This window comes from Achromobacter sp. JD-1, from assembly GCF_038594925.1.
GTDB lineage: Bacteria > Pseudomonadota > Gammaproteobacteria > Burkholderiales > Burkholderiaceae_B > Achromobacter > Achromobacter spanius_C.
Window position 1 is genome coordinate 262,585 of record NZ_JBCGCS010000001.1, and the last position, 40,828, is coordinate 303,412.

Genomic DNA, 40,828 nt, shown 5'->3' on the forward strand with positions numbered 1-40,828 from the left:
CACGGACGGCGAGATGTTCGATCGCGATGGCACGCCGTGGCCCGAGGCCGACATCACGCTGGTGGATCTCGCGACCTATGCCCGGGAGGGCTACAACGCGCAGCTCTCCATCGCCTACATCAGCCTGATCAGCACGGTGAACAACATCGCCGAGCGCGACCAGTACCTGGGCCGTCCGATCATCAATGTGACCGACGAAGGCCACATCATCACGAAGAACCCGCTGCTCGCGCCCTACGTTGTAAAAATTACAAAAATGTGGCGCAAGCTAGGGGCCTGGTTCTGGCTGGCTACACAAAATATCGACGATCTGCCGCGTGCCGCGGAGCCCATGCTCAACATGATTGAGTGGTGGATCTGCCTGTCGATGCCGCCCGATGAGGTCGAGAAGATTGCACGCTTCCGCGAACTCTCGCCCGCGCAGAAAGCGCTGATGCTCTCGGCGCGCAAAGAAGCGGGCAAGTTCACCGAGGGCGTCATCCTTTCCAAGAGCATGGAAGTGCTGTTCCGTGCCGTGCCGCCCAGCCTGTACTTGGCGTTGGCGCAGACCGAACCCGAAGAGAAGGCCGAGCGCTACCAGCTCATGCAGCACTACGGCTGCACCGAACTGGAAGCGGCCTTCAAGGTGGCCGAGAAGATCGACCAGGCGCGCGGCATCGAGTCGCCGGCCTTGGAACTGTCGTAAGACGGAGAACGCCATGGAACAGAAACGTCCTTCCATTCCGATGCAGGTCCAGGCGTTCCGCCGCCGCAACGGGCGGCCCCGCTGGCCCTGGGCATTGGTTGCTGTGCTGGTCGCGCTGCTGCTGATCTGGCTTGTGCCGAGGTCGCCCGGCGAATCCCCGCCGCAGCCGCCCACGCCGGTCAGCATGGCACCGGTGGCCGGGCCGCCCTGGCTAATGGGCAACCCCAAAGGCCGTTTCACGCTGACGCTCTATGCCGACCTGGAGTGCCCGTTCTGCCGGGAATATTTTCCGCAGCTCAAACGGTGGGTGGGCACCAACGCCGACGTGGCGCTGCAATGGCACCACCAGCCGCTAGCCGCGCACGAGCCGGCCGCGTCGGCCGAGGCACGTCTGGCCGAATGCGCAGCCGAAGCTGGCGGGCATGCCGCGTTCTGGCAGGCGGTCGAATGGGTCTATGCCCACACGCGCAGCGACGGCCTGGGCTTGCCGGATGGCTTGCGCTACCCCGAATCGACGCCAGCCATCGAGCAGTGCATGTCAAGCGAAAGGTCCAGTGCCGCTATCCGCGCCCAGGCCGCGGAAGCCACCAAGAGCGGCGTTACCGCCACACCGTCACTGCGTCTGCTTGATCGCGAGACGGGCCAGGCCATCCTGCTGCAGGGACCAATCGAGGGCGACGCCTTGTTGTCTGCCATGGACATGCTGACGGCTGACGGTCCGACCGGCACACCCACATCCGAAATGCCTGCCGACGTCGTCGGCGACATGCCCAGGTAGCCCCGGTCTTCAAGGCTACGGCGCAGTCCGCTGCGCTGACCGCAACCCGTTCGCCTCGCATCCTGGTCGCGAACGATCGCCGCTGCCGCGGTGATGGATGCACCTTGTTCGTTCCCTAGGAGGGCTGGCCCTCCTAGGGCGCGCGCCCTCCGATCTCACCGTCTGGAGGTTCGCCATGTCTTTTGTCGTCAACGACTCCTGCCCGGAGTCGCTTTCCGTCACCGCTGCCCAACACGAGGACTGGATCATCCAGCAAGCCATCGTGCTGCTGGAGAGGCGGGTTTTCAAAGCTGGACCGTGCCTCAGCCGACCGGCCGCTGTGCGGGACTATCTGCGCGTGAAACTGGTCGCTGAACCCAACGAGATATTCGCCGCTGTGTTCCTGGACAGCATGCACCAGGTGCTGGCCTACGAGCCATTGTTCAGGGGCACGATCAACTCGACTTCTGTTTATCCACGTGTCGTCGTACAGCGTGTGCTGGAGTTGAACGCCGCCGCGGTGGTCTTCGCGCACCAGCACCCCTCGGGCATCTCCGAGCCGTCGAGCGCGGATCGTGTGCTGACCCAGCAACTGCAGGCCGCGCTGGCGCTCATCGATGTACGGGTACTGGATCACATCATCGTAGGCCAAGGTTCCCCGTTCTCCTTTGCGGAGTCAGGCCTGCTGTAACGGTCGCATTGCTTCATTGATCCCCGCGGAGGCTTCGGCCTCCGTTTTTTTATGGCGCGGGACAAGCAGGTATGCGGGCAGCCCGCGATGCGCATTGTTTGTTGGGGTGGCATCGGGTTCGCGTTTGACTATGGCCCTGATCAACTTTCGGGGCACGCGACATGCCGGCATCCTTTTCCACGTTCGCGTCGGGCTGGCGAACCCTTGGTCTCGTCGTGGCGCTGCCGGCGTCCCTGGCCGTGTTCAGCCCCGTCGCCTTCGCAGCCGACGTACTGGTCGTCACCGACAGCCACCACCCGGTCAAGACCATGGGCGGCGAGCGGCTGATCGAGCTGGACGAAGCCCGCCGGATTGAAGCGGAGCTTTCTGCGGAACTGCCCGCCGCCCCCGAACAGGCGGCGGCCACCGTCAAGCGTCGGCTGAGCCAAGGCGGCGCCGACCTACAGCGCCGCATCGCTTCCGCATACCAGGGCGTCACCGACGCATGGAGCCTGGGCATCACCAGCATCCCGGCTGTCGTGGTGGATCAGCGCTACGTGGTCTATGGCGAGCCGGATGTGGCCCGCGCTGTCGCGCGCATCGAGCAGCGTCGGAGGACCCAGCCATGACGCGACCATTCGACCTGATGCGCCGCATGCGGGCCGGCGTGGCTTCCTTGCTGCTGCTCAGCGCCACGGGTAGCTACGCCTTGAACACCACCGCCATCGTTGCCTCGGTGGCCTCGCCCGATTGCTTGGAGTACCGGGTGGTAGGTATCTGCTACTGGCTCTACTGCACCTGGGGAGGATGCACGGTGCGCACCTCTGTCAAGGTGCGCCACTACATCCCCGATGCGGTCGTCTCCAGCTACAGCAACACGGGCGAGAACCCGTGGGTCGAAGTCCGGGCGATGAGTACGGCCAATCCGTCCGCCCAAGCGGGGGGCGATGGAACGACGAACGAGGATCACGAAAACAATCTTGCGAAATTCAAGAACGCCGACGTGATCGGCCATCCCGGCGTCGAGGTGTTCAACCAGTTTGTTTCGTCCTCGGGCTACTTCTGCGAGGGCGCAGGAACGGCATTCATGCCGTATCTGCTCAGCACCTTGGACACGCTTGCCTGGCGCTACAACGTGCCCGAGATGGCCTACCCGGAGGCATTGATTCCCGGCATGCGCGAGGTCGGCGCACGCACCACGATGAACCTTTGGGGCAACGTGTATCCCCGCGGCGGCTTCCTGCACCAGACCGACGACCACAAATCGGGGGCCGTGGTGGCCCAGCGTGCGGGAGATATCGTCACTCGCCGGGGGCAGTTGCACGTGTACCAGCCGCTGCTTGCCAACGCCCGCGATGGCTACTGGCCCGCCGGCGCGCTGATGGAGGGTGATGCCTCGACTGGCAAGTGGCAGGAACTCACGCCCGTCCTGTCCTCGTCTTGCACGGTTTTCCCACGCACCGGCTTCCTGACCCAGGCCCAGCAAGGCGACTACGCCTGGGCACTGTGGCGGCCGTATGCCTGCTGCGAACGCCGTGGACAGGTGTTCCTTGGAAGCGTTGATTTCCTTTGAGGTGCCGCGATGAAGCGTTTCGACTCTATGCAGTTCTCCCCTCCGGCTCGTGGCAAGAGGATCTGTTTGGCGCTCACCGGCGCGTTGGTTCTGGCAAGCGGCGTGGCCTGGGGCCAACTGGGCTACCAGACCAGCGGCAACGTCATCGGCGATGACGTCATGTACTCCATCGGCGGCGGCAGCGCCGTTTCGATGGGTCGCGCAGCCGGCATGCGCTCGCTCGGCGTGGGTGTCGGCTGGAACAGCAATCTGATCTGCGGTGACATGAGCATCCAGACCACGTTGAAAAATCAGCTCAACGGCGTGACCAATGGCTTTCAGCAGATCATGTCCTCGGTGATCCAGAGTGCTACGAGTGCTGTGGCCTCCCTGCCGGCGTTGATCATCCAACGGGCTGATCCGGGCCTCTACAACCTGCTCACCAACGGCGTTCTGCAAGCGCGGCTGGATTTCGACCGCTCGAAGCTGACGTGCCGCGCCATGGCCGAAAAGATGGCCGAAACGGCCGGCGGCCAGCTCGGCTGGAGCCAGATGGCAGAGGGGTTGGCACTGCGCGATGCTGTTTCGAGCACGGATGCCGTCTCGGCCGTCGAGCAAGCCGAGACGCGCCGTGGCAACGACGGCGTGCCTTGGGTCGGGGGAAGCAATGCCGGCGGCTCCGGTCAGCCCGCGATCAAGGTGGTCGGCGACGTCACCCGCGCGGGCTACAACCTGGTCAATGGCCGCGGTGTGACCGACACATCGGCAATCGCACCGGCAAGTTGCGCGAGCCTGTCGTGCCAGACCTGGACCACGCCGCAAGCGGCCGTCGAGTGGGCGACGCGGGTGCTCGGCGAGAAGGAGCAGCGCACCTGCGACGCCTGCACCAAGACGGAGACGGTGCCCGGCGTCGGGCTGACGCCGCTGATCCAGGATGAGTACGATGCCAAGCTGCAGGCGCTCCAGGACCTGGTCTCCAAGGCGAAGAACACGACGCCCGAAAACCTGCGCGAGGCCGGCAGCGCGTCGCTGCCCATCACACGCGGAGTGATCGAGGCACTGCGCGACGAGCCGGACCAGCACCTGCTGTCGCAGCGCCTGGCGTCCGAGGTTGCGCTGGCGTCGGTGCTGGAGAAAGCGCTACTGCTGCAACGCACGCTGCTGACCGGCAAGAAAGAGCCCAACGTGGCGGCCAACCAGCTCGCCGTGGAAGCTGTGAACCACGAGAGCGACACGCTCGATCGCGAGATCCGCAACCTCAAGACCGAGCTGGAGCTGCGCCGGGAGCTGGCAAACAATTCGCCCATGGCGATCATCCAGCGCCACGGCACGCGCGCGGCGGGCTCGCGTGGGATCTACGAAGGCGATCCGGTGCCTGACCGCCTCGATCAGTTGCAGAAGGGCAATCCGGGAGGCCGGCCATGAGCCCGATGCGTGCGGCCTGGCTGCGCCCGCGCTGGCTGTTCAGCCGGCGCGCAGCAAAGGCGCTGCTGTGGACGGTGGTACTCGCGGCCGTCGCCGTGTGCGCCAACATCGTTGGCATCTACCTCGTCGGAAGCGTCGCAGGCTGGGAGCGTTGGCTGGCGGCAGCAGCGGGCTACTTCCTGGTCTGGCGGCTGTGCCTGTACGGCGCGACGGCCTACGGCTGGGTCTGGATGCGTCGCCGACTGCTGGCGCGCGAGGACGACGCGCAAGCGCGGCGCCGCCTGGTGCGCAGCGAGATCGCCGGCGTCGTTGCCATCGTGGCGCTTGAAGCCAGCCTGTTGATGCAGGGCTGAGGGGAGATCCGAGCCATGACGCTTTTCGCGACCGACTACCTGGAGTACTACCTGACCCTGGTTTCCTGGATCGTCAACAACGGCATCTGGGCGGTACTGGTATCCAGCGGGGTATTCGCACTGCCCTTCGTGGCGATCATCGTGCAGGAATGGCTCAAGGCCCGTGGGGAGGGTGCAGACGAAGGCAATAAGGGCGTGCTCTCGGCCGCACGCATTGAGAACCGGGTGTTCGTCGCCATCGTGGTCGTGATGTTCGCCGGCATCCCCTTCATCGACGTGGACCTCAACACCATTCAGTACGACAGCTCGCGCTCGGCTCAATGCCAGGTCAGCGTGCCGCAGCCCACGGATACCGGCTGGTCCCAGTCCTTCAGCACCATCAACAACCAGAGTGCCAAGGTGCCGGTCTGGTGGGCATTCATGCACGCGCTCTCGCGCGCCGTCACCAGTGCCTCGGTGGCAGCGATCCCGTGCGGAACAGACCTGCGACAGATGCGCATGGAGATCGACGCTACCCGCATCAACGACCCGGTGCTGGCTCAGGAAGTGGCCGATTTCACACACGACTGCTACGGGCCAGCACGCGCTAAATTGTTCATGGCGCGACCGGAGCTGGACGAAGCTCAAATGAACGACGTGACATGGATCGGTTCGAGGTTTTTCACGGACACCGGCGGCTACTACGACAGCTACCGCTCCAGCACGGCGCGCGAGTCATGGCCCTATGACGACACTCGCGACGCAGGGCTTGCGCAGGTGGCCAGTGGCGGCGGCTACCCGACTTGCAGGCAGTGGTGGGCCGATGGCAGCAACGGCCTGCGAGCACGGCTGCTGAGCCAGGTGGACCCCAGCCTGTTGAATCGCTTGGCGGGCTGGGCCGGGTTCCTCAGCCGTACCGAGGTGGACGATTCGGTGGTCCGTACCATCGCGTCACCGCGACAGCAGAAGCTCAACCAGGGTTCGGTCTATACCGACTACGGCGGCCAGATCGACAAGACCCTGCCGAACATCGTGACGCGGGCCACGGGGGACGTAGGAATGGCGGTCGGGGCACTTGCCGCATTCCCTGCCATGGACGTGGTGCGCCAGGCGCTGCCCATGGTGCTTGCCTTGCTCAAGATGGCGCTGGTCATCTGCATCCCGCTCGTGCTGGTCGTCGGCACCTATGACCTGAAGACGGTCGTCACCGTCAGCGTCGTGCAGTTCGCGCTGTTCTTCACCGATTTCTGGTTCCAACTCGCTCGCTGGATCGACAGCACCATCCTCGATGCGCTCTATGGGTGGGGCTTCGGCTGGAACCGGCCGCACACTAACTTCGATCCGCTGGTGGGGTTGAACAATGCCTTTGGCGACCTGCTCCTGATGTTCGTCATGGGCACGATGTTCCTGGTCTTGCCGGGTTTTTGGCTTGCGAGCCTTACTTGGGTTGGGATTCGGGCTGGACACGTCATCCAAGGGCTTTCGGATGGCAGCAAGAGTGCCGGCCAAGCAGGCGGTAAGGGCGCTGGGGCCCTTACCGGAGGTAAGCTGAAGTAGCGCGGCGCCGGTCAGTCGTCGGTGTACAACTCGTGCGACGTATCGTTGTACAGGTTGGGATCGTAGCCCGGCGTCTTGCGCAGTTCGGTGAGGTCGGTGAAAGGCCACTCGTCTTCATCCGAGGTATTGGCAGCAGCAGCCCATCCCGCCACCACGACTCCCAACAACACGAGTGCGAACCAGAAGGCGACGTAGAGCAGCGCGCCCAGCACAGCCAGCTTGACCGCCCACAGCAGCACTGTGGCACCAACCGAAGGCACCCCTTTGACCATCAACCAATTCGATACCCGCCGTTCGCCACGCGCATAGGCACGCCATACACGGCCAAATGCGCGGCCGATACGTTCTGCGGTGCTGGTACGAGTTGTGGTGTTCATGGTCGTCTCCTGCTACTGAGGGATGTCTATTCCAGGGTGCTCCACTTCATTCCGTTTCAGGCTTCAATGTGTTTTCTCGCTGCTTCAGGACGCTTCGTCATCCGGTTCCACCGGGCCCGGGTCGGGTTCCACGCCGATGCGGTAGGTGGCAACGAAACGCGGCCAATCCACATGGTCAACCAGATCGATGTCCTCGATGACGCTGACCTTCGCTCCCGCACGCTCGAACAGGGCGATGCTCTTGGCGGGATAGTTGTTGCGCGACGGATAGAGCACTCCGTCGAACAGAGGTTGGCCGTCGTCGCCGACCATCGCATGCACCTGAGCGGACACCTGCTGCGTGTGCGTGTAGTCGCGGCTGGCCAACTGCTCCAGGTTCAGGCCAAAGTAGCCCGCCATGACGCTCGGTGCCGTGAGATCGGCCAGAAGCACGTCGGCCACCACCCCTACAGCGCGCACCATCCTGCCCTGGACTTCTTTCAATGCGATCGAGCGCTTCGCGTCATCAAGCCACTGATGCTTGTGAAACACCGACTCCATCAACGCCGTGGGCAGGTCGCGCCCCAGGTAGAGCACGCCGTAGGCTCGGGCCGGGTCGTCGTAGCGATTGGTGCTGCTGCGACCATAGTACAGCGGGCTGCCCCGATAGACGACGCGGCTCACATGCTGGAGCAGTTCACCGGCATCGATCAGAAAAGAAGGCAGCTCGTGGTTCATGGCAGTCTCGCTTCAATGCACCTGAACGCCCAGCACGTTAAACACGGCCTCGGCCACGGCGTCGATCGTGCCATGCGTCACCGCATCCACCGGCGAGCGACCGCCCAAGCCTTCGAGCGGTTCGGACAGTGCGCGGTAGATCGTCCAGTGATCGATACCCTCGACCTCCTGAAGCACGGTTTGGGTCAACTGCTGCTTTACCGGGTCGAGCTGCCAGTCGGGCAGCTTCTGACCGCGCGGCCCCACGTTCAGCGCCAGCAGCCGACGCGCGAGGATGTCCTTGTAGATCTGCTGGCGCGACTTGTCCGCCAGCTTGGCGAACTCCGCGGGCGGCAGGTTGTGCGGCTGGTTGAAGGTTTCCAGTAGCACCGCACGGCCTCGCTGGACGTCGGTTTCATTCGGTGCCCAGCGCGTGTCGGCGCGCAGCGCGGCCGCCTTGCGTGCAAGGGCCTGCCCAACGGTCTCCCCCTGCAAGTTGGCGGGCAGTGTTACCGCTTCCACGCGCTCGTGGACGAACGCCTGCAACTCGGCCGCGAAAGCCGTGGCATCCCGGATTTCGACGGTATCCGCGAAGCGGCGTACATCTTCCACCGTGACGCGCGGCAGACGGTCGGCAATGAATTCAATGGCAGTGGGCATGGTCATCTCCCAAGTAGGTTTGAGACAGGTTTCACTCTAGTCGCCTTTGTCGCGTTTGTCAACTTTGACGCCTAGAAAGCAACCTACCCGGCGGAAGCAGCGCCTTCGCAGCATAGACCGAGGCCAGCGCCTGGTCGCCGTCCAATGCATTCGAGCGGGTTCCACATTGACGGTGGAGCCGCGATCCAGGCCCCGCTATACCGAAACGGTTAAAGGCCAAAGGGTCGAAATGGCAAGGGAATGGGGTGCAAGGGGAAAGGCCCTACCTCGAAAAGGCCAAAAGGCCTCCCGGTCGGCCCGTCATTAGGACACCTCACATGCTCTCCCTGTTCCAGCGAAAACGGCCCCCGGTCGCTGCCGCACCGACGCCATCACCCGTCACCGACCTCCCGAAAGGGCTGCTGCGTCCTGAGTCGGCCGCATCGCTGCTGGCCACCCCACGCCGGCAGAAGCTGCTGGAGCACATCTGGCAGCGCACGTCGCTCTCACACCGGCAATTCGTCACCCTGTACCGCACGCCCCTGGAACGCTACGCCGAACTGGTCCAAGCCTTTCCGGCCTCCGAAGCGCATCACCATGCCTATCCGGGCGGCATGCTCGACCACGGCCTGGAGATCGTGGCCTACAGCCTGAAACTGCGGCAGTCCCATCTGCTGCCCATCGGTGCCAGTCCCGAAGACCAGGCGGCGCAGTCCGAAGCCTGGACCGCCGCCGTCGCCTATGCTGCGCTGCTCCACGATATTGGCAAGATCGCCGTCGATCTACACGTCGAACTGGCCGACGGCAGTACTTGGCATCCGTGGCATGGCCCGCTGCACCAGGCGTACCGATTTCGCTACCGTGACGACCGCGAATACCGCCTGCACAGCGCCGCAACAGGCTTGCTCTATCGCCAACTGCTCGACCGCCACGTCCTGGACTGGCTCAGCGACTATCCGGCTCTCTGGGCACCGCTGCTCTATGTGCTGGCCGGTCAGTACGAACATGCCGGTGTACTGGGGGAACTCGTCGTGCAAGCAGACCGGGCGTCGGTGGCCCAGGAGCTGGGCGGCGATCCGGCGCGCGCCATGGCCGCGCCTAAGCACGCACTGCAACGCAAGCTGCTGGACGGGTTGCGCTACCTGCTCAAGGAACAGTTGAAGCTGAACCAGCCGGAAGCCTCCGATGGCTGGCTCACCGAGGATGGTTTGTGGCTGGTGAGCAAGACGGTCTCGGACAAACTGCGCGCACACCTCCTGTCTCAGGGGATCGATGGCATTCCTGCGAACAACACCGCCGTGTTCAACGTGCTGCAGGACCACGGCATGCTCCAGCCCACCTCGGACGGCAAAGCGGTCTGGCGCGCGACCGTCACCAGCACGACCGGCTGGTCCCATTCGTTCACCCTGTTGCGTCTCGCTCCCGCGCTGATCTGGGAGTCTGGCGAGCGACCAGCACCTTTCGCAGGCACGGTAGAGATCGACGCGACGCCCGCAGAAAACGACGCCAGCATGTCGGCTCCCGTGCCAACCGTCTCGGTGAACCCAGCGCAGGGAGGTCAAGAGCCTCCAATTTGGGAGGACGACAGCACCACCATCGTTTCACCGCCCGCGGCCCAGCCCGTGCCCGACGTCATGGAGGACTTGCTCGCGATGGTGGGCTTAGGTGAGTCGGCCGGCGTTGGACAGGATGCCGAAGAGTTCCTCCACCCTCCCGCGCCAGCAACAGCCGCGACGTCCATTCCATCACCTGTACCCGCGCCTACGCCTGGGTCATCGGCAACGAAGCCATCCACGGAACAGTTCATGGTTTGGCTGAAGCAGGGAATCACCTCACGACGGCTCATCATCAACGACGCGAAGGCGCTCGTGCATACGGTGAATGACACGGCCTACCTGGTCAGCCCGGGTGTGTTCCAACGCTATGCGCAGGAGCATCCCGAAGTGGCCGCGCTCGCCAAGCAGGAGAATCAACAGGATTGGCAGTGGGTGCAGAAGCGCTTCGAGAAGCTGCAGCTACATCGCAAGCACCCCAATGGCCTGAACATTTGGACCTGTGAAGTCACGGGCCCGAGGAAGTCCCGCCGACTGCATGGCTACCTCCTTGAAGATGGGTCCTTGGCATTCCCCGAAATACCGCCCAACAATCCCTATCTTGCTCTGACTCAGGAAGGATGACGCGATTCGGGCATTGATCGCCACCGTCGTTTGGCGACGATCAATACCCCGCGAAAGCTGGCAACATTTGGCGAACTGAGCTACTCGGCCCGCGCCAACTCCTGCGCAAGGAACGGAGCGGTTCGGCTGCCAGACGTTCGGGCCACCTGCTGAGGGGAGCCCGCCACCACGATGCTGCCGCCGGCAGCGCCTGCACCAGGCCCCACGTCGATCACCCAATCGGCCTGAGCCACCGCGCGCATATCGTGCTCGATCATCACCACGGTGTTGCCGGCATCGACCAGGCGCTGCAACTGCACCAGCAGCCGGTCGGCATCGGACGCATGCAGCCCGGTGGTTGGCTCGTCGAGCACGTACAGGCTTCGGCCGCGCTGGCTGCGCTGAAGCTCGGTCGCCAGCTTGATGCGCTGCGCCTCGCCACCGGAAAGTTCCGTGGCCGGTTGCCCCAGGCGCAGATAGCCCAATCCGATATCGCGCAGCAATTGCAGGGGCCGGGCCACGGCGTCTTCACCCGCAAAGAATTCGCTGGCTTCGTCCACGGTCATCTGCAGCACCTCGGCGATGTTGCGCCCGTTCCATTGCACCTTCAGCGTGGCCTCGTTGTAGCGTGCGCCATGGCACGTCGGACACGGGGCGTACACGCTGGGCATGAACAGCAACTCCACACTGACGAAGCCCTCGCCCTCGCAGGTCTCGCAACGCCCCTTAGCCACGTTGAACGAGAAGCGCCCGGCGTCATAGCGGCGGCGTCGCGCATCGGGCGTGGCGGCGAACAGCTTGCGCACGTGGTCGAACAGGCCGGTGTAGGTGGCCAGGTTGGACCGGGGCGTGCGCCCGATCGGCTTCTGGTCCACCTGCACCAGGCGCTGTATGGCGTCCACGTCGCCCGCCAGATGACCGCCAGTCGCTTCGATCACTGCCGGCCCTTCGCTGGTGGCGCTTTCGGCCGCGTCGTCCTCGGGCTCGTGGCCCAGGTGCAGTAGCACCAGCTCCGGCAGCGCCTGCGCGACGAGGCTGGACTTGCCCGAGCCGGAGATGCCGGTGACGGCCGTCAGCACGCCCAGCGGAATGCGTGCGTCCACGCCATGCAGGTTGTGACGATGGATGCCCTGCAGCTCCAGCCAGCCGGTCGCTTCGCGTGCCCGGCTTCCCGGCGCGGCGATTTCGTCGAACAGATAGCGGGCGGTGCGCGATTCGGCAATCTTGCGCAGGCCGTCCGGCTCGCCGCTGTAGAGCACGCGGCCGCCACGCTCCCCGGCATCCGGCCCCACATCCACCAGCCATTGCGCGCGGCGCATCAGGTCCAGGTCGTGCTCGACCACGAACACCGAGTTGCCCGCGTCACGCAGCCGGTCGAGCGCGTCGTACAGCGCCTGGCTGTCGGAGGGGTGCAACCCCGCCGAGGGCTCGTCGAGCACGTACACAACACCGAACAGCAGGGAACTCAATTGCGTGGCCAGCCGCAGGCGCTGCAACTCGCCGGCCGAAAGCGTCGGCGTGGCCCGGTCCAGCGTCAGGTAACCCAGGCCCAGCCCACGCAGTTGACGCAGGCGCGCCATCACACCGCCGGCCAGGCGCTGCGCGGCGAGGCGCTTTTCTTCCGACAGCGCGGAGGTGCGGCGCACGTCGGGCGATACCGCATGGACGGCACGGCCGGAGGCCGCGCGTTCGGCACGGTCGCGTCGGGTCGCTTCCTTGTCCGTAGCCGCCCCCGCTGCATGGGCGCGGAAATCGCCCTGGGCAATGGGTTCGAGCAAGGCCGCCAACTGGTCCAGCGGCATCTGCATGAACGCGCCGATGTCCACGCCGGCGAAGGTGACCGACAGCGCCTCGGGCTTGAGCCGCTTGCCGTGGCAGGTGGGGCACGGCTTGCCCTCCATGAACCGGGACACGCGCTTTCTCATCAGTGCGCTTTGGGTATTGGCAAAGGTGTGCAGCACATACCGCCGGGCGCCGGTGAAGGTGCCCATGTAGCTCGGCTCCATCTTGCGCTTGAGCGCCGTGCGGGTCTCGGCGGGCGTGAAGCCGGCGTACACCGGCACTGTCGGTGTTTCCTCGGTGAACAGAATCCAGTCGCGGTCCTTCTTCGGCAGGTCCTTCCACGGTCGGTCAACGTCGTAGCCCATGCTGACCAGGATGTCGCGCAGGTTCTGGCCTTGCCAGGCGGGGGGCCAGGAGGCGATCGCCCGCTCGCGGATGCTCAGGGAGGGATCGGGCACCATGATGGCCTCGGTCACCTCGTACACATGGCCCAGGCCGTGGCAGGTCGGGCACGCTCCCTGCGGCGTGTTGGGCGAAAAATCCTCGGCGTACAGCATCGGCTGGTTGGCTGGGTAGGCGCCGGCGCGCGAATACATCATCCGCACCAGGCTGGACAGGGTGGTCACACTGCCCACGGAGGAACGCGCGTTGCTGGAGCCCCGCTGCTGTTGCAACGCCACCGCCGGCGGCAGGCCGTCGATCGCATCGACGTCCGGCACGCCGGCCTGGTCGATCAGGCGCCGCGCATAGGGGGCCACCGACTCGAAGTAGCGCCGCTGCGCCTCGGCGTAGATGGTGCCGAAGGCCAGCGAGGACTTGCCGGAGCCGGAAACGCCGGAGAACACCACCAGCGCGTTACGCGGGATGGAAACGTCCACCTCTTTGAGGTTGTTCTCGCGCGCGCCGCGCACTTCCACCATGCCGCTGGCCGCAGCGGTACAAGAGGATTCACCGAAAGAATTGTTTGGCATGTTCTTATCCTGTAGTTCGTCCCGCTCAGGACGGGACTTCCTGAGTTCGGGGGCCGCGGCGACTGGCTTCGAGCGCCGCGGTGACAGTGCGGGCGTCGTAGCTGCCGCGCAGACGACGACCCTCGACGAAGAACGTCGGCGTGGCGTGCGCACCGCTGGCGACGGCACTGGCGAGGTCGCGCTCGACACGCTCGATCACCGCGGTGCTGTCGAGATCCGCGATGAACCGTTCGACGTCGAGCCCAAGCTCGGCGGCGTAGCCGATCAGATGCTCGCGCTCCAGCGCATGCTGACGGGTGAACACGAAGTCCAGCCACGGCCAGAACATCCCCTGGTTCGCCGCTGCCTCGGACGCCCGCGCGGCAATCGGCCCGTGCGGGTGGTGCGGCAGATGGCGCACCACATACCGCAGGTCGTCCCCGAAGTGGGCGCGCAGATCGTCCCACGAACCGGTGGCGTGCGCACAGTACGCGCACTCGAAGTCCACGTACTCGACGAGTGTGAGCTGGGCGTCCTCCGGCCCGCGGATGTGATCGATCTCCGGATCGACCGGTGGCTCAAGCACCATCGGCAGGTCAGCGGTCTTCTCACCCCACCGCTGGGCGGCGACCTTGAAGATCAGCCACCCGAGCAACGTGGCGAACACCATCGACACGAGCACGCCGACCGTCGCCTGGCGGCCCAAGTCGGAGGTCGTGCCGAACGCGAGCCCGATGATCAGCAGCGACACGGTGAACCCGATCCCGGACAGTGCCGCACCACCGAACACGCTGCCCACCCCGACGCCCTCGGGCAGCCGGCCCAGGCCGAGACGGACGGCGATGAGAGTGATGAGCCCGATGCCCAGGAGCTTGCCGAGCACGAGCCCTGCGATGACGCCCCACGTGACTGGCGAGCCGAAGGCCTCGGCGAGCAGCCCGCCACGCACGTCCACTCCGGCGTTCGCCAAGGCGAACACCGGCACGATCAGCAGCGCCGTCGGCAGCCGCAGGAACTCGTGCAATCGCTCGTTCACCGAGATACCCCGGGACAGCCCGCAGTCCACCGCGCGGGCCGATGCGGCACTCGGAGACTGCCAGAAGTCGCGGAACAGTTGTTTTGCCGCGACGACCTTGTGACGTTGCGTCGCGTAGGCGGGGATCAGCAGCCCCGCGGCCATCCCGGCGAGAGAGGCATGGATGCCGGAGTACACGGTTGCGAGCCACAGCACGATCACGATCAGCACATACGGCATTGCCCGCCACTGGCGGGTGCGCCCTAGCCGCCACAACGCAACGAGACTGGCGAGGGCGATCAACAACGGGACGATCCGAATCTCATCGCTATAGACGATGCCGATGATGGACACGGCGAGGAAGTCATCGACCACGGTCAGGGTGAGCAGGAACACGCGCAACTGACCGGATAGCCGCGGGCCGACGATCGCCAGGGTGCCCAGCATGAATGCCGTATCGGTGCCGACCACCGCCCCCCACCCGTGCAGGCCCTCACTTCCGGCCAGCCCCACGATCAGGACATACACCAGCGCGGGAAGCACGACACCCGCGACCCCCGCGATCAGAGCGAGACGGGCACGGCTGCGATCCCGGAGCGATCCGTGGGCGAACTCCTGACGCACCTCCAGGCCGATCAGGAAGAAGAAGACCACCATCAGGCCGTCGTTGACCCAGTGATGCAGGTCCATGTGCAGGCCCAGCGGCCCGAAGTCAAACCCGACGTCCAGGTGCCACAACTCGAAATAGGCATCGGATAGCGGCGAGTTCGCCCACGCCAGCGCCACGACCGTGACGATCACCAGCAGCACCGCAGCACCAGACTCCGTGCGCAGATAGCGGGCAACGCGTCCCCGGCTGATCTTCGCCGAGGATGCACCGAAAGAAGTGGCTGACATGTTCTTATCCTGTTCCTGTAGTTCGTGAAGTCGCGATGAGCCGGTTTCGGAGACGACCAGTCAGGCGTCCGCCTCTGGCAGCGTCCCATCATCCAGCGAGCGCAGCCAAGTAAGCCTTTCTCCCAGCCTGCGCTCAACACCTCTGTCCGTTGGCTGATACCAGCCCGGCCGCGCCACGCCCTCGGGAAAGTAGCTTTGCCCAGCGGCATAGCCGTTGGGCTCGTCATGGGCGTAGCGGTAGCCTTCGTGATACCCCATCTGCTGCATCAGCTTCGTCGGCGCATTGCGAAGATGGAGAGGCACAGGCAGGGAGCCGTTGTTCTTGACGAAGGCCTTCGCCTTGTTCCAGGCGGCATAGGCAGCGTTCGACTTGGGGGCGGCAGCAAGGTAGGTCGCCGCGTGGGCAATCGGTATTTCGCCTTCGGGGGAACCCAGCCTCTCATAAGCCAGCGCGGCATTGAGCGCCAGTTGCAGCGCCTGCGGGTCGGCATTGCCGATGTCTTCGCTGGCCACCACGATCATGCGGCGCGTCACCTGGCTGACGTCGCCGCTGCCGTCGAGGATGCGGGCCAGCCAGTACAGGGCCGCGTCGGGGTCGGAGCCCCGCAGCGACTTGTGGAAGGCGGAGAGCTGCCAGTAGAACTCGTCGCCGCCCTTGTCGAACCTGCGCAGTGATGGGCTGGTGGACAGTTTGGCAAACTCGCCATCGACCACGGCCTTGCCCGCGCCCGACGCAGCATTCGTCACCTGCTCAAGCAGATTGAGGAAGCGCCTGCCATCGCCATCGGCAAAGCCCTTGAGCAGATCCAGCGCGTCCGCGTCCAACGTGACGCCCTGGAGATGCGGCAGTGCGCGTTCGTAGAGCTGGTTCAGTTCGTCGCCGGACAGCGGTTCGAGGGTATAGACCTGCGCGCGCGAGAGCAGCGCGGAATTGACCGCCAGCCCCGGATGCTCGGTCGTCCCCCCCACCAGGGTCAGGAGCCCCGACTCGACATGGGGCAGTAGGGCATCCTGCTGCGCCTTGTTGAAGCGATGGATCTCATCGACGAAAAGCACCGTCGATCGACCATGGTTGTCCAGTTCTGCCTGGGCCTCGTCGATGGCTTGCCGGATGTCCTTCACCCCGGCAAGCACGGCCGAGATGGCGATGAATCGGCTGTCGGTCGCACTGGCGGCCAGGCGCCCCAGGGTGGTCTTGCCCACGCCTGGCGGCCCCCAGAGGATGAACGAGTGCAACTTGCCCGCCTCGAACGCGAGACGAAGCGGCTTGCCGGGGCCGAGCAAGTGCCGTTGCCCGACGAATTCATCCAGCGTCTTGGGCCGCAGGAGTTCGGCCAAGGGAGGCTTGGGCTTTGTCGTGAATAGATCGGTCAAGTTCCTCTCCCTGGCATTTCTGATAGTTGACGTTCCGATAACGTTGGCACCTCAATCCAGGGAGCCGGATTTGTCCAACGCCGCGGGCTCTTTGTTTGACGATGACTCCAGCCCGGCACTTCGCTGGACTGCGCCCAGGCCCGCTACAGCAGGTTTATCAAGGACTTAGGCGCGTCCATCATATGCCGGTGCTTTCCGAAACTTGACCCGGCTTCCGGTCGCGTGGCTCCCATGTGGCTCTTGGAAACCGAGGTTTCCGAGGAGTCATCATGGCAAGAATCAAACTCACCAAATCCGCTGTCGATGCCGCCAAGCCCCAGGCGCAGGCCATCGAACTGCGGGACACCGTGGTGCCCGGCTTCCTGTGCAAGATCACCCCGGCCGGCCGCAAGGTGTTCATGCTCCAGTACCGGACGAACGCCGGCGAGCGCCGCAAGCCGGCCCTGGGCCAGTACGGCGAACTGACCGTCGAGCAGGCCCGTGTCATGGCGCAGGAGTGGCTGGCCGAGGTGCGCCGGGGCGGCGACCCCAGCGCGGCTAAGGCCGCCGCCCGCAAGGCACAGACCATGAAGGAGTATTGCCACACCTTCATGGAGGACTACTCCAAGCAGCGCAACAAGCCCAGCACGCAGCGCGGCTATCAGGGCGTCATCGACCGCTGCATCATCCCGATCATGGGGCGGATGAAGGTGCAGGACGTGAAGCGCCCGGACGTGGCCGCGCTGATGAAGAAGCTGGCCCACAAGCCGGCCGAGGCCAACCGCACCTTCGGCGTGCTGCGCAAGATGTTCAACCTGGCCGAAGTGTGGGGGCTGCGTCCGGACGGCACAAACCCGTGCCGCCACGTCCCGATGTTTCCGCCCGGCAAGGAAACCCGGCTCATCGTGGACGATGAACTGGTGCGGATCTTCCGTCACCTGGAGCACTTGGAAGCCGAGGGACTGGAGAACTACGTCATCCCGCTGGCGATCCGCCTGCAATTCGAGTTTGCCGCCCGCCGCTCCGAAATCTGCCCGCTCGAATGGGGCTGGGTTGATCTGGAAAAGCGCCGCGTCGTCTGGCCCGACAGCAAGACCGGCGGCATTTCCAAACCCATGAGCGAGGAAGCCTATCGGCTGCTTTCGACGGCGCCGCGCCGGGAGGGCTCCCCCTACGTCCTGCCGTCGCCCAACGACCCGGCCCGGCATCTGACGCATGGCGAACACTATGGCGGCTGGAAGCGCGTGCTCAAGGCCGCCGGCGTGCCGCATGTCGGCACGCACGGCATCCGCCATCGAGCGACGACCGACATTGCCAACTCAGGCGTGCCAACCAAAGTGGGCATGAAGCTCACAGGTCACAAGACCGTTGCGATGTTTATGCACTACGTACATACCGAGGACAAGCCGGTGCGAGATGCCGCCGAGCTGGTGGCGAATCGGCGGCTGGCGATTACCGGGGCGTCCCGTTCTGTGGAGGTGACAGCATGACAAGGAAGACGCCCGCAGCAGTGGGGAATCCGCCGCCTTACCGGGGCTGGATATGCTGGCATCCAGGGCGGCATCGTGGAACTGCTGGATGCCGCGCGCCAAGCAGCGGCGGGCAGTGTCAATGCGCTGATGACGACCAGCTATTGGGAGATTGGCCGCCGGATCGTGGAAGCCGAGCAGAAAGGCAGGCGGCGGGCTGGTTACGGCGAGCAGTTGATGGCGCGGTTGTCCGCCGGTCTGACGGCGCGCTTTGGGCGCGGGTTCAGCCCGGACAACCTGGAAAACATGCGGCGCTTCTTTGCCGCTTACCCCCTTGAGGCAATTTCCGAGACGCTGTCTCGGAAATTTGACCTCTCCGAACTGGCCCTGGTCTTCAGGTTGCTGTGGTCGGCCTATGTCCGGCTGCTGGCGGTCAAGGATGACCATACCCGTCGGTTTTACGAGGCCGAGGCGCCGCGCGGTGCGCCAGCTCGAATGGCAGATCGGCAGCCACTTCTATGAGCGCACCGCCAAAGCCTGACGATGCAATCAAGAGCTCGTATGAGTTGGAGTCACTGAACCGCAAGGACAAATATTCGGAATCTGATATTAAACAGCAGTCGACCAGCGGATGGTGGATTTCTCCCGGAGCTTGGCAAAGGCTGCACCTTTGCCGACGACAGCGTCGATTGCGTATCGGCCGGACATGGTGCCGGGTGGGTCTCTACCGGCACCACTCGATCAAACCCTTCTTTACCCAGAAGTGACAGGAACATGCCCGATGCTGGTGGATGGAGGGCGACATGGTTGGTCGCCCCCAGAAGTCTGTTTCGACAGACCACCGGGGTCGTCGATCCGGGTTAAGGGAAAGTGATATCTGCACGCCACAACCGCCGGGGCAGCTCATGCAAGCCCACTTCTTGACGCCGGTGTCGATGACCAGCCACAGCTCTCCCGGCGGCACGGCATTATTGCCCGGATGCTGCGCGACCGGGTAAACGAGCAGGTTGTACTGCAGCCACCCGAGCCGGCGCAGCGCTCGCGCGATAAGTCGCTTCATGGTCATCCGATCACCCCAAGAAATGGGTTGACATCGCCGCGTCCCCAGCTCGCCTGGCTGGCACAAACCGGGCAAGACGCCAAGGGTCGGCAGGTCATGGTGCGATCCTCTACGCGGTCAAAGCGGCGAATCCTGTTGTGCGACATGCCCGCAGGACCGCGAAAACCGGTCAGTCCCTGAATGAGTTCATCGACGGCCGCGCAGGCGATGGCCGTGGTGAACGTGACCACCGCAGGCGCCGGGTCGCCGCCGCCGTCCACATAGGCTTCCGCCTTACGCCGCTCGAACTCGGCCGGGTCGCTGCGCCGGAGTCCTTCGGCCGCAGCGCGGCGCGGATCGGCTACTCCCAGACACATGAGACAAGGTTTGCCGGGCCCAATCGTCGACACGCGCCCCGTCATGTCGAAGTCCGCGCCGCTGCGTGCCGCGCGCATGCGCAGGCCCACATCGATCAGCGGGATGCCGTAGTAGTGCGCCAGGCGGTTGAGCGTCAGCCGCCCCTGATGGTCGTCGGTACAGCCGAAAAGCACGTCGCAGGAGCGCAGCAGATCGCGCAGATCAGGATGGCCGACCCACTCCTCTTTGGTGACGACCTGGGTGCCGAGACCCGCGGCGCGAATCTCGCGCGCGAGGATGTCCACCTTGGCCAAGCCGGCGTCCACATCTGCGGTGCGCGAGCCATGCACGCGGTTGAGATTGGTGACATCAATGGTGTCTTTGTCCATCAGCCCCAGAAAGCCGACGCCCAGCCGCGCCAATAGCATCGCGACAGCACTGCCCGTGCCGCCGCCCCCTACGACACCCACCCGCAGCCCGCGCACGACTGGATTGAACCCTTGGCCGAAGAGCGCGGCCTGCCGCGCCAGGAATTGATCTTCGTCAGCCGCAGCCACCTTGCGCGCGATCTTGATCTGGCTTCCTACCAGCGAGATCGAGGATGCCATGACCGTCTTGCCGGGGGCAGTCCAGAGCCTGCCCGCGATGGCGTCATCGCGGCCGAACACCATGCTGGCTAGGCCGGAAACGCCCTTGTTGAACGTCGTCCGGGCCAGCTCCGACTCGTTTCGGTCATCCTGGTCGGAGAAGAACGCTGCCGCGTTCGGATGCGTGTGTACCAGGCCCGCAACCAAGCCCCGTTCTTTCGCGATGCCGAGAATGCGCATGAAGCCTCGGGTGGACCATGTGACATGGACAGGCGATGCGGAGACCATTTCATCGGCCGCGACGGGGATGACTTCGTGCGAGATCAATCTGGTGCGAGGCACTCCCGACCAGGGGTCTGCCGAGATGTCAGCCTTGCCGAACAGCACGTAGGCGGACGCCTCCGCACCGTTTTCCCTTTGCAGCAGCAAGCGCAGGGCCGCCTCGTGCGGCTCCAGCAGGACGATGTCCAGAGCGGCCGGCGACATCACTTCGCCTCCGCCAGGGCGTGCTCGATGCGCTTGAGCATAGTGTGCAGGCCGTCGATGCCCGGGCGCCACGCTGTGTTGTGGCGCGACCAGCGCTGCCAGCTGCGGCCCTGGAACGCGTGGGCCTGGTCAGCGCAGGTCGGGTAGCGCCCAACGCTTTGCAGCGTCAGCCACGGGTCGCAATAGAACATGTCCGGCGCAACATCGGGATAGCCCGGCGGCAGGAGAACGAGCACATCGGCCGTGGCGTGGTTGAGCTTTCCGGAGGGCAGCGGCAACTGCTTGAAGATGACGCCCGTGTGCGCACCGTCGCTCACCATCTCGAAAGCCACGCCATGGCTGCTCAGATAGCGCTGGTCCGCTTCGGGCAGCGTGAGCAGCCCCTCAGTGGTGTCACGGATCAGCGTGATGAAGCGCTCGATGCCCGGCTTACCCAGATCGATCAGGTCACCGTCGCGGATCAGAATGTCCTGGCCCCCGCCACGCACTTCGAGATAGACGTCGTAGGTCTCTGGTGGGACACCGGCCAGCGCCTTGAGCACGCGGCCGCTGATGCTGGGCTTGCCCCACTCCAGTTGCCGGTCATCGATCGTGAACTTGAGCGCGCGATCAGTCTGGAAGATGACGAAACGTTCCGCACCGCGGCCGCGCAGATCGTAGGTTTCGTCCAGACGCAGGTCCTCGAACTCGCCAGAGGTCAAAATCGCATAAATGCTGTACTCATCGGCCGGGCGCGATCCGGCGGCCTGAAGGATCTGGCGCCCGGTCGGCACCGGATCGGAGAGATCGACGTGACGTTCGTGGAGCTGGTCGTCCAGGACGACGATCCGGTAGAGCGCCGCTGGCCGCAGGCTGCGGCCTTCGCGGATCGCCGCAGCAACATCTTCGACATCGAAGCGGTCATCACCGCTGGTGGTCTGGGTTTGCATTTGATTGCCTCATAGGGAGAGCCGTCATCTGCGGGATTGCAGGTTTTCTAGCCCCTTACTTGGTCAATCGCAGCCCAGCGGCAGACCGGAAAGGTCGATCAAAGTTTTTCTTGTACCCACCCCCCTCCGGGCAACTCGCCGCAGAGGAAGAAGTGCGGGCAGCGCGGACAGCTACGAGCCTCGGGCTTAGAGGGGAACTGCCCGGCCTGCATTGCCTGAAAGAAGGTCTGCAGCTTCTCGCGCCTGGATTCCAGCTTGCGCGACGTGATTTCCATCGGCTGGATGGTTTCGCTGGTAAGGTAGGTCACCTCGACCTGCGCATGTGGTCCATAAGCCTGGACGGCGGCGAGTTGGAGAATTGTGTACTCAATATCATCGAAGGCGTTCGAGCGCTGCTTGCCCGTCATGACGCGCCGCACCGTGACCCGGCCACCGGCTCCGTGAGCTACACCATCCGGGGTTACGAGGATCTCGCCCTCGGCCCAACCCAGCGAGATCGGTGGCGCCGGCGCGGCCACGTCACGATTCCGGCTCTCGATGAGGAAATCGACGAGCCGCTTGCCGATGCGGCGGTAGTCCTCCGCATATCCATGCTCTGTCGCACCCTTGGAGCACCAGGCCTCCTCGAAGCGTGCAGCCAGCTCGTCGACCGTGGGACTTGTCGTCTCGTGCTCCCGTTTCAACCAATCGAACACGTCGCTCACGACGTTGTGCATCTTCATGAATGCGGTTTCAGTTCGTCGACCTCCAAGCCTCAGCACGTGCGTGTACAAGAAGCGGCGCGGGCACCGCTCGAAGAGGTTGACCTGGATGTCGGTCCATTGGGGACGCCCTTGCCATGTGATGGCGAGCGGGGTGCCCGTCGATGTCGAGCCGGCTTGCAACGGCACCGGTACCGGACGAACAAGGAGTCGGTCGATCGGGGCGATAAACTTGGAGGCGCTACGCGTACGACCATCTGCCTGCCTGCCGTAGGCATACAGCTGCAGCCTATCGCGCGCTCGCGAAAGCGCTACGAAGAACAAGCACTCTTCTTCCTCGTCGTGGCCGGCCTTCACCGCCTCGATGCCGGTCAGTCCCTCCGAACCATGGATCAGACCGTCCGGAGGAAGACAACGCGGCGGCACGTTGTTGCGCGGTAGGCCGGACGTTACCATGCCAGGTAAATGAACGACATCGAACTCCAGCCCCTTGCTTCCGTGGATGGTCATCAAGCGCACTGCTTCGATGTTCTCGGCACTGCGGGGCAACTGGCTCAATCCACGATCCTCAGAGAGCAGAACTAACCGCCTGACGCGATCAAGCAGGCGAACCACTGGCATGCCTTGGCCTCTTGGCTGCCGGCGACAGAAGTTCAAGAACTGCCAGACAGCCAGACTTTGCATGCGACTCTGCGGATCACCAGCCAAATAAAGCGTCTTCGCGAGTCCGAGACCATCGATCGTCCATCCAGCAAGTAAGAGCCAGGGGTCAGTCGATGCGTTCACACCTGCAAAGAGCGCGGACAGGCGAGATAGCGCTTCTCGACTGCCGTCTGTCAGGCCATCCACTCCGGCGTGTATTGCCAACCAATCCAGCGAAGCTGGATTCGTCGTCCGCAGCCGCTCAATGACCCGCATGACATCCTTCAAGGGCATTTGGTGCCGAGCCATGGTTGCCACGCGCACCATCGCGGCCGCCCGCGGGTCGGTCGCCAGCGAGAGCAAGGCCAGCAGATCCTTGATTTCCGGCCTCTCGAACAAGCTGCCCAAGTGCAGCGCGGGAATGCCCCGGGCCTCAAGACCTTCTGCAATGGCGTTCAGGCGCGCATTGGACGCGCACAGCACCGCCTGGCCACCATAGGCAATGCCCTGCTCGTGCAGGGCCGTGATCGACGCGGCAAGCGCGGAGATTTCATCGTCAGCCGACCCGGCAACGCGAAGCTCAACCCGTTCTCCTGTGGAGCCGCGGTCGGCCAGCAGGTTCAGCGGCAACGCACCGGCGGATGCTTGCATGCCGCGCGCGAACTCGGTGAACACATCGACGATCCGTTCGTCGGAGCGATAGTTGACGCCCAGCTGTGCGGCCTGCGCGCCGGGGAAGTCGATCGCAAAGCGCGCGATGTTCGTCGCAGAGGCGCCGCGGAAGCGGTAGATGGATTGGCGTGCATCGCCGACAACCCACAGGTTGCGGCCGTCGCTGACGATGGCCTTCAGGAGCCGGACCGAGGCGCGGTTGACATCTTGGTATTCATCTACCAGTACATGCTCATGGCGAGCACGCAGGGCATCCCTTACCTCGGCGCTGCCCTCGACAAGACGAACCGGCAGCGCGACCAGGTCACCGAAGTCCAGCAGCTGGCGCGCGGTCAGCAGCCGTTCGTACGCCTCGAAGAGCGTGGCGACCTCCAGGCACTTCTGCGCACGAACCTTCGCGTCCTGGTCGGTCCCTGCTCGATCCGCCATCGACTGCGCGAGGGCGCGATAGCCTGCTGCATCGACAACCTCATCCTTGGCGCGCGAGATCGCGCTCAGCATGTCGCTTAAATCCAGGGCCGGGTCCCAGAGGTTGCGATAGTGCTTCAGGTCGAGCCGCGGAAACTCGTCCTCCAGGAGTTCAATGGCCTCCGTCCGGTCGATCAATCGTGGGTCCGGCGGCAGCGCCAGTCGGTCGTGAAAGCGGCGAACGATGTCCAGCCCGAATGCGTGGAATGTGCCGATCCACATCGCCGCCGCCGCGACAGGATTGCTCGCGGCAATCCTCTCGCACAGTTCATTGGCCGCCTTGTTGGAGAAGGTGAGTACCAGGATCGTGGTGGGATCGACGCCGTCCGCAAGCAACCCTTCGATGCGACGAACAAGCGTCCGCGTCTTGCCCGTACCCGGCCCTGCCTGCAGCTGAAACGCCAAGCCACGATGTGCTGCCGCCTGAGCCTGCGTGGGGTCTGGGGTGAGCGGAGCTGCCACGGCGCCGGCGCCTACGGGGTTCGGCTCTTCGGCCGCTGGCAGCAGCAGTGCATCAAGCAACTGTTGCTGCACCACAGCGAGCGGCGCGCCGAAGCGCATCGCGATCGCGTCGGATGTCAGTCCTTCGTTGACATGCAACTCGCGCAACACAGGACGCGGCAGCAGGAACTCGCGCGCGAAGAGGTCCATCTTCACTTCACGTCGCTCACGCGCCCCGTAGTCAAGGACACGATCGACGCCCACCGGTGCGTCTTCCAGCGATCGGTCGGGCTCGACATCCACCGTCACCACATCGAGCGTGCCACCTTCCAGCACGACATGGCCGAGTTCGTGTGCAATCAAAAACGCGCGCTCGAAGTCTGATCCACGATCCTCGTAGAGGATGCCTCCAGCCTGACAGTCGAACGTGGCTTTGCCTCCCTTAAGCTGTGGGTCTCCTTCTCGCAGCGCGTACACATCCAAGCCGCGATTTGAGGCTTCCTGAAGCGCAAACACTAAAGGCCGGGTCGGATCTCCGCCGGCCGCGACGTTCGCACGGTGCAGGCGTTCTGCTTCCAGTCGAGCGGCCTCGGTGGCGTCCATCGTTCAGTCCGACAGTGCCTTTAGCGTCGCCTGCTGCTCCGGCGTGAGTTGTGAAGTCGCGACAGCTTGGTCGAACGTGATCTGCTCGCCCACACTCGGCTTCACATTTGACCGAAAAGCGTGTCCGGAAACCATGCCCGGTGGCCCCTGCAGGTATGCGTTCACAGATTGAACGGTGACACCCAGTTCTGACGCAAGCTTCTCGACGAATCGGGCAGGAATGGTGGCAGTACGAATGGCCCGATCGCGCACCCGCATGAGGAAGAGGTTACTGACGTCCAGGCTGCGTGCGAGCGACTTGAAGCTGCTCGTATTGAGCTTGGTGAACGGATTCGCAACCTCCGCATCGGGCTGCTGGACAGCCCGCTCGAATCGCTGCCAGGCCTTATCAATCGCGCTGTCCGGCACTTCGGTCGCCGGAACATCGCCTTCTGGCGCCTCATAAAGCAGATCGATCGAACAGTCGATCAGCGCGGTCGCATGCTGCGGGTACTCCCTAATGTAGCGTTCAAGCGTTTCCCGGCCATGGTTGGGCTCCATGGAGAACGCCATCAGCACAGATTCCTCGTCTGCAGCGAAAGGCTTTGACGTACTCATGCGTCCTCCTGCAGAACAGACCTGAGGGTCTTGTAGGCACGGTCGCGGCGATTGCGCACGGTTCTCTCATCGCACTGGAGCATCTTCGCGATAGTCATGATGTTCGGGTCCTTCGAGTCGATCTGGAAGCCTTGCCGTAGCAAGCCAACGACCCGCCTCTGATCGTCTGGTAATGCGTCAATCGCAGCGTCCAACTCCAACCGGAAAGCCGGGTCGTCAATTTTTTGAGGGTCGCCTCCGAGGAAGTCGGCCGCTGCTGCCTCGACCTCCGGTGAAATGTCCTGACCCTCATCGTCATCCGTGGACAGCGGCACTGTAAGGACCGAGGCCGGACCAATCTGCCTCAGCACGGTCTTGCGGAACCGGGCGAATGCTAGGTCGAACCGCACTTCAAAGAAATCCAGCATAGCGAAGCGGCCGCTGCAGTCCTTGGCAATTCGCTCAGCGAATCGGCTCATGACCTCTTCTCGGATGTCTTGTGCCCCGGCCATACGAGAGTCCGGGATCGATGCAAACAGAGACTGCCCGACGCGCTTCATGAGCAGTCCGAAAAGCTGCTTGAACTCGTCCTTTGCGCCTGTCGCATGGGCGCGCCGCAGGAAATATGTCAGTGCTTCCGACGGCACATAGCCGTCGCTCTTCCTCGACGCGACGGTGAAGGCCTGCAGGCGTGTCGCGGCATCGATCGACTCCAGCCTCTGCAAACAGGCGTCGATCTCCGGGGGTCGCGCGAACGGCTCCCCGTTTTTATCCTTGCTTCTCAAGGGTTTCGGCATCGATCTTCTCCTTGCCCGTCAGCCCGCTCTATACATGCGTTCTCTTTTCCACCGTCACCGAACACGAATCGGCAAGGACACCTGCGGCTGGATCGGCACGAGGGTTTTGGCATAGGCACGCAAGATGTCGTTGTAGAGATCAGCATGCTTCGGGGCCTCGACCGAGAGGATCAGTGCATAGCGGATCTTCTCGGCACCAGTGGTGGCCCGGCCGCCGCCGTCGCGGGCGTTGTAGTGAATGTCGAAAACGGGGTTCTTGAGGCTGGAGCCGCGGAAGGTCTTGGCTCCGTGCAGCACAGTTTCCCATTTGCCCTGATCCGAACGCCGCTCCTGCTCGGTGGCGAACTTCTTCAAGTCGAAGAAGCCCTTGGTATCCGCGTTGCTCTTGCCATCCTTGATCTTCTCGTCGTTGGGCCGGAAGACGACTTCGAGGCCGGCCTTGGTGTAGGCCGCGGCATCCTGCGGATCGGTGGGTGAGGCATAGCAGAACGTCGCCTTCAGACGCACATTGCCGAGCAGTCCTTCCTTGGGCAGCGGCAGGCTGGCACGCAAGTACTTACTGGGCTTGAGCTCGCCCTGGTAGACCACGCGGGCCACACCATCCGGGCAGGTGATAATGTCAAGGGTGTCCTCAGGAATCTTGCCCCAACCCACTTCGACCGGATCATGCTCGCCAGGATCGGCCGCGTGAACCAGAAGGGCCTTGATGGCGAGTGGCGTCAGATCTCCGCCCAGGATCGCGCGTACGCCGACCGCGCTACGCAGCAGGTACGGAGCCGCGAAGCTGGTACCCAACTGCGGCGTCAGCACCGGCTTCACGTTCGGCGCCAACACATGAAAGTATTTGGCTGCTGGGTTGCCACCGAACGCCATCAGGTCTGGCTTGATAACCCCGGGGCTGCGGCCCGGCCCGATCGCGCTGTAGGGCGCGCGTGCCCAGCCAGCATCGGTGTCGTCGGCCGCGCCGACCGCGAGCGCATTCACGCAATCCGATGGAACCTGCACGCGGTTGTAGCCGAGCTCGCGGTCCCGGTCTCCGTTATTGCCAACGGCCACCGTCATGAGCGTGTCGCCGTCGCTGAGCAACTCGTCGATAACGGACGTCCAAGCGTGAACTTCCCGGTCCTCCACTTCGAGATCTGGGCCCAGGCTCAGGTTGATGAACTCGTAGGACCTCGACAGCAGAACCTGCTCGATGAGACCGAGTGTGCGATACAACTCCAATGGATCTTCGCCGCCCGCCTCCTGGTCCAGCACGCGCAGATGGTCCACCGGGGCGAACGGCCTGCCGGCCGTACCGTTGGGCTGGATCGGACCGAACAGCACGGCCGAGGTCACGCCCAAGCCATGCTCCGGGCCGTCCGGATCATCGTCGGCGTCTTCGTCGAGCTTGCGGTACGAGCGCAGCCAGGGGCCGATCGGATGGTGCTTAGGCAGGCCACCGTCCAGGATGGCGACACGAGGTTCGGATGAAAGGGCCTGTTCGGTGGGGAGGCTGCATCCCACTGAGGGCCCACCACTGCGTTGCAAGGGACGGATACCACGCAGCTTTGGCACGGGACGGATCACCCGCACGAAGGCGAAGCTGGCCAACCGCTCAATGTCGCGCGGCTTGCCCTCGACCGGCACGAACCACAGATTGCCGGCGATGAAATCGACTTCACTGTGGACCTTCACGCCTTCCTGCTGCGCGAACTTCACGAAAGCCTTCTGGATTAGGCCCGGGTCTTCATCCGGTAGCAGATGTAGGCCTACTTCGAAAAAGCGATCCTTCGGGCCGCCGAGGCCCACGATTCGCTCTGCTGGCGCAAAGGCGGCAAACTGTTCGATGTGGGCAAGATCTTCGCCCTCGTCGGATTCCGCCTCAATGGTTTGCGTCCATCGGGAGAGGTTGCGGAAAGCCTGGCGCTTGCCGGCGACAAACAGTTCGGTCGTTGTGGTTTCATGCGGCTGCCCCTTGCGGGTCCAGGCCTGCGGCTTGACCTTGACGGTACGGCTCCCGATGGACTCCAGTCCCGTACTACGCAGCAGTCCTGTCGGAAAATACGAGCGCGCAATGAAGCTGGGATTCATCATCAGCCGGGCTACCGCGAAGTCGCCCGGGCAAGCGTCAGCAGATAGCTCGTCCAGCGCCTTGCTTGCACTGCGGAACTGAGGAACCATTCGCTCCCTCGCCTGCGCGAACGTGTAGACCTCGGCCTTGCCTGGCATGCGCTTCGGACCGACGATGTCATGGGTCAGCAGCTCGCCACGACCGATCAGGAAATTGGTTTGGCTCATGCGTCAGCCTTTCTCCGTTGTGCGGCCTTTCGTACCGCAGACGTCTCATTGGTGTACTTTCGGATCGTGTCCCGGCTCACCCCGGTGATGTCGGAAACAGTGTGCTGGGACAGGCGGGTCTGCTTGGCCAGCATCACTGCCAGATCGATGCGGCCCTGCCTATCGAGCGCCAACGCACGCGCCTTCATGAAGTCTTCGACCAGATCAGCGTCGGTGGTCGTGCCCAGCGCCACGGCACGCCGGAAGCGCTGCACGTCGCGCTCGATGTCGCTGAACGAATGGCCGGCGAATGCAAACACCAGGATGTCGATCCAACGGGCAAAAAGGGCGTAGTCCGGCCCCAGGAATCGCTTGATGGCTTCCTTGACTGCCTGTTCATCGGGCGTCTTGAACTGGACTACCAGGTCGAAGCGTCGCCACAGCGCCGGATCGATCAGTTCCGGGTGGTTGGTGGCCGCCAGCAATACACTGCTGGCAGGCCATTCGTCGACTTCTTGCAGGATCACCGTGACCAGGCGCTTGAGTTCGCCTACGTCGCTGTCATCGCTGCGTCGCTTGGCGATAGCGTCGATTTCGTCCAGCAGCAGCACGCAAGGCTCGCGTTTGGCGAAATCGATGGCCGCCCGCAGGTTGGTGCCGCTCTTGCCTAGCAGGCTGCTCATCACGGCTGTCAGGTCGAGCACGTACAGCGGCACCTTCAATTGCGCGGCCAGCCAGCGGGCCGTGAGTGTCTTGCCGACCCCGGGCGGCCCCACAAAGATGGCCGAGCGGGTCGGCGTCAGCCCCATGGCCTGAAGTCGATCGCTCTGCCGGCGCTCGGCGATGAGTTGCCCCAGTGAATCCTCGACATCGCCGGACAGCAGCGGCGCATCTGTCGTCGGTTCGTCCTTGAACACCTTCAGGAGAGAGAGACGGGATTCGTCGTCAACCGGCAAGGCGTGGGCCGTTGGCGGCTGAGGCGACAGCTTGCGCATGGGAGAGACACTGCGTACTGGCTTCGACTTCAGGAACAGTTCGAGCTGCTCGGCCAAGTCGGGCGCCGTCCCTCGGTACTTGCGGACTAGCCGCGCCGTGAACAGGCGCACATCCTCACTCTGCTCGGCCAAAGCCAGGCGGACCATCTGGGCTAAATCTGACTGCTCTTCTCTCATTTCGCCCGCAACCTCGATAACTGATTGATTTATATTGAAAAATAAAAATTCTTCAATGGACTAAAGTAATTATCTCATAAAGCGAGGTCAAGTGGTAAGAGAGGCTGCGGCAGTGGCGGTCACAGCGCCGTCGTCGACTGGCAGGTTTGCCGTCTAGCGTGATCTGCGATTCCACGCTGAGAAGCGCCTGAGCGCCTATGCGCGCCTGGTCGGGCGGGGTGTCGTATGACCGGCCATCAGGGCTTGAGCAAGTCCGGCGGGCAGTCGGCGAACGCCGGCTGGGCCTTGCCCATCGGAATGGTGATGGCTTCATCGCCGCTGAGGATGGCCATCATCATGACGATCATGGTCCTCAGGCCGTTCGAGTTACGCAGCACCTCCAGGCCAGATGCACGGGGAGCCGTCGAAATCGGCGCCGTCGAGCAGTTCGTTGAACCGTTCGTGCAAGGCCTCCGAGCGCTGGAACATGTGTTCCAGGGGATTGTTGGAATCGGCGTGTTCTGTCTCGGGCATAGCGTCATCGTAAAGGCCACTTTGCGTTCGGGCGTCCCCGGCCATCTGAGCAATGGCCGGTCGCGCTGTCGTGCGCGTAGCGCATCGAGCCTCGCTGCGCGAGTCTCGCCCCTATCTGGCTTCCATCGTTCCCTCGCTCCGCTCGGCTGACGCCTTCGGCCCGGCTTCCAGCTTCGGGCCTGCGCGCTTCGCTTGCATGCGGTCGGCATACAGGGATGGCCGTTGCCTTGTCCAGCCGTCTCCCCTGACTTCATCACCTTACCCGCGACCGTAGCCCGCTCCCGTGTGCCGTCAAGGCGCGCAGGGCCGTGTCCTCGGCTGCGCCTGCGGGCCGCACCAACCCTGCGCTCGTTTCCTTGACGGCCCCCGTCCGCGCGCTCCTTTGGCCGCGGGCGATGAACTCAGGAAAGACGGTGGCAACGAGGCCAACCGGGTTCCTCGTGCCGACCGCACCGAACAGCCGAAAGGCTGGGCTCCGAATCTAGGAATCCGGTGTGCGGTTTGAACAGCAAACCTTTTTCGTCAGGAGAAATGCCATGCAACTCGCATCCCGATTCGCTTCCCGCTCCCCGTCGCTGCGCAGCGACTACCCGCTGTCCGATGACCAAATCCGCCGCGTAGCTCCGTCCATCTTCGCGGACGCCCCGCACGAAAGCCGTTCCGAGCGGTACGCCTATATCCCAACCGCCGCCGTACTGGCGGAACTGCGCAAGGAAGGGTTCCAGCCCTTCATGGTGGCGCAGACCCGCGTGCGCAACGAGGACCGCCGCGACTTCACCAAGCACATGCTGCGCCTGCGCCACGCCAGCCAGATCAACGGCGCGGAAGCCAATGAAATCGTGCTGTTGAACTCGCATGACGGCACGAGCAGCTATCAGATGCTGGCCGGAATGTTCCGGTTCGTTTGCAGCAATGGCCTTGTCTGCGGCGACACCGTGGCCGATGTGCGCGTGCCGCACAAAGGCGACGTGGCCGGTTCCGTCATCGAAGGCGCTTACGAAGTCTTGCGCGGCTTCGACCGCGTGCAGGAATCCCGCGATTCCATGCGCGCCATCACCTTGAACGATGGCGAATCCGAAGTGTTCGCCCGTGCCGCGCTGGCCCTCAAGTACGACGACCCCGACAAGCCCGCGCCCATCACGGAATCGCAAATCCTAATGCCGCGCCGCTTTGATGATCGCCGCCCGGACTTGTGGAGCGTGTTCAACCGCACGCAAGAGAACCTGACCCAAGGCGGACTGCGCGGGCGCAGCGCCAACGGACGCCGCCAGCAAACCCGCCCGGTGCAGGGCATCGACCAGAACATCCGCCTCAACCGTGCGCTTTGGCTGCTGGCCGATGGCATGCGCCAGTTGAAAGCCTGAATCCCCACGCGGCAGGGGCAGGCAGCAGCCCTTGCCGCTTCTCTCGCTGCTGCATCCCTAACCGCAAGGAGTTATCACCATGAACGCCGTTACCCAAATCGAAACCCGAGCCATCGAAACCGCCGCGCCGTTGGAAGTGGCCGACCCGACCAAGAACCTGATTTTGGTTCCGCTCTCGCAGTTGCTGCCGCGCCGCTCCAAGCGCAACGCACGCAAGACCCCGCGCCTGTCCATTCCCGAACTGGCCGCGAGCATCGCCCGCATCGGTCTGCTGCAAAACCTCGCCGTCATCCTGTCCGCCGATGGCGAGCAATACGAAGTGGTGGCGGGCGACCGCCGCCTGACCGCGTTGAAGCTGCTGGCGAAGAAGAAGCGCATCGCCGCCGACTTTGAAGTGCCTTGCCTGCTGGTGCCCGACGCTTCGGCCCGTACCGTCAGCCTCGCGGAAAACCTGCTGCGCGAGCAGATGCACCCCGCCGACCAGTTCGAGGCGTTCGCCGCGCTGGTCAAGGAAGGCCGCCCCATCGAAGACATTGCCGCCGACTTCGGCGTGACCCCGCTTGTGGTGCAGCGCCGTCTCAAACTCGCCAACGTCTCGCCGCGCCTGCTGGCCGACTACCGGGGCGGAGCCGTCACGCTGGAACAGTTGATGGCCCTGACCATCACCGACGACCACGCCGCGCAGGAAGCCGCGTTCTACGGTGCGCCCGAATGGCAGCGTGGCGCGTCCGCGTTGCGCGAACGCCTGACCGAGCGCGAAATCGACGCCACGCATCCGCTAGTGCGCTTCGTTGGGCTGGACGCCTACACGGCGGCGGGCGGCGGCATCCGCCGCGACCTGTTCGCGGAAGGCGATGCCGGAACCTACCTGACCGACGCCGCGCTGCTGGAAACGCTGGTGCGCAGCAAGCTGGATGCGCTGGCCGGGAACGTGCGCGCCGAGGGTTGGGCATGGGTGGAAGCCGTGCCGCACATGAGCTACGCCGAGCGGCAGGCGTTCCAGAACGCGCCGCGCCAGCGCCGCGAACCGAGCGCCCGCGAAGCCCGCCGCATCGCATCGCTGCAAACCCGCCTCGACAAGATCGACGCCGAACTGGAAGAAGCCTACGACGCCGAGGACGAGGACAAGACCGAGGCGCTGGAACCGCGCCGCGAACAGGTCGCCGGGGAACTGCAAGCCGTGGAGGAAGCCTTGCGGGGCTACGCCCCGGACGTGCGCGCCGTGGCCGGTGCCATCGTCACCCTCGACCGCGGCGGCGAAGCTGTGATTCATCGCGGGCTGTTGCGCGAAGCCGAAGCCAACGCGCTGCGCACGCTGGAACGCTTGCGGCAGGGTTTCGGCAGCGCGGAAGGCGAAGCCGGGAACGACGACGAAGGCGAGGACGCCGAGCAGCCCAAGGCCGCGAGCCTGTCCGACCGGCTGGCGCAGCGGTTGAGCGCGCACCGCACCGCCGCGCTGCAAATCGAAGTCGCCCGACATCCGCAAGTCGCGCTGGCCGCGCTGGTGCATGGCATGGTGCAGAGCGTCTTGCAGGACAACCACTACGGCCACGACTTGCCGCTGGGCGTGAGCCTGAAAGTGCAAGACCGGCTGGAAGGCATGGCCCCCGACTGGCCCGAATCGCCCGCCGCCGTAGCCCTGCGCGAGTTGCAGCAGGTCGCGGGCGAAGCGCTGCCGCAGGACAGCGCCGAACTGTTCGCCGCGCTGCTGGCGATGGAGCAAGGCGAACTGGTGCGGCTGCTGGCGGTATGCGTGGCGGCGACCGTGGACGTGGTGACGCCTCGCGCCACGGCGCAACAGCCGGGCGCGGAACTGGCGCAGGCTGTGGGGCTGGACATGGCCGCATGGTGGCAGCCCACCGCAGACGGGTATTTCCGGCATGTGCCGAAGGCCGCGATTCTGGAAGCCGTGGGCGAGTTCGCACCGTCGCACGCTGCCCGGCTGGCGAAGTTGAAGAAGGCCGACATTGCCAGCGAAGCGGAACGGCTGGCCGATGGTACGGGCTGGATGCCCGCCGTGTTCAAGAGCGGACACGACACGGAGTCGCAGGACGGCGCGGAGGACGTGGAAGATGCTGCCGACGTAGTGGAAGCCCGCGCTCGCCGCCTGACATAGCAGCATAACCCCGGCGCACAGCGCCGGGGTTTCAACGATGCCATCGGATAACGCTGAAAGCCAACGTAGGGTTAGTCAAGTCCTGGCAACGCCGGCGGCACCGCATGAATCCAGCATCCAGGGCTTTCACTATCAAAGAAGTCCACATGGACAGGCCCTAAATCATCCTGAATGACTTGGTAGGCATAGTTGCAATAGACCTGATTGCCACCAAAAACGGAGACCGCCACCCGTTGGATGCCGGTTCCGCGCATCCGTCGCAATAAATGCCGATCGTGCTCCCCGAGTCCCCAGCCGAATAACGTCAATGTGAACCGCTGTGACGTAAGTACCTCCCGGTACACCGTAGAAAGGTAATAACTATTCTGAATAGAGGAAACTTTCTGCAGCATCGTCCCTTCGCTGACAAACAGCGGCACAACGCGCTCACTGCGCCACTCCGCAAGGATGGCCTCCAGCAAACCTTCCCCAGCGTTGTGAATCTTGAACTCCTGCTCCACTGCAGTTCGGCACAGAGCCAGACTTCCATGCGGATAAAACACCAAGGTGTTAGTCCGTTCCCTATAGGGGGCTCGAAATCTCTGCCAAGCATCGTCGAACATGCCATTCCCCAGGAAGCAATCCTTGAATAGATGTCCGTCCTGAATGTCGAGTCCATAGGTCATCGTCCAATAGACCAGCAAGTCATAGTTCAAGGAAATTACCGTATCGAACCCTCTGAGGAACTGGTACATGCTTGGCAAATGACCACTCACTAGATCATATGCAGGATGCACGTCGCGAACGGCTTGAATCAAACACTCTCTGACATTCAGGTAGGCTTGATGCGTGCGATTGTCTGGTATCTGTAGTGACCTATTGACGTTTGACGCTTGCCAGACCAGTCGAAGGATCAACTCGAAATCGGATGTTCGGAAAAAGCCAAAGAGTTGCTGTACATCAGCTCCGAGTAAGCCTGCTCGCTGGGCATGATCCAGCAACGAGCCATAGCCAAAACTCGGTGAAACAGCAATGCTAGCCCCATTGCCCAGCAGAATCGTACCTCGATGGTAATTGGGTGCAACGTGCTCCCACGGCACAACGGGATATGGCATATATGGTTCTCCCTGTTCCTTTGATGACTCGTTGTCGAATAATAGCTGTGACGAGTCATTCTCCGTTGTCACTCTACCTGGGTGTTAGAGCGTGTTATGAACCTTGAAGAAGCGCAGCAGCATTTCCGAGCATGAGGATTGAGAAGACGACGTAGTGCAAGCCTGCCAGGGTTTCAGGAAGACGCTCGTAGTCACGCGCCAACCGCCGGAATCGGTTGACCCAGCCGAAGCTGCGTTCGACGACCCATCGACGCGGCAAGAGTACAAAGCCCTTCTTTGCTTCAGGCAGCTTCACAACATGCAGTTCGATACCTTCTTCCCTTGCAGCCTCCGCCGGATCTTTGCCGGTATAGCCCTGATCGACGAACGCAAGCTTTACGGTCTGGCCCGTCACGTGTTGAACCTCCTGTGCCAGGGCGCTCACCTGGGCGCGCTCCTGCTCATTGGCAGGCGTGACCTGAACTGCCAGAAGATGGCCAAGCGTATCCACGGCCATATGCACCTTGCTGCCTTTCTTGCGCTTGTAGCCGTCATAGCCAGCGCGTGGCCCACTTTCACAGGTGGACTGCACGGTGCGCCCATCCGGAATGACGGCGCTGGGCTGGCCTTGCTTGCCTTGGGCCACGCGTAACACCGAGCGCAGGTCGTTGACCATCGCTTCGAAGCAACCGGCCTGCAGCCAGCGCTGAGTCTGCTGGTAGACCGCCTCCCATGGCGGAAATTCATGGGGAATCAAGCGCCATGGTGCTCCGGCCCGGGCCATCCAGCGCAACGCATTGAACATCACGCGAAGATCGTATCTGCGCTGTCGAGCCTCTGGATCCATTAGTGTCAGGTAGGGCGCGGCAAAGGCCCACTCTTCATCGGAAACATCGGTCGGATACGGACGGGATGGCTTCATCCCGTTACGATAGCGAAACGGGATCAAAGTTCATAACACGCTCTAAGGCTGTATGGACGTGTCGGCACGATGTGCCGCCGGATCTTCGGGCTGCGCCCCGTGCTACTTTTGCCGTCACGGCTATTCGGCTTCAATCCCTCACGCCTTCGAGCCGACGCTTTCTTCCGGGGGGGGGGGCGGTGCATGGCCCAGCCCCGCCACGCGTAGCTTGGCACCTCACGAATACTGCCGAACTGGCACTGCCGGTTTAGCCAGGTTAGCGCCCCGCCGTACTGGGCGGGGCTTGTGGGGCTACGCCCCGGCTTGCTGCGGCAGGTTGAGCCAAAGCGTGCCGTCCTCGACGCTGGCGGTTCGCGCCTGTACGTCACGAAGGACGGTTCACCGACACGCCACCCGGCCTCGCTATGGAGCATCCACGCCACGCCTCAAGCCCGTCGCCGCAATCTGCGGCAAGGAGCGTTCTCGCTTGTCGTTGGGGTGTTGGCCTTGCCAGTGCCAGGGTGCAAGCCGGTGAAGCCGTCACGCGGGGATGCCGAGTCGGCCACATCTCCATTCGGGAGCGGGCGGCCTGTGCGTCCTTGGCTTGTCGTGAATCCTGGCGAGGGAACGGCTGCGCCTTGGGCTTCATGGCCGCAACCTTCCAGCGAAAACAATTTCCCCTGCGCTACGCGCATTCCTCTCGGGACAAATTCTTTTCGCTTCCAGGCTCTCCACGGTGTTGCGACCGCTGCGCGGTGCGGCCAGCCCATCCCCCGCCGGCCGGATCACAACAAGGACGCACTGGCGCGACCTCGTTCAACCCGAAAGGAGAAACATCATGGCTAACATCGGCACCTTCACCGCAGAGAAAGACGGCTTCACCGGCCAGCTCCGCACCCTGACCCTGAACGTCAAGGTCAAGCTGATTCCCAACGACAAGGGCGACACCGAGAACGCCCCCGACTTCCGCCTTCAGGCGGCCGGCCACGACATCGGCGCGGCGTGGAAGAAGACCAGCGAAGCCGGGCGGCCCTACGTGTCCGTATCCCTCGACGATCCTTCGTTCTCGGCGACGGTCTATGCCCGCCTGATCGAGAACGAGGACGGCACGCACGACCTGATCTGGTCGCGCAGCACCCAAGGCGGCCTGACGGCCGCCCACGGCGCCCCGCCCATTGCGGCGGGGCGCCGTGCTGCTGGCGCAGCACGTTACGCACGCGCCTACGGCGTGTCGCGTTCCTTCAACACCGCCTCAAGCTCCTGGCGCACCTGCGCCAGAAGCTGATCGGCCTTGCGCGTGCTGTCGCCGGCATAGGCCAGCGTCAGCAACGTCAACGGATGCACGTCCATGACCTCGCACAGCTCGGTCAGCTTGTGCATGGTCGGGCTTTTCAAGTCGCGTTCCAGCGAACTCATGTAGGTGCGGCTGGACACGTCGGAGAACGCTTCTTGGCTCAAGCCACGCGCTTTCCTGACCGTCCGTATTGCCGTGGCCAATGAGTGTTTCGCTGTCACCAACTTGGTTTCCCCGTAAAAACCAAGATGACAGCCCATTGCACCCAATAGGGCTACAATCTAAAGTGTTCATTCCTATTGGCCGAACCGCTTTCGTGCTTTTACGGAAATCCGCATGGGCGGATTCCGACAGAATCGGGGAACCGCATCTGTGTCTTTCCTGGCCTGCGGAATTCCGCTTCTGCGTTTCCGTGCATGTACGGATTCGATGGCTTGCGCCTTCGTGCTTTCCCGCCAAAGCACGCATCCGCTTCGGCGGTTCCGCGCTTCGGTGGAAAATCGTATCCGTGCATCCTCGGATGCGTGGGGATTCGGGCCATGACCCAGCCGCTCGTCACCGCTGAACAGCAGGCACAACTGCTCGCCGTCGGCGCGGCACGCGCCGCTGATCGGGGCATCGACCCGATGCCGGCGGTGCGACTGTTCACCCCTGACGCGCACGCCACCTGGTTGCTGGCCGCGCTCGACCCGGCCGATGGCGATACGGCATGGGGGCTGATCGACCTGGGAATAGGCATGCCCGGCCTGGGCCATGTGAAGCTGTCCGATCTGGCGTCCATCATCGGGCCGCACAAGCAGCCTGTGATGCGCGATCGCTACTTCCAGCCCGTGCGGCTGCTGTCGGAGTACCTGCGGCTGGCCGAGGAAAGCGGTTCGATCACCGACTGAGCAGTCCCAGCCAACGACGGCGCATTCTGACTATTTCAGTCTTACCCAAGACCTGCGCAGTCTGAATCCGCATTCTTGCACCGAAGCGGTGCGTTCTGTTGCAAACAGTCATGGTTTTTGGTGCGGGCTGCTGCACGGTGCTTCATGCTGCGCGCTGTTTTCGTGGCGGCGCAGCCGTCGCATTCAGACGATTTCCGCAATGCCCTGGAGCGAATCAGTCTTGACACCAGCAGTTACAGCTTATCCCGATTTCGATGACGACTTGATGGCGACTCGATAGCTCCCGCACGGCGGAATCCGTGGCGACGTTCCTGCTGAATGACAGGAGGCTGCGTCATGGCTGACCCGAACGCCGAACACTGGTATCCGACCGCCGCGTATCTCTACACGCTGCACCTCGACGGCCCCGCGTTGGCGTGGGAATACCTGCGTCGCCACCCCGACTACCGCCGCGACTGGCTGCGCCGGCGCCGCCGGCCAGAGGCCGCCGCGCGCTGGGGACTGCGCCTGCTGGAAGATCCCGCCCTGGATGCGCGCGACGCGCATCCGGCCTGGTTCCCCGATCACGATGCGGTGGTGCAGCTCTACCCGGACGCCGACCCGCCGCCCGACGCGGTGGCCTTCGCGTTCTGGCGCCTCCCCGGCCAAAAGCGCCTGATACACGATGGCAAGCGCCTGGTGCTGCTGACACGCTGGCCGGGCTGCTGCCTGCGGCTGGTGATCGCTCCCGGCCTGGCCGACGGCATGGCCTACGCCTATGCCATCCGCGCCTGCGCCGCATCCTGCGGACGCTATCAGGCGCTGGCGGCCGAACTGGACAAGCTGGCCACCGCCGGCGATGCAGCGCCGGCGGGAACGGAACGGTCGCGGCCGGCACCCGCGGCGCTGCTGGAGCTGAACACGCTCCAGGCGCTCGACGGCACCCTCGCAGGCGCATCCCTGCGCGACGTGGCCGAAGGGCTGTTCGGCGTCGATGCCGTCGCCGACGACTGGTACGCCGACAGCGCCTTGCGCGCCCGCGTTCGCCGGCTGGTACGGCGGGGCGATGCGCTGATGCGCGGCGGCTACCGCCGCCTTGCACAGCTTCCGCCCGTTGCACAGGGACGCGCTGCATCCCCTGCAAAACGTCCCTGAGCAAGAAGCCTTGCTTTCTTGAAAGTGCCTCTATCCGGCCGCGTGGTGTGGCCGGGCTTGATGGAGGTACATCCCATGCGACCCGCTCCCTTGCGGCCTGCCGCCGCTGCTGTCGCTGCGCCCGTGCAGCCCCAACGCTACCTGACCAACGACGAAGCCGCCGAATACCTGCGGCTGTCGCCGCGCACGCTGGAGAAACAGCGCGTGATCGGCGGCGGCCCGAAGTTCCGCAAGTTCGGCCGCCGCGTCATGTATGCCGTGAGCGACCTCGACGCCTGGGCCGATGCGCGCAGCTACGCGGCGACTTCCGACCCGGAATATGCCGAACGGCATGCGGGCGACTACCGTGACGGCCGCTGATTTCTGGCTCGCCGGTGGCCATCGCCATGTCCAGCCCATCGCTGCCCCTGCGGCAGCGACCAGCGCAGCAACGCGAACAGCTCGACCTGTTCCGCGCGTTGCCGGGCGACATGGCGCCGCGCGACAGCCAGGACTTGATGGCCTTTCCGTTCTTCTCGCTCGCCAAGTCGCGGCGCACCGAGCCGATCGACTTCCGGGCGGGTGGCATCACCATCCGCGTGGAGGGAACGCAGGAGCACGGCATCGCAACGATCTGGGATGCCGACGTTTTGATTTGGGCGGCCTCGCAGATCGTGGAGGCGCGCGACGCAGGCATTCGCCCGTCGCGCTGGATACACGCCACGCCCTACGAAATCCTGCGCTTCATCGGGCGCGGCACGTCCCTCAACGACTACCAGCGTCTGAAAGCCGCGCTCGACCGGCTGCAATCGACCAGCGTGGCGACTTCCATCCGCGAAACCACTGGGCGGCGCTTGCACCGCTTTTCGTGGGTGAACGAATGGCGCGAGCTGGCCGACGCCAGCGGCACGCCGCTGGGCATCGAGCTGATCCTGCCGGACTGGTTCTATGCCGGCGTGCTAGATGCCGCCCTGGTGCTGACCATCGACCCGGCCTATTTCCGCTTGAAGGGCGGCATCGAACGCTGGCTGTACCGCCTGGTGCGCAAGCACGGCGGACGGCAGGAGCACGGCTGGCAATTCGACTTCCGGCACCTCTACCGCAAGTCGGGCAGCGCGGCCCGCTTCTCGGACTTCGCCTACGACCTGCGCATGCTGGTGGCGCGGCAGTCGCTGCCCGGCTACGTCCTGGGCATCGAGCCGATGCCGGGCGAAAGGCTGGAACTGCTGACCTTCCGGCCCGTGCCGTTCACGGCACGGGGATAACTGCGGGAAAAGGTGTGGACGGCCTCGTGCTATCAGGAGTACCGGGTATCGTGCTATCGGGAGTACGACCCTCGTGCTATCAGGAGTACGAAAACGCCGCAAAGCCAGTAACAGCGCGGGTTTGCGTCCCCTCTAACTTACCTAACTATAAATCTCTAACTTTTAGTAGAAGCGCGCCGTTTCGGTGGACAACCGCGAAACGGCACGGCCAGGCCGGCTTTCCAGCAGCGAGGGCCGCGCCATGATCTTCGCGTTTCT

General features: G+C 64.0%; 35 protein-coding genes and 2 pseudogenes. 18 read left to right on the forward strand and 19 right to left on the reverse strand.

Translation table 11 applies throughout. The features are described from left to right. The 8 genes and pseudogenes from WBR68_RS01215 to WBR68_RS01250 form a co-directional block, all read left to right on the forward strand. Positions 1-685 (forward strand): annotated as a pseudogene (locus WBR68_RS01215) (conjugative transfer ATPase); the annotation flags it as partial. A gap of 13 nt (positions 686-698) precedes the next feature. After that, positions 699-1,463, forward strand: coding sequence for a DsbA family protein (locus tag WBR68_RS01220; RefSeq protein WP_009459652.1), 765 nt, complete (start codon positions 699-701; stop codon positions 1,461-1,463). A gap of 175 nt (positions 1,464-1,638) precedes the next feature. Further along, complete coding sequence (radC, locus tag WBR68_RS01225; protein ID WP_009459650.1) at positions 1,639-2,133, forward strand: RadC family protein; 495 nt, start codon at positions 1,639-1,641, stop codon at positions 2,131-2,133. Between the two features lie 161 nt (positions 2,134-2,294). Continuing rightward, a complete protein-coding gene (locus WBR68_RS01230; RefSeq protein ID WP_009459649.1) occupies positions 2,295-2,741 on the forward strand; it encodes a TIGR03757 family integrating conjugative element protein in 447 nt (148 codons plus the stop codon). Continuing rightward, complete coding sequence (locus WBR68_RS01235) at positions 2,738-3,685, forward strand: TIGR03756 family integrating conjugative element protein (RefSeq protein WP_019726343.1); 948 nt, start codon at positions 2,738-2,740, stop codon at positions 3,683-3,685. The genes WBR68_RS01230 and WBR68_RS01235 overlap by 4 nt, the downstream gene beginning before the upstream one ends. Before the next feature lie 9 nt (positions 3,686-3,694). Next, positions 3,695-5,089: an integrating conjugative element protein gene (locus WBR68_RS01240; protein ID WP_009459646.1), complete on the forward strand. Its 1,395-nt coding sequence runs from the start codon at positions 3,695-3,697 to the stop codon at positions 5,087-5,089. After that, positions 5,086-5,442 (forward strand): hypothetical protein, encoded by a 357-nt coding sequence (locus WBR68_RS01245; protein WP_009459645.1) that lies wholly within the window; start codon positions 5,086-5,088, stop codon positions 5,440-5,442. The genes WBR68_RS01240 and WBR68_RS01245 overlap by 4 nt, the downstream gene beginning before the upstream one ends. A 15-nt stretch (positions 5,443-5,457) precedes the next feature. Then, the gene (locus tag WBR68_RS01250) at positions 5,458-6,978 is read left to right on the forward strand and encodes a conjugal transfer protein TraG N-terminal domain-containing protein (RefSeq protein ID WP_019726345.1); all 1,521 of its coding nucleotides are present in this window, start codon (positions 5,458-5,460) and stop codon (positions 6,976-6,978) included. Positions 6,979-6,989: 11 nt separating this feature from the next. Here the strand turns inward: WBR68_RS01250 and WBR68_RS01255 are convergent, their stop codons facing one another. The 3 genes from WBR68_RS01255 to WBR68_RS01265 form a co-directional block, all read right to left on the reverse strand. Then, positions 6,990-7,355, reverse strand: a complete 366-nt coding sequence (locus tag WBR68_RS01255) for a DUF3742 family protein (protein WP_009459638.1) — start codon at positions 7,353-7,355, stop codon at positions 6,990-6,992. An 84-nt stretch (positions 7,356-7,439) separates the two neighbouring features. After that, on the reverse strand, positions 7,440-8,072 hold the full coding sequence (locus WBR68_RS01260) for an RES family NAD+ phosphorylase (protein WP_009459636.1): 633 nt from the start codon (positions 8,070-8,072) through the stop codon (positions 7,440-7,442). Positions 8,073-8,084: 12 nt separating this feature from the next. After that, entirely contained in the window at positions 8,085-8,711 is a 627-nt protein-coding gene (locus WBR68_RS01265; protein ID WP_009459635.1) for a hypothetical protein, read from the reverse strand. A 317-nt stretch (positions 8,712-9,028) separates the two neighbouring features. Between WBR68_RS01265 and mobH the strand changes: the two genes are divergently transcribed. After that, positions 9,029-10,867 carry a MobH family relaxase gene (mobH, locus tag WBR68_RS01270; protein ID WP_019726349.1) on the forward strand — a complete coding sequence of 613 codons (1,839 nt, stop codon included), beginning with the start codon at positions 9,029-9,031 and terminating at the stop codon, positions 10,865-10,867. A gap of 80 nt (positions 10,868-10,947) precedes the next feature. On the opposite strand, the gene WBR68_RS01275 is transcribed toward mobH, so the two are convergent. From WBR68_RS01275 to WBR68_RS01285, 3 genes are read right to left on the reverse strand one after another with little or no spacing between them, the layout of a single operon-like run. Further along, a complete protein-coding gene (locus WBR68_RS01275) occupies positions 10,948-13,599 on the reverse strand; it encodes an excinuclease ABC subunit UvrA (RefSeq protein WP_019726350.1) in 2,652 nt (883 codons plus the stop codon). Between the two features lie 25 nt (positions 13,600-13,624). After that, the gene (nhaA, locus tag WBR68_RS01280; protein ID WP_019726351.1) at positions 13,625-15,490 is read right to left on the reverse strand and encodes a Na+/H+ antiporter NhaA; all 1,866 of its coding nucleotides are present in this window, start codon (positions 15,488-15,490) and stop codon (positions 13,625-13,627) included. A gap of 60 nt (positions 15,491-15,550) precedes the next feature. Beyond that, complete coding sequence (locus WBR68_RS01285; RefSeq protein WP_009459628.1) at positions 15,551-16,864, reverse strand: replication-associated recombination protein A; 1,314 nt, start codon at positions 16,862-16,864, stop codon at positions 15,551-15,553. Between the two features lie 269 nt (positions 16,865-17,133). On the opposite strand from WBR68_RS01285, the gene WBR68_RS01290 reads away from it, so the two are divergent. Both WBR68_RS01290 and WBR68_RS01295 read left to right on the forward strand, forming a co-directional pair. Beyond that, positions 17,134-18,333 carry a tyrosine-type recombinase/integrase gene (locus WBR68_RS01290; RefSeq protein ID WP_021156366.1) on the forward strand — a complete coding sequence of 400 codons (1,200 nt, stop codon included), beginning with the start codon at positions 17,134-17,136 and terminating at the stop codon, positions 18,331-18,333. A gap of 75 nt (positions 18,334-18,408) precedes the next feature. Beyond that, a complete protein-coding gene (locus WBR68_RS01295; RefSeq protein ID WP_023082434.1) occupies positions 18,409-18,834 on the forward strand; it encodes a DUF1016 N-terminal domain-containing protein in 426 nt (141 codons plus the stop codon). Between the two features lie 202 nt (positions 18,835-19,036). On the opposite strand, the gene WBR68_RS01300 is transcribed toward WBR68_RS01295, so the two are convergent. The 10 genes from WBR68_RS01300 to WBR68_RS01340 all read right to left on the reverse strand — a co-directional run bounded on the left by WBR68_RS01300 (position 19,037) and on the right by WBR68_RS01340 (position 30,554). After that, on the reverse strand, positions 19,037-19,378 hold the full coding sequence (locus WBR68_RS01300; RefSeq protein ID WP_339328081.1) for a DUF6527 family protein: 342 nt from the start codon (positions 19,376-19,378) through the stop codon (positions 19,037-19,039). Then, positions 19,375-20,781 carry a ThiF family adenylyltransferase gene (locus WBR68_RS01305; protein ID WP_019183999.1) on the reverse strand — a complete coding sequence of 469 codons (1,407 nt, stop codon included), beginning with the start codon at positions 20,779-20,781 and terminating at the stop codon, positions 19,375-19,377. Before WBR68_RS01305 ends, WBR68_RS01300 begins: the two co-directional genes overlap by 4 nt. After that, positions 20,781-21,710 (reverse strand): multiubiquitin domain-containing protein, encoded by a 930-nt coding sequence (locus WBR68_RS01310; RefSeq protein ID WP_024308622.1) that lies wholly within the window; start codon positions 21,708-21,710, stop codon positions 20,781-20,783. The genes WBR68_RS01305 and WBR68_RS01310 overlap by 1 nt, the downstream gene beginning before the upstream one ends. Before the next feature lie 98 nt (positions 21,711-21,808). Beyond that, complete coding sequence (locus WBR68_RS01315; RefSeq protein WP_023082435.1) at positions 21,809-25,237, reverse strand: UvrD-helicase domain-containing protein; 3,429 nt, start codon at positions 25,235-25,237, stop codon at positions 21,809-21,811. A 3-nt stretch (positions 25,238-25,240) separates the two neighbouring features. Beyond that, positions 25,241-25,834 (reverse strand): hypothetical protein, encoded by a 594-nt coding sequence (locus WBR68_RS01320; protein ID WP_023082436.1) that lies wholly within the window; start codon positions 25,832-25,834, stop codon positions 25,241-25,243. Continuing rightward, positions 25,831-26,610, reverse strand: coding sequence for an RNA polymerase subunit sigma-24 (locus WBR68_RS01325; protein ID WP_019184003.1), 780 nt, complete (start codon positions 26,608-26,610; stop codon positions 25,831-25,833). The genes WBR68_RS01320 and WBR68_RS01325 overlap by 4 nt, the downstream gene beginning before the upstream one ends. Positions 26,611-26,664: 54 nt before the next feature. Continuing rightward, positions 26,665-28,890 carry a S8 family peptidase gene (locus WBR68_RS01330; protein ID WP_023082437.1) on the reverse strand — a complete coding sequence of 742 codons (2,226 nt, stop codon included), beginning with the start codon at positions 28,888-28,890 and terminating at the stop codon, positions 26,665-26,667. After that, positions 28,887-30,041 carry an AAA family ATPase gene (locus WBR68_RS01335; protein WP_023082438.1) on the reverse strand — a complete coding sequence of 385 codons (1,155 nt, stop codon included), beginning with the start codon at positions 30,039-30,041 and terminating at the stop codon, positions 28,887-28,889. The genes WBR68_RS01330 and WBR68_RS01335 overlap by 4 nt, the downstream gene beginning before the upstream one ends. A gap of 236 nt (positions 30,042-30,277) precedes the next feature. Continuing rightward, positions 30,278-30,379: a hypothetical protein gene (locus tag WBR68_RS31475; RefSeq protein ID WP_023082439.1), complete on the reverse strand. Its 102-nt coding sequence runs from the start codon at positions 30,377-30,379 to the stop codon at positions 30,278-30,280. A gap of 28 nt (positions 30,380-30,407) precedes the next feature. Further along, positions 30,408-30,554 (reverse strand): hypothetical protein, encoded by a 147-nt coding sequence (locus tag WBR68_RS01340; RefSeq protein ID WP_153549546.1) that lies wholly within the window; start codon positions 30,552-30,554, stop codon positions 30,408-30,410. Positions 30,555-31,090: 536 nt separating this feature from the next. Between WBR68_RS01340 and WBR68_RS01345 the strand changes: the two genes are divergently transcribed. Continuing rightward, positions 31,091-31,918, forward strand: a complete 828-nt coding sequence (locus tag WBR68_RS01345) for a DUF932 domain-containing protein (protein WP_023082440.1) — start codon at positions 31,091-31,093, stop codon at positions 31,916-31,918. Between the two features lie 79 nt (positions 31,919-31,997). Next, positions 31,998-34,034 (forward strand): ParB/RepB/Spo0J family partition protein, encoded by a 2,037-nt coding sequence (locus WBR68_RS01350; RefSeq protein WP_023082441.1) that lies wholly within the window; start codon positions 31,998-32,000, stop codon positions 34,032-34,034. A gap of 71 nt (positions 34,035-34,105) precedes the next feature. Here the strand turns inward: WBR68_RS01350 and WBR68_RS01355 are convergent, their stop codons facing one another. Together WBR68_RS01355 and WBR68_RS01360 are read right to left on the reverse strand one after the other, a co-directional pair. After that, positions 34,106-35,128, reverse strand: coding sequence for a DUF4917 family protein (locus tag WBR68_RS01355; RefSeq protein ID WP_023082442.1), 1,023 nt, complete (start codon positions 35,126-35,128; stop codon positions 34,106-34,108). A 94-nt stretch (positions 35,129-35,222) separates the two neighbouring features. Next, positions 35,223-36,029 carry an IS5 family transposase gene (locus WBR68_RS01360; protein WP_024308624.1) on the reverse strand — a complete coding sequence of 269 codons (807 nt, stop codon included), beginning with the start codon at positions 36,027-36,029 and terminating at the stop codon, positions 35,223-35,225. 817 nt (positions 36,030-36,846) lie between these two features. Between WBR68_RS01360 and WBR68_RS01365 the strand changes: the two are divergent. Beyond that, positions 36,847-37,143: pseudogene (locus tag WBR68_RS01365) on the forward strand (DUF736 domain-containing protein); the annotation flags it as partial. Between the two features lie 86 nt (positions 37,144-37,229). Here the strand turns inward: WBR68_RS01365 and WBR68_RS01370 are convergent. Further along, a complete protein-coding gene (locus tag WBR68_RS01370; protein ID WP_012467524.1) occupies positions 37,230-37,523 on the reverse strand; it encodes a helix-turn-helix domain-containing protein in 294 nt (97 codons plus the stop codon). A 318-nt stretch (positions 37,524-37,841) separates the two neighbouring features. Here WBR68_RS01370 and WBR68_RS01375 point away from each other — a divergent pair, with 318 nt between their 5' ends. From WBR68_RS01375 to WBR68_RS01390, 4 genes are all read left to right on the forward strand, one after another. Then, positions 37,842-38,192 carry a DUF2958 domain-containing protein gene (locus WBR68_RS01375; RefSeq protein WP_023082446.1) on the forward strand — a complete coding sequence of 117 codons (351 nt, stop codon included), beginning with the start codon at positions 37,842-37,844 and terminating at the stop codon, positions 38,190-38,192. A 336-nt stretch (positions 38,193-38,528) separates the two neighbouring features. Then, positions 38,529-39,326 (forward strand): DUF2285 domain-containing protein, encoded by a 798-nt coding sequence (locus WBR68_RS01380; protein ID WP_023082447.1) that lies wholly within the window; start codon positions 38,529-38,531, stop codon positions 39,324-39,326. A 75-nt stretch (positions 39,327-39,401) separates the two neighbouring features. Continuing rightward, positions 39,402-39,686, forward strand: a complete 285-nt coding sequence (locus WBR68_RS01385) for a helix-turn-helix transcriptional regulator (RefSeq protein ID WP_023082448.1) — start codon at positions 39,402-39,404, stop codon at positions 39,684-39,686. A 26-nt stretch (positions 39,687-39,712) separates the two neighbouring features. After that, the gene (locus tag WBR68_RS01390; RefSeq protein ID WP_023082449.1) at positions 39,713-40,570 is read left to right on the forward strand and encodes a replication initiator protein A; all 858 of its coding nucleotides are present in this window, start codon (positions 39,713-39,715) and stop codon (positions 40,568-40,570) included. Positions 40,571-40,828 lie beyond the last annotated feature (258 nt).

Excerpts from the sequence above, each read along its gene's own strand:
- mobH (WP_019726349.1), top strand. The coding sequence starts at position 9,029 with ATGCTCTCCCTGTTCCAGCGAAAACGGCCCCCGGTCGCTGCCGCACCG.
- WBR68_RS01245 (WP_009459645.1), top strand. The coding sequence starts at position 5,086 with ATGAGCCCGATGCGTGCGGCCTGGCTGCGCCCGCGCTGGCTGTTCAGC.
- radC (WP_009459650.1), top strand. The coding sequence starts at position 1,639 with ATGTCTTTTGTCGTCAACGACTCCTGCCCGGAGTCGCTTTCCGTCACC.
- WBR68_RS31475 (WP_023082439.1), bottom strand. The coding sequence starts at position 30,379 with ATGATGATGGCCATCCTCAGCGGCGATGAAGCCATCACCATTCCGATG.
- WBR68_RS01390 (WP_023082449.1), top strand. The coding sequence starts at position 39,713 with ATGTCCAGCCCATCGCTGCCCCTGCGGCAGCGACCAGCGCAGCAACGC.
- WBR68_RS01235 (WP_019726343.1), top strand. The coding sequence starts at position 2,738 with ATGACGCGACCATTCGACCTGATGCGCCGCATGCGGGCCGGCGTGGCT.
- WBR68_RS01290 (WP_021156366.1), top strand. The coding sequence starts at position 17,134 with ATGGCAAGAATCAAACTCACCAAATCCGCTGTCGATGCCGCCAAGCCC.
- WBR68_RS01320 (WP_023082436.1), bottom strand. The coding sequence starts at position 25,834 with ATGAGTACGTCAAAGCCTTTCGCTGCAGACGAGGAATCTGTGCTGATG.
- WBR68_RS01325 (WP_019184003.1), bottom strand. The coding sequence starts at position 26,610 with ATGCCGAAACCCTTGAGAAGCAAGGATAAAAACGGGGAGCCGTTCGCG.
- WBR68_RS01275 (WP_019726350.1), bottom strand. The coding sequence starts at position 13,599 with ATGCCAAACAATTCTTTCGGTGAATCCTCTTGTACCGCTGCGGCCAGC.
- WBR68_RS01305 (WP_019183999.1), bottom strand. The coding sequence starts at position 20,781 with ATGTCGCCGGCCGCTCTGGACATCGTCCTGCTGGAGCCGCACGAGGCG.
- WBR68_RS01310 (WP_024308622.1), bottom strand. The coding sequence starts at position 21,710 with ATGCAAACCCAGACCACCAGCGGTGATGACCGCTTCGATGTCGAAGAT.
- WBR68_RS01240 (WP_009459646.1), top strand. The coding sequence starts at position 3,695 with ATGAAGCGTTTCGACTCTATGCAGTTCTCCCCTCCGGCTCGTGGCAAG.
- WBR68_RS01345 (WP_023082440.1), top strand. The coding sequence starts at position 31,091 with ATGCAACTCGCATCCCGATTCGCTTCCCGCTCCCCGTCGCTGCGCAGC.
- WBR68_RS01315 (WP_023082435.1), bottom strand. The coding sequence starts at position 25,237 with ATGGACGCCACCGAGGCCGCTCGACTGGAAGCAGAACGCCTGCACCGT.
- WBR68_RS01355 (WP_023082442.1), bottom strand. The coding sequence starts at position 35,128 with ATGCCATATCCCGTTGTGCCGTGGGAGCACGTTGCACCCAATTACCAT.
- nhaA (WP_019726351.1), bottom strand. The coding sequence starts at position 15,490 with ATGTCAGCCACTTCTTTCGGTGCATCCTCGGCGAAGATCAGCCGGGGA.
- WBR68_RS01330 (WP_023082437.1), bottom strand. The coding sequence starts at position 28,890 with ATGAGCCAAACCAATTTCCTGATCGGTCGTGGCGAGCTGCTGACCCAT.
- WBR68_RS01350 (WP_023082441.1), top strand. The coding sequence starts at position 31,998 with ATGAACGCCGTTACCCAAATCGAAACCCGAGCCATCGAAACCGCCGCG.
- WBR68_RS01380 (WP_023082447.1), top strand. The coding sequence starts at position 38,529 with ATGGCTGACCCGAACGCCGAACACTGGTATCCGACCGCCGCGTATCTC.
- WBR68_RS01300 (WP_339328081.1), bottom strand. The coding sequence starts at position 19,378 with ATGACCATGAAGCGACTTATCGCGCGAGCGCTGCGCCGGCTCGGGTGG.
- WBR68_RS01265 (WP_009459635.1), bottom strand. The coding sequence starts at position 8,711 with ATGCCCACTGCCATTGAATTCATTGCCGACCGTCTGCCGCGCGTCACG.
- WBR68_RS01250 (WP_019726345.1), top strand. The coding sequence starts at position 5,458 with ATGACGCTTTTCGCGACCGACTACCTGGAGTACTACCTGACCCTGGTT.
- WBR68_RS01335 (WP_023082438.1), bottom strand. The coding sequence starts at position 30,041 with ATGAGAGAAGAGCAGTCAGATTTAGCCCAGATGGTCCGCCTGGCTTTG.
- WBR68_RS01255 (WP_009459638.1), bottom strand. The coding sequence starts at position 7,355 with ATGAACACCACAACTCGTACCAGCACCGCAGAACGTATCGGCCGCGCA.
- WBR68_RS01360 (WP_024308624.1), bottom strand. The coding sequence starts at position 36,029 with ATGAAGCCATCCCGTCCGTATCCGACCGATGTTTCCGATGAAGAGTGG.
- WBR68_RS01385 (WP_023082448.1), top strand. The coding sequence starts at position 39,402 with ATGCGACCCGCTCCCTTGCGGCCTGCCGCCGCTGCTGTCGCTGCGCCC.
- WBR68_RS01220 (WP_009459652.1), top strand. The coding sequence starts at position 699 with ATGGAACAGAAACGTCCTTCCATTCCGATGCAGGTCCAGGCGTTCCGC.
- WBR68_RS01260 (WP_009459636.1), bottom strand. The coding sequence starts at position 8,072 with ATGAACCACGAGCTGCCTTCTTTTCTGATCGATGCCGGTGAACTGCTC.
- WBR68_RS01375 (WP_023082446.1), top strand. The coding sequence starts at position 37,842 with ATGACCCAGCCGCTCGTCACCGCTGAACAGCAGGCACAACTGCTCGCC.
- WBR68_RS01340 (WP_153549546.1), bottom strand. The coding sequence starts at position 30,554 with ATGCCCGAGACAGAACACGCCGATTCCAACAATCCCCTGGAACACATG.
- WBR68_RS01230 (WP_009459649.1), top strand. The coding sequence starts at position 2,295 with ATGCCGGCATCCTTTTCCACGTTCGCGTCGGGCTGGCGAACCCTTGGT.